The sequence below is a fragment of the Rhodococcus sp. Z6_132 genome, assembly GCF_058133635.1.
In genome coordinates, this window is the sequence record NZ_JBYUNP010000002.1 from 450404 (window position 1) to 507923 (window position 57520).

The 57520-nt window shown below is 72.5% G+C and carries 46 protein-coding genes, 1 other RNA gene and 1 pseudogene (1 of these 48 only partly in view); 29 read left to right on the top strand and 19 right to left on the bottom strand.

Going from position 1 to position 57520, the window contains the following annotated elements; translation table 11 throughout:
* Positions 1–329: the final stretch of a cobalamin biosynthesis protein gene (locus tag AC3YO9_RS08800; RefSeq protein WP_489982883.1), read on the top strand. It extends 655 nt beyond the left edge of the window; only the last 329 of its 984 coding nucleotides appear in the window; its start codon lies off the left edge, out of view; it ends in the stop codon at positions 327–329.
* Here AC3YO9_RS08800 and AC3YO9_RS08805 read toward each other — a convergent pair.
* Positions 261–1118 carry an SURF1 family cytochrome oxidase biogenesis protein gene (locus AC3YO9_RS08805; protein WP_127783416.1) on the bottom strand — a complete coding sequence of 286 codons (858 nt, stop codon included), beginning with the start codon at positions 1116–1118 and terminating at the stop codon, positions 261–263. The two genes, AC3YO9_RS08800 and AC3YO9_RS08805, sit on opposite strands and share 69 nt — an antisense overlap.
* Before the next feature lie 96 nt (positions 1119–1214).
* Here AC3YO9_RS08805 and cobC point away from each other — a divergent pair, with 96 nt between their 5' ends.
* From cobC to AC3YO9_RS08825, 4 genes are read left to right on the top strand one after another with little or no spacing between them, the layout of a single operon-like run.
* A complete protein-coding gene (gene cobC, locus AC3YO9_RS08810; RefSeq protein WP_489982884.1) occupies positions 1215–2261 on the top strand; it encodes an Rv2231c family histidinol phosphate aminotransferase CobC in 1047 nt (348 codons plus the stop codon).
* Entirely contained in the window at positions 2258–3433 is a 1176-nt protein-coding gene (locus AC3YO9_RS08815; protein WP_489982885.1) for a Nif3-like dinuclear metal center hexameric protein, read from the top strand. Before cobC ends, AC3YO9_RS08815 begins: the two co-directional genes overlap by 4 nt.
* Positions 3430–4167: a zinc ribbon domain-containing protein gene (locus tag AC3YO9_RS08820; RefSeq protein WP_127783413.1), complete on the top strand. Its 738-nt coding sequence runs from the start codon at positions 3430–3432 to the stop codon at positions 4165–4167. Before AC3YO9_RS08815 ends, AC3YO9_RS08820 begins: the two co-directional genes overlap by 4 nt.
* A complete protein-coding gene (locus AC3YO9_RS08825; protein WP_489982886.1) occupies positions 4164–5273 on the top strand; it encodes a bifunctional RNase H/acid phosphatase in 1110 nt (369 codons plus the stop codon). Before AC3YO9_RS08820 ends, AC3YO9_RS08825 begins: the two co-directional genes overlap by 4 nt.
* Before the next feature lie 9 nt (positions 5274–5282).
* Here the strand turns inward: AC3YO9_RS08825 and AC3YO9_RS08830 are convergent, their stop codons facing one another.
* Genes AC3YO9_RS08830 through AC3YO9_RS08840 form a run of 3 tightly spaced genes read right to left on the bottom strand, consistent with a single transcriptional unit; the run spans position 5283 to position 7880 of the window.
* A complete protein-coding gene (locus tag AC3YO9_RS08830) occupies positions 5283–6521 on the bottom strand; it encodes an SLC13 family permease (RefSeq protein ID WP_489983449.1) in 1239 nt (412 codons plus the stop codon).
* On the bottom strand, positions 6518–7270 hold the full coding sequence (locus AC3YO9_RS08835; RefSeq protein ID WP_489982887.1) for a sulfite exporter TauE/SafE family protein: 753 nt from the start codon (positions 7268–7270) through the stop codon (positions 6518–6520). The genes AC3YO9_RS08830 and AC3YO9_RS08835 overlap by 4 nt, the downstream gene beginning before the upstream one ends.
* Before the next feature lie 31 nt (positions 7271–7301).
* Positions 7302–7880: a TetR/AcrR family transcriptional regulator gene (locus AC3YO9_RS08840; RefSeq protein WP_489982888.1), complete on the bottom strand. Its 579-nt coding sequence runs from the start codon at positions 7878–7880 to the stop codon at positions 7302–7304.
* 83 nt (positions 7881–7963) lie between these two features.
* Here AC3YO9_RS08840 and AC3YO9_RS08845 point away from each other — a divergent pair, with 83 nt between their 5' ends.
* On the top strand, positions 7964–8794 hold the full coding sequence (locus AC3YO9_RS08845) for an alpha/beta fold hydrolase (protein ID WP_489982889.1): 831 nt from the start codon (positions 7964–7966) through the stop codon (positions 8792–8794).
* A gap of 35 nt (positions 8795–8829) precedes the next feature.
* The gene (locus AC3YO9_RS08850) at positions 8830–9327 is read left to right on the top strand and encodes an anthrone oxygenase family protein (RefSeq protein ID WP_489982890.1); all 498 of its coding nucleotides are present in this window, start codon (positions 8830–8832) and stop codon (positions 9325–9327) included.
* A gap of 3 nt (positions 9328–9330) precedes the next feature.
* Here the strand turns inward: AC3YO9_RS08850 and AC3YO9_RS08855 are convergent, their stop codons facing one another.
* The 4 genes from AC3YO9_RS08855 to AC3YO9_RS08870 all read right to left on the bottom strand — a co-directional run bounded on the left by AC3YO9_RS08855 (position 9331) and on the right by AC3YO9_RS08870 (position 18313).
* On the bottom strand, positions 9331–9876 hold the full coding sequence (locus tag AC3YO9_RS08855) for an ATP-binding cassette domain-containing protein (RefSeq protein WP_489982891.1): 546 nt from the start codon (positions 9874–9876) through the stop codon (positions 9331–9333).
* 12 nt (positions 9877–9888) lie between these two features.
* Positions 9889–15021: an NACHT domain-containing protein gene (locus AC3YO9_RS08860; protein WP_489982892.1), complete on the bottom strand. Its 5133-nt coding sequence runs from the start codon at positions 15019–15021 to the stop codon at positions 9889–9891.
* Positions 15022–15307: 286 nt separating this feature from the next.
* On the bottom strand, positions 15308–16570 hold the full coding sequence (locus AC3YO9_RS08865) for an ATP-binding cassette domain-containing protein (protein ID WP_489982893.1): 1263 nt from the start codon (positions 16568–16570) through the stop codon (positions 15308–15310).
* Positions 16571–17107: 537 nt separating this feature from the next.
* Complete coding sequence (locus AC3YO9_RS08870) at positions 17108–18313, bottom strand: MFS transporter (RefSeq protein WP_489982894.1); 1206 nt, start codon at positions 18311–18313, stop codon at positions 17108–17110.
* 114 nt (positions 18314–18427) lie between these two features.
* Here AC3YO9_RS08870 and rnpB point away from each other — a divergent pair.
* From rnpB to AC3YO9_RS08885, 3 genes are all read left to right on the top strand, one after another.
* Positions 18428–18860, top strand: an RNA gene (rnpB, locus tag AC3YO9_RS08875) — RNase P RNA component class A.
* Between the two features lie 204 nt (positions 18861–19064).
* A complete protein-coding gene (locus tag AC3YO9_RS08880; RefSeq protein WP_489982895.1) occupies positions 19065–19511 on the top strand; it encodes an MmpS family transport accessory protein in 447 nt (148 codons plus the stop codon).
* Positions 19512–19620: 109 nt separating this feature from the next.
* Positions 19621–19971, top strand: coding sequence for a VOC family protein (locus AC3YO9_RS08885; protein WP_489982896.1), 351 nt, complete (start codon positions 19621–19623; stop codon positions 19969–19971).
* A 339-nt stretch (positions 19972–20310) separates the two neighbouring features.
* Here the strand turns inward: AC3YO9_RS08885 and AC3YO9_RS08890 are convergent, their stop codons facing one another.
* From AC3YO9_RS08890 to AC3YO9_RS08900, 3 genes are all read right to left on the bottom strand, one after another.
* Positions 20311–21849: an amino acid permease gene (locus tag AC3YO9_RS08890; RefSeq protein WP_489982897.1), complete on the bottom strand. Its 1539-nt coding sequence runs from the start codon at positions 21847–21849 to the stop codon at positions 20311–20313.
* A 36-nt stretch (positions 21850–21885) separates the two neighbouring features.
* A complete protein-coding gene (locus tag AC3YO9_RS08895) occupies positions 21886–22746 on the bottom strand; it encodes a hypothetical protein (protein ID WP_489982898.1) in 861 nt (286 codons plus the stop codon).
* 191 nt (positions 22747–22937) lie between these two features.
* Positions 22938–23636 (bottom strand): TetR/AcrR family transcriptional regulator, encoded by a 699-nt coding sequence (locus tag AC3YO9_RS08900; RefSeq protein WP_489982899.1) that lies wholly within the window; start codon positions 23634–23636, stop codon positions 22938–22940.
* A gap of 199 nt (positions 23637–23835) precedes the next feature.
* Between AC3YO9_RS08900 and AC3YO9_RS08905 the strand changes: the two genes are divergently transcribed.
* The 3 genes from AC3YO9_RS08905 to uca are packed head-to-tail and all read left to right on the top strand — an operon-like array spanning position 23836 to position 29065.
* Positions 23836–24732, top strand: coding sequence for an urea amidolyase associated protein UAAP1 (locus AC3YO9_RS08905; RefSeq protein WP_489982900.1), 897 nt, complete (start codon positions 23836–23838; stop codon positions 24730–24732).
* On the top strand, positions 24732–25412 hold the full coding sequence (locus tag AC3YO9_RS08910; protein ID WP_489982901.1) for an urea amidolyase associated protein UAAP2: 681 nt from the start codon (positions 24732–24734) through the stop codon (positions 25410–25412). The genes AC3YO9_RS08905 and AC3YO9_RS08910 overlap by 1 nt, the downstream gene beginning before the upstream one ends.
* Positions 25412–29065, top strand: coding sequence for an urea carboxylase (gene uca / locus AC3YO9_RS08915; RefSeq protein ID WP_489982902.1), 3654 nt, complete (start codon positions 25412–25414; stop codon positions 29063–29065). Before AC3YO9_RS08910 ends, uca begins: the two co-directional genes overlap by 1 nt.
* Positions 29066–29138: 73 nt before the next feature.
* On the opposite strand, the gene AC3YO9_RS08920 is transcribed toward uca, so the two are convergent.
* Entirely contained in the window at positions 29139–29957 is an 819-nt protein-coding gene (locus AC3YO9_RS08920; protein ID WP_489982903.1) for a formate/nitrite transporter family protein, read from the bottom strand.
* 139 nt (positions 29958–30096) lie between these two features.
* Between AC3YO9_RS08920 and AC3YO9_RS08925 the strand changes: the two genes are divergently transcribed.
* From AC3YO9_RS08925 to AC3YO9_RS08960, 8 genes are all read left to right on the top strand, one after another.
* Entirely contained in the window at positions 30097–30282 is a 186-nt protein-coding gene (locus AC3YO9_RS08925) for a hypothetical protein (RefSeq protein WP_489982904.1), read from the top strand.
* Positions 30283–30304: 22 nt separating this feature from the next.
* Positions 30305–31777: an RNB domain-containing ribonuclease gene (locus AC3YO9_RS08930; protein WP_489982905.1), complete on the top strand. Its 1473-nt coding sequence runs from the start codon at positions 30305–30307 to the stop codon at positions 31775–31777.
* Positions 31774–32532, top strand: a complete 759-nt coding sequence (locus tag AC3YO9_RS08935) for a helical backbone metal receptor (RefSeq protein WP_489982906.1) — start codon at positions 31774–31776, stop codon at positions 32530–32532. Before AC3YO9_RS08930 ends, AC3YO9_RS08935 begins: the two co-directional genes overlap by 4 nt.
* A 20-nt stretch (positions 32533–32552) precedes the next feature.
* On the top strand, positions 32553–33005 hold the full coding sequence (locus tag AC3YO9_RS08940; RefSeq protein ID WP_489982907.1) for a hypothetical protein: 453 nt from the start codon (positions 32553–32555) through the stop codon (positions 33003–33005).
* On the top strand, positions 32945–33289 hold the full coding sequence (locus tag AC3YO9_RS08945; RefSeq protein ID WP_489982908.1) for a hypothetical protein: 345 nt from the start codon (positions 32945–32947) through the stop codon (positions 33287–33289). The genes AC3YO9_RS08940 and AC3YO9_RS08945 overlap by 61 nt, the downstream gene beginning before the upstream one ends.
* A gap of 91 nt (positions 33290–33380) precedes the next feature.
* On the top strand, positions 33381–34574 hold the full coding sequence (locus AC3YO9_RS08950; protein ID WP_489982909.1) for an NAD-dependent epimerase/dehydratase family protein: 1194 nt from the start codon (positions 33381–33383) through the stop codon (positions 34572–34574).
* On the top strand, positions 34571–36397 hold the full coding sequence (locus tag AC3YO9_RS08955; protein WP_489982910.1) for a hypothetical protein: 1827 nt from the start codon (positions 34571–34573) through the stop codon (positions 36395–36397). Before AC3YO9_RS08950 ends, AC3YO9_RS08955 begins: the two co-directional genes overlap by 4 nt.
* Positions 36398–36404: 7 nt before the next feature.
* Positions 36405–38300, top strand: a complete 1896-nt coding sequence (locus AC3YO9_RS08960; protein WP_489982911.1) for a glycosyltransferase family 2 protein — start codon at positions 36405–36407, stop codon at positions 38298–38300.
* Between the two features lie 67 nt (positions 38301–38367).
* Here AC3YO9_RS08960 and AC3YO9_RS08965 read toward each other — a convergent pair.
* From AC3YO9_RS08965 to AC3YO9_RS08980, 4 genes and pseudogenes are all read right to left on the bottom strand, one after another.
* Positions 38368–39501, bottom strand: a pseudogene (locus AC3YO9_RS08965) (fatty acid desaturase family protein); the annotation flags it as partial.
* A gap of 11 nt (positions 39502–39512) precedes the next feature.
* Positions 39513–40607, bottom strand: coding sequence for a ferredoxin reductase (locus tag AC3YO9_RS08970; RefSeq protein WP_241248897.1), 1095 nt, complete (start codon positions 40605–40607; stop codon positions 39513–39515).
* 335 nt (positions 40608–40942) lie between these two features.
* The gene (gene panB, locus AC3YO9_RS08975; RefSeq protein ID WP_489982912.1) at positions 40943–41830 is read right to left on the bottom strand and encodes a 3-methyl-2-oxobutanoate hydroxymethyltransferase; all 888 of its coding nucleotides are present in this window, start codon (positions 41828–41830) and stop codon (positions 40943–40945) included.
* Between the two features lie 108 nt (positions 41831–41938).
* Positions 41939–43666, bottom strand: coding sequence for an NAD+ synthase (locus AC3YO9_RS08980; RefSeq protein WP_489982913.1), 1728 nt, complete (start codon positions 43664–43666; stop codon positions 41939–41941).
* Between the two features lie 99 nt (positions 43667–43765).
* Here AC3YO9_RS08980 and AC3YO9_RS08985 point away from each other — a divergent pair, with 99 nt between their 5' ends.
* The 4 genes from AC3YO9_RS08985 to AC3YO9_RS09000 are packed head-to-tail and all read left to right on the top strand — an operon-like array spanning position 43766 to position 50599.
* Positions 43766–45418: an alpha/beta hydrolase gene (locus tag AC3YO9_RS08985; protein ID WP_127783384.1), complete on the top strand. Its 1653-nt coding sequence runs from the start codon at positions 43766–43768 to the stop codon at positions 45416–45418.
* A 54-nt stretch (positions 45419–45472) separates the two neighbouring features.
* Positions 45473–46816: a glutamine synthetase family protein gene (locus tag AC3YO9_RS08990; protein ID WP_127783383.1), complete on the top strand. Its 1344-nt coding sequence runs from the start codon at positions 45473–45475 to the stop codon at positions 46814–46816.
* A 31-nt stretch (positions 46817–46847) separates the two neighbouring features.
* Positions 46848–47603 carry a type 1 glutamine amidotransferase gene (locus AC3YO9_RS08995; protein ID WP_489982914.1) on the top strand — a complete coding sequence of 252 codons (756 nt, stop codon included), beginning with the start codon at positions 46848–46850 and terminating at the stop codon, positions 47601–47603.
* Entirely contained in the window at positions 47600–50599 is a 3000-nt protein-coding gene (locus tag AC3YO9_RS09000; protein WP_127783381.1) for a bifunctional [glutamine synthetase] adenylyltransferase/[glutamine synthetase]-adenylyl-L-tyrosine phosphorylase, read from the top strand. The genes AC3YO9_RS08995 and AC3YO9_RS09000 overlap by 4 nt, the downstream gene beginning before the upstream one ends.
* A gap of 48 nt (positions 50600–50647) precedes the next feature.
* Here the strand turns inward: AC3YO9_RS09000 and AC3YO9_RS09005 are convergent, their stop codons facing one another.
* Complete coding sequence (locus tag AC3YO9_RS09005; RefSeq protein ID WP_489982915.1) at positions 50648–52417, bottom strand: MFS transporter; 1770 nt, start codon at positions 52415–52417, stop codon at positions 50648–50650.
* Between the two features lie 53 nt (positions 52418–52470).
* Positions 52471–53133 (bottom strand): neocarzinostatin apoprotein domain-containing protein, encoded by a 663-nt coding sequence (locus AC3YO9_RS09010; RefSeq protein ID WP_489982916.1) that lies wholly within the window; start codon positions 53131–53133, stop codon positions 52471–52473.
* 176 nt (positions 53134–53309) lie between these two features.
* Here AC3YO9_RS09010 and AC3YO9_RS09015 point away from each other — a divergent pair, with 176 nt between their 5' ends.
* The 4 genes from AC3YO9_RS09015 to AC3YO9_RS09030 all read left to right on the top strand — a co-directional run bounded on the left by AC3YO9_RS09015 (position 53310) and on the right by AC3YO9_RS09030 (position 56954).
* A complete protein-coding gene (locus AC3YO9_RS09015; RefSeq protein WP_489982917.1) occupies positions 53310–53966 on the top strand; it encodes a biliverdin-producing heme oxygenase in 657 nt (218 codons plus the stop codon).
* Positions 53963–55009 (top strand): heme/hemin ABC transporter substrate-binding protein, encoded by a 1047-nt coding sequence (locus tag AC3YO9_RS09020; protein ID WP_489982918.1) that lies wholly within the window; start codon positions 53963–53965, stop codon positions 55007–55009. Before AC3YO9_RS09015 ends, AC3YO9_RS09020 begins: the two co-directional genes overlap by 4 nt.
* A 92-nt stretch (positions 55010–55101) precedes the next feature.
* Positions 55102–56127, top strand: a complete 1026-nt coding sequence (locus AC3YO9_RS09025; RefSeq protein WP_489983450.1) for a FecCD family ABC transporter permease — start codon at positions 55102–55104, stop codon at positions 56125–56127.
* The gene (locus AC3YO9_RS09030) at positions 56127–56954 is read left to right on the top strand and encodes a heme ABC transporter ATP-binding protein (protein WP_489982919.1); all 828 of its coding nucleotides are present in this window, start codon (positions 56127–56129) and stop codon (positions 56952–56954) included. Before AC3YO9_RS09025 ends, AC3YO9_RS09030 begins: the two co-directional genes overlap by 1 nt.
* Positions 56955–56958: 4 nt before the next feature.
* Here the strand turns inward: AC3YO9_RS09030 and AC3YO9_RS09035 are convergent, their stop codons facing one another.
* Positions 56959–57444, bottom strand: a complete 486-nt coding sequence (locus AC3YO9_RS09035) for a hypothetical protein (protein ID WP_489982920.1) — start codon at positions 57442–57444, stop codon at positions 56959–56961.
* Positions 57445–57520: the final 76 nt, after the last annotated feature.

Genomic DNA, 57520 nt, shown 5'->3' on the forward strand with positions numbered 1-57520 from the left:
CCGCGCCGCTGGTGGGCGGCTCACCGCGGCAGGCGGTGCGGGCGTGGCGTCGGGACGGCGCAGCGCACCCCAGCCCCAACGCGGGGGTGATGGAGGCCTCCGCCGCCGGCGCGCTGGGCGTGCAGCTGGGTGGGGCGACGCCCTACCCGTACGGGGTGCAGCACCGGCCGCTGCTGGGGCACGGCGCGGCACCGACGGTGGCGGACCTGCGGCGGGCGGTGCGGCTGTCCCGGCTGGTGCAGGGTGGGGCGGTGCTCTCCTCAGCGGCGCTTGCCGTAGCGGTCGGCCAGGGTGGAGACCGGCTCCGGGGCAGGCTGCGGCTGCGGTGAGAGCTCCGGCTCGGGGGTGGCAGCGGGGTCGATCCGCCGCTTGTTGTCCCGCCGCTCGCGGAGCTCGGCCCACACGAAGTAGCCCAGGCCCAGCGGCGCCATGATGCCGAACGCGATCCACTGCAGGCCGTAGGACAGGTAGGGTCCCGCGTCCAGCTGGGGCAGCGGCAGCGCCTCGAGGACCCCGGGCTGGTTGTCGCCCAGCTGCAGGTAGCCCGGGCGCACGGTCAGCCCGGTCACCTCGCCCACCTGGCCGGCGTTGACGCCGTAGATCTGCCGCACTCCGCCGTCGTCGAAGCTCGGTCGCGGCTGCGGGCGCTCGTCCAGGCGGATGCGCGCCTCCAGCCTCACGGTCTCGCTCGGCGGAGCGGTGATGGCCGGGGGCTGGGTGCCCTGGATCGGGCGGACGAAGCCGCGGTTGACCAGCACCACCTGGTTGGTCAACACGCCCTCGGTGACCCGGAACGGGGTGAGCACCTCGTAGGCGGGCTGGCCCAGCACCGAGCGCAGGCGGGCGAGCACCTGGTCGTCGGTCAGGTAGGCGCCGGTGACCGTGACGCGACGCCACTCGTCGGTGCTCTCCGGCGCCTCGGTGCCCGGCACCACCTCGGCCAGCTCCACCGGCTCGGCGGAGAAGGAGGCGTTGATCTGGTCGTTGCGCTGCTCGGTGCTGGAGTTCTTGTCCAGCTGCCACGGCGCCAGCACGGTGAAGCACATGTAGGCGAACCCGGCGACCACCACGGCCAGGGCCAGCCAGCCCGGTTTGAGCAGAGTTCGCAGTCGGCGCACGGTTCCACGGTAGGCCACGGTGGCCTGGGCGCCGCCTCCGCCAGGTGTGGTCCCTGGCACGTCAGGCAGGCGAGGGCGGGCCGTAGGGTCGTGGCCGTGGAGGACACCACTGGGCCGGACTGCACAGCACTGGACTACCGGGCCCTGCGCCACCACGGCGACGTCGACGCCGAGCCAGGTCTGCTGGACTTCGCGGTGAACGTCCGGGGCACGGCGCCACCGGCGTGGCTGCGCGAGCGCCTCGCCGCCCGCCTGGACGACCTGGGCGCGTACCCCCGTGCGGCCGAGGAGCTGGCCACCCGCGAGCAGGTCGCCGCCCGGCACGGCCGCCGCCCCGACGAGGTGCTGCTGCTGGCCGGTGCGGCCGAGGGCTTCGCGCTGCTGCCGCGGCTGCGCCCGCGCCTGGCCGCCGTGGTGCACCCCTCCTTCACCGAGCCCGAGCTGGCGCTGCGGGAGGCCGACGTGCCCGTGCAGCGCGTGGTGCTGGCCCCGCCGTGGCAGCTGGCCGGCGGGGCGGTGCCCGCGGAGGCCGATCTGGTGGTGCTGGGCAACCCCACCAACCCCACCTCGGTGCTGCACCCCGCCGAGCAGGTGCTGGGCCTGCGCCGCGCGAACCGGGTGGTGGTGGTGGACGAGGCCTTCGCCGACGCGGTGCCCGGTGAGCCGCAGAGCCTGGCCGGCCAGCGGCTGCCGGACGTGCTGGTGCTGCGCAGCCTCACCAAGACCTGGGCGCTGGCCGGGCTGCGCGCCGGCTACGTGCTGGGCCCGCCCGACCTGTTGGCCCGGCTGGCGCGCGGACGTCCACACTGGCCGCTGGGCACTCTGCAGCTGGAGGCCATCCGCGCCTGCTGCGAGCCCGACGCCGTGGCGTGGACGCAGCGGGAGGCGGAGGCGATCGCCGTCGAGCGCGCCGAGATGGCGGCCCTGCTGGCGCCGTGGCTGTGCGGGCCCGCGCAGGGACCGTTCCTGCTGCTGCGCGTGCCCGACGGCGAGCGGGTGCGCCGCGAGCTGCGCACCCGCGGCATCGCGGTGCGCCGCGGCGACACCTTCCCCGGGCTGGGACCTGACTACCTGCGGGTGGCGGTGCGCAGCAGCGCAGACGCCCACCGGCTGACCGAGACGATGACGGAGGTGCTCCGATGAGCGCAGCAGACAACGGCGTGCGGGTGGCTGACCTGGTGGCCACCCTGGACGCCGCCTACCCGCCGGAGCTGGCCCAGGACTGGGACGCCGTCGGGCTGGTGTGCGGCGACCCCGCCGACCCGGTGGGCCGGGTGCTCTTCGCCGTCGACGCCACCGAGGCCGTGGTGGACGAGGCGCTGGAGTGGGGTGCGCAGGCCCTGGTGGTGCACCACCCGCTGCTGCTGCGCGGAGTGACCGGCGTGGGGGCCGACACCGCCAAGGGGGCGCTGCTGACCCGGCTGATCCGCGGAGGCTGCGCGCTGTTCAGCGCCCACACCAACGCCGACGCCGCCGACCCCGGGGTGTCCGACGCCCTCGCCGAGCGGCTGGGGCTGCGCGTGCTGGGCCCGCTGGAGGCCGAGCCCGAGCCGGCCCTGGACAAGATCGTCACGATGGTCCCGCAGGGGGCGGACGTGGAGCGGGTCAAGGCGGCGCTGTTCTCCGCCGGGGCCGGCGAGCTGGGTGCCTACAGCCGGGCGGCGTTCTCCGTCACCGGCACCGGGCAGTTCCTGCCCGGCGGAGGTTCGCTGCCCTCGATCGGCGAGGTCGGGGAGCTCACCGAGGTGGCCGAGGTCCGCATCGAGGTGGTGGCCCCGCGGCGGCTGCGCGCGCAGGTGGTGGGGTCCCTGGTGTGGGCCCACCCCTACGAGGAGCCGGCCTACGACGTGCTGGAAGTGGCGCCGCGGCCGTCGTCGCAGGGGCTGGGCCGCCTGGGTGAGCTGGCCGAGGCCGAGACGCTGCGCGAGTTCACCGCCCGTGCCGCCGCCGCGCTGCCCGCCACGGTGTGGGGCGTGCGGGCCGCCGGCGACCCCGATCGGCAGGTGCAGCGGGTGGCGGTGTGCGGTGGCGCGGGCGACTCCCTGCTGGGCACCGTGGCCCGGCTGGGGGCGGACGTGTTCCTCACCGCCGACCTGCGCCACCACCCCGCCGACGAGCACCTGCGCACCGGCGGGCCGGCCCTGGTGGACGTGGCGCACTGGGCCAGCGAGCAGCCGTGGTGCGCACAGGCGCAGGGCGTGGTGCAGGCCGCGTTCGGGGATAGGGTGAGCACGCGCGTGTCGCAGCTGCGCACCGACCCCTGGACCGTGGGCTGCGGCACCGGACACACCAACACATTGGAGCCCATCGAGTGAACGTCGACCCCGCCGTGCAGCGCACGCTGCTGGACCTGGCCGCGACCGACGCCGAGCTGGCGCGCATCACCCACCGCCGCCGCACCCTGCCCGAGGCGCAGGAGGTGGAGCGCCTGGAGACCGAGCGACAGGCCCGCAAGGACGCCGCCGTGGCCGTGCAGATGCAGGTGGAAGACCTCGACCGCGACATCCGCAAGCTCGAGCGCGAGGTGGAGGCGGTGCGCAGCCGCGAGGACCGCGACCGCAAGCTTCTCGAGGGCGGCACCGTCACCCCCAAGCAGATGACCGAGCTGCAGCACGAGCTGGAGACCCTCACCCGCAGGCAGGGGATCCTGGAGGACGAGCTGCTCGAGGTGATGGAGCAGCGCGAGGCCAGCGCCGCCGACCACGAGCACGCCGGCGCGCAGCTGAGCAAGGTCGAGGACGAGCTGAACGAGGCCGCCCGCCAGCGCGACGAGGCGCTGGCCGACCTGGACACCGCCGAGAGGCGCTGCATCGAGCAGCGCGCCCAGCAGCTGCCCCGCTTCCCGGCCGAGCTGCTCACCGTCTACGAGCGCCAGCGCGCCTCCCGCGGTGCCGGTGCGGCCCTGCTGCAGGCCCGCCGTTGCGGTGCCTGCCGGATGGAGCTGGACCGCAGCGTGATGGCTCGCTTCGCCGCTGCCCCACCCGAGCTGGTGCTGCGCTGCGAGGAGTGCGGCGCCATCCTGGTGCGCACCAAGGAGTCCGGTCTGTGAGCTTGGCCCACGTGCTGGTGGAGGCCGACGGAGGCTCGCGCGGCAACCCCGGGCCCGCCGGCTACGGCGCGGTGGTGCTCAGCGCTGACGGTGCGCGCACGGTGCTGGCCGAGCGCAAGGAGGCGCTGGGGCGCACCACCAACAACGTCGCGGAGTACCGCGGGCTCATCGCGGGGCTGCAGGCCGCCATCGAGCTCGGTGCCCACGAGGTGGACGTGCGGATGGACTCCAAGCTGGTGGTGGAGCAGATGTCCGGGCGCTGGAAGATCAAGCACCCGGACATGATCCCGCTGGCCGCTGAGGCCAGGGAGCTGGTGGCGCAGCTGTCCCGGGTGGGCTTCACCTGGATCCCGCGGGCCCAGAACTCCCACGCCGACCGGTTGGCCAACCAGGCCATGGACGCCGCCGCCGCCGGAATCGCACCGGCCGCCACGTCCGCGGCCGTAACCCCGGTCGCCGCGGCCAAGCCCGCGTCTCCCGGCTGGACCGGGGCCGTGGGCACGCCCACCCGGCTGCTGCTGCTGCGCCACGGGCAGACGGCACTGTCGGTGGACCGGCGCTACTCCGGGCGCGGCAACCCCGAGCTGACCGCGGTGGGCCGCGAGCAGGCCGCCGCCGCAGCCAAGCACGTGGCCGGCCTCGGCGGGATCACCGCCGTGGTGTCCTCCCCGCTGGGGCGTGCCCGCCAGACCGCCGCCGCCGCGGCGCAGGAGCTGGGCCTGGACGTCACCGTGCACGAGGACCTGACCGAGACCGACTTCGGCGAGTGGGAGGGGCTGACCTTCCGCGAGGCCGCCGAGCGCGACCCCGAGCTGCACCGCCGCTGGCTGGGGGACACCTCGGTGGCTCCTCCCGGCGGGGAGAGCTTCGACGAGGTGCACCAGCGGGTGCAGGCGGCGCGCGACGAGCTGGTGGCCGCGCACCCCGGGGCCACCGTGCTGGTGGTCAGCCACGTCACCCCGATCAAGACGCTGCTGCGCCTGGCCCTGGACTGCGGCCCGTCGCTGCTGTTCCGGCTGCACCTGGACCTGGCGTCGCTGAGCACCGCGGAGTTCTACCCCGACGGCGGCAGCAGCGTGCGCCTGGTCAACGCTCCCACCAGCTGAGTCGAGCCCTCACCGCAGCTGCAGGCCCAGCCACAGCGCGAGGACGGCCGCGGGCAGCGTGAGCGGCACGGTGAGCAGGCCCAGCACGGTGAACGTGCGCAGCGACGGCGCCACCCCGCGGCTGCGCAGCACCCGCCGCCACAGCAGGGTGGCCAGCGAGCCCACGTAGGTGAGGTTGGGGCCGATGTTCACCCCCAGCAGCACCGCCAGCACCAGCCCCGGGTCGGCGGTGGTTCCGAGCACGGCCAGCAGCAGCAGCGTGGCGGGCAGGTTGTTCACCACGTTGGCCGCCACTGCGGCCAGCACCGCCGTGCCCAGCAGGGCCAGCAGCGTGGGGTGCTCTGGCACCAGCTCGCCCACCAGCTCCCCGAGCCCGCCAGCGGTCACCCCGCCCACCACCACCCCCAGGGCCAGCACGAACAGGCAGAACAACGGCGCAGCCTCGCGCACCAGCCGGGGCGCGGAGGTGCTGCGTTTCGCCAGCGCGGGCACCGCCAGGACCGCAGCACCCACGGCCGCCACCCACCCCGGCCCCACCCCGACCAGCCCGGACACCGCGAACCCGACGAGGGTGAGCGCGAGCACCACCAGGGCGAGCCGCGGGGTGGGGGCCGGCTCCACGGGGAGCTCGAGGGCAGGGCGCGGACGCAGATCAGCAGCGAAGAACAGCCGGAACAGCACCAGCTCCAGGGCCACCACCACCAGCCACGGCAACGCCATCAGCGCCGCGAAGCCCAGGAAGCTGAGCCCGCTGGCGGAGAAGGCCAGCAGGTTGGTGAGGTTGGAGACCGGCAGCAGCAGCGACGCGGAGTTGGCCAGGTGCGCGGTGGCGTAGACGTGCGGACGGGCCGGCACCCGCAGCCGGAGCGTGGTGGCCAGCACCGCCGGGGTCAGCAGCACCACGGTGGCGTCCAGGCTGAGCACCGCGGTGGTGAGCGAGGCGGCCACGAACACCAGGCTCAGCAGCCGCCGCGGCTGCCCGCGGGCCCCGCCGGCCAGCAGCCCGCCGACCCAGCGGAACACTCCGTGCACGTCGGCCAGGTGCGCCAGCACCAGCACCGCCGCCAGGAAGCCGACGGTGGGGCCGAGCTCGCGCACCTGCTCCCAGGCCTGGGCCGGGGACAGCGCGCCCACCGCCACGGTGAGCACCGCGGCGGGCACGGCCACCACCGCCTCCGGCCACCGGTGTGGGGCGGCCACGGTGAACACCAGCACCACCACCAGCAGCGCGAGCGCCAGCACGCTCAGGTCACCACCAGGTAGGCGCCCACCGCCACCCCGAGCACCACCACCGACCAGCGCAGCACCGCGGCGTGCACCCGCTGGGCGATCTTGGCGCCGAGGTAGCCGCCCACCAGCGTGGCCGGGGCGATCACCGCCACCCAGCCCCAGTGCACCGGGGCGCCGAGGGCGAACACCGCCAGCGCGGCGGTTGCCGCCACCATGGACAGCGCCACCTTCACCGCGTTGAGCCGGCGCAGGGTGTCGTTGGCGGTCACCGCCAGCAGCGCCATCATGATGATGCCCAGCGCACCGCCGAAGTAGCCGCCGTAGAGCGTGGCGACCAAGACGGACAGGCCCAGGGCCACCGTGCGGTCGGGGTCCCCGGGCTGGGGGTCACCGGTCCAGTGCGTGATCCGTGGCTGCAGGGCCATCAGGGCGCTGGCGGCCAGCACCAGCACCGGGACCACGGTGTCGAACACCGCGCTGGACAGGACCAGCAGCAGCACCGCCCCGGTGAACGAGCCCGCGGCCGCCAGCGGCACCACCAGCCGCAGCCGGGCCTCCTGGCCCTGCAGGTCGGCGCGCTGGCCCACCGTGGCACCGAAGTAGCTGGGCCACTGGGCGATGGAGTTGGTGACGTTGGCATCCAGCGGCGGCAGGCCCACGGCGAGCAGCGCCGGGAACACGATCAACGAGCCACCGCCGGCGATGGCGTTGGCCGCACCGGAGATCACGCCGACCAGTGCCAGCAGCGTCATCTGGGCGGCGGACACGGCTGCTGACTCTAGCCAGCCGGAACGGGCGTCACCGGCGACGAGCCGGGCTCACCATCAGTCTCCGTGCGGCGGTGGCGGCTCGGTCGAACGCACCGGCAAAGGTGCTCATGCCGGCAGAGACGACGGCGCCCTCGTGCAGCAGCATGAGGGTCTCGGCCACCTCGTCCGGCTCCGCCGCGCCCGCTTGGACCGCCAGCTCGCGGAACAGCTCCAGCATCCACCGCTTCTGGCCGACGATCGCCGCGTGGGCGGGATGGGCAGGGTCGCTGATCTCGGCGTGGGCGTTGACCATCGCGCACCCCTTGCCGCCCCGCTCTGCCGCCCACTGGCCGGAGGCGCGGAAGATGGCCACCACCTGCTCCACGGGCGAGGGGTCGGCCTCCCGCAAGCAGTCGTGCAGGAACGCGTGCCACTGCGCGTCGCGCTCAGCCAGGTAGTCCGCCACCAGCCGGTCCTTGGAGCCGAAGCGCTCGTACAGCGTCTTCTTGGACACGCCGGCCCGCTCCGCGATGGTGTCCACCCCGACCGCGTGGATGCCGTGCGCGTAGAACAGCTCCGAGGCGGCCTGCAGGACCTGCGCCGCCTTCTTCGTCCGCACCACGGTCATGCACCCAGCCTAGGACACAAGTAAACAGATCTGTTTATGCTGGGGGTGACAGATCGGTTTACCTGCACGGAGAGGCGGCAGACATGGCACTGCTCACCGACACGCTCATCGCCCGTGGCGCGCGGATCGCCTATCGGGACCACGGCACGGGCGAGCCCGTGGTGTTCCTGCACGGAACGCCGTCGCACTCCTACGAGTGGCGGGCGGTGGTGCCTCGGGTGGAGCAGGCCGGCTACCGCACCATCGCCTACGACCTGCTCGGCTACGGGAGCTCCGAGCGTCCGGTTGCTGCCGACACCTCGGTGGCCGGGCAGACCGAGCTGCTCGGGGCCATGCTCGACGGGCTCGGTGTGACGCAGGCGACGATCATCGCGCACGACATCGGGGGAGCGATCGGGCTCCGCTTCGCCCTCGCCCACCCGGAGCGGGTACGTCGACTCATGGTGCTCGACACCGTGAGCTACGACTCCTGGCCGTCGTCCACCTGGCGGAAGATCATCGACGAGCACCTGGACGACTACGCCGGTCTGCCGCAGGACGAGCTCGACCAGCTGCTCACCGATCAGCTGCGCATGACCGTCCACGACACCGGGCTGATGACCGGCGAGACCCTGCAGGCCTACCTCGCGCCGCACCAGTCGGCCGTCGGGCGGGCGTCGTTCTTCGAGCACCAGGTGCGGCACTACGACTCCACCTACACCGAGGAGATCACCGACCAGCTCGGCGCGCTGGCGATGCCGGTCCGCATCGTCTGGGGCGAGCAGGACCAGTGGCAGCCGGTCTCCTACGCGCACCGGCTGCACGCCGACATCCCCGGCTCCGAGCTGGTCGTGATCCCCGAGGCCGGGCACTTCGTCATGGAGGACGCACCCGAGCGGGTCACCGACGAGGTTCTTCGGTTCCTCAGCGACTGACTAGCCTTGCGGCACAGACACTCGGAGGTCCGGTGATGACGACGCTCGGCTCGTGGACCTACGCCGCTGTGCTCCTCGTCGCCGTGGTCGGCAACGGGCTGCTGGCGGGGCTGTTCTTCGCGTTCAGCTGCGCCATCTGCCCCGCGCTGCGCCGGGTCGACGACCGCTCCTACGTCACCACCTTTCGTGCGATCAACTCTGCGATCCTCAACGCCTGGTTCCTGTCCGTGTTCGGCGCGGCACCACTGGCCGCGGTCGCGGCGACCGCCCTCGCGCTCGGCTCCGACCGGGATGTCTCGTTGCCGTGGCTGGTGGCCGGCGCCGCCTGCTCGGTGGCCACGTTCGTCATCACCGCCGTGGCGAACGTGCCGCTGAACCAGACGCTCGATGCCGCACCCATGGCGTCCGAGGCGCAGTACCAGTCGGCTCGCCGGCACTTCGAGAGTCGCTGGAACCGCTGGAACCTCATGCGCACCACCACCAGCACCGCCGCGCTCGCGTTCCTCGCCCTCGCGGTCATCGGGACACCCTGAGCATCACGCGAGGCGCAGCCCGCCCTCGGGGTCCAGGACCAGCGTGGTGGTGAGGTCCAGACGGGTTAGCAGGTCGTCGTCGTGGCTGACCACCAGCACCGCTCCGCGGTAGCCGCGCAGGGCGTCCACCAGCTGGTCCACGGTGTGTTGATCGAGGTTGTTGGTGGGCTCGTCGAGCACCAGCAGCTGGGGCGGGGGCTCGGCCAGCAGCAGCCGGGCCAGCGCCACCCGGAACCGTTCGCCGCCGGAGAGGGTTCGCACCGGCCGCTCGACGGCGTCGGCGAGCAGCCGGAAGCGGGCCAGGCGGCCGCGGATGGTGCCCGGGTGGACGTCGGGTGCTGCCCCGCGCACGTTCTCCAGGGCGGTGGCGTGGTCGTCGAGGCCGTCCAGGCGCTGCGGCAGGTAGCCGAGGCGGTAGGTGAGCAGGGTGCCGCCGGCGCGGTCCGGCGGTGTTGCGGCGCCGTGCACCAGGGCCTCGAGCAGGGTGGTCTTGCTGCACGCCAGCCCTAGCATCAGCGCGTTGAGGGTGTGGAGCGCGCGGAGGACCACATTGGATAAGTGTCAGTTCCGGGTCGGGGGGAATCTAGTCGGGGTGACCGCTGCCGCACGCGCGGGACGTTCGGCTCCGGTGAAAGGATCGTGGACCACCACATCTGGGTTGGTGGTGGTGAGTATGTCCCGCATCGTCGTCGCGGTGCTCTCGTCAAGCAGTCCGGCGTGGCCGAGCACCGTTGCCAACAGGTAGGACCGTTGCGTGTTAATCGCCGGGTCGCGGGTCTGCCCGGCCTCAAGTGTCTGCACCCAGATCGGGGTGCTGGTATCCGCGGAGGCGGGATCCTGGATCGCGGATCGAAGCGCAGTGACTGCGTCCGGGTCGTGGCGGAGTCGGCGCAGCAGCGGGCCTGTAAGCAGGGGGAACAGGTAGGCGGCGTCCCGGAGCATGATCTGGTGGTGTGCTCGTTCGACGATCGCGGGCAGGACGCTGGGCGGTGAGGACCGGACGGCGACGGCGAGCGAGTCGATCCATTCGCGACGATCCCGCGGATCGTCGGTGCGGAACCACGCCTCCAGGTCGGCAAACATCGTGCGACTGCACTCGTCGGTCGGGAACAGTTCGCAGAACAACGCCCGCAGTTGCGGGTCGGCGTCGAAACCGGACTGCCGCGTCAGCGCGTCGCGGAGCGTCTCGGCAGGGACCTGCCACGAGTCCGGATCGACCAGCAGGTCGTAGATCTCGTTCGTCTCTCTCCGGCTCGAGGTGGAAAAGCCTTCGCTTGTCAGGCAGGCGACGAAGAGGTCGAGATCGCGGCGTCCACCGCGATGCGACCAGAGAAGATACTCGGCGCTGTTGCGGAACTGAGGGTTCGTGTCAGCCTCCGCGCGAATGAGTTCGCTGACGGAGGGGTGCGGTGACGAGCTGGTGCTGAGCTGGCCGAGCACGGTTGCTCGAGCGTTCTCGCGCACGTACCTGGCGTTGGAGGCGGACAGCAGAGTGAACAGGTCGTCGCCGAAGTGGGTGGACACCTCGTCCCAGTTGGCGTTGAGCAGGTCGACCAGTTCCCGGTCGACGCCTCCGAACAGGTGTCGGAGGTGCACGCCTGGTCGGGTGGGTTCCCCAATGGTCTCCAGGAGTCCGTCGTGCAGCCCGAGGTCGCCCAGCAGCAGCATCCCAACCCACCCGGTCTGGCGGCGGTCTTGCAGAGCCGGACCGTAGCCGCAGAGTTCGGCTTGCACCTGTGTGCGCAGCCAGTCGGTCGCCTCCTGGGCCTGTGCGTGCTCGGCGTTCGGGGAGATCCGGTACCGATCGACGCGACGGACCAGTCCGGTCAGTGCAGTGCGCTGCACCCAGACGTCCGGGTCCTCACCCCAGCCCCCGAGGAGGTCGCGCAGGGTGGCGGGGGTCAGATCGGAGCGGGTCAGGGCATCGACGAGCACCTCCCGCAGCTGCGGTGGCAGGTAGGCGAGCTGATCGAGAACCGCATCCATCATCATGTTGGCGGTGGCGTCGGCGCGGGCGCCGTATGCGCGCACGATCGCAGGGGGTGCCGGGTCGCGGATGCCGCTGCTGACGCGCCGGGGGTGCTGCAGGGCCTGCAACGCGAATGCGACGACCGCCTCGTGCGCCGGCCACGCGGCGATGATTGCGTCGACATGCCAGGTGAGGTGTCCCGTCCCGACGGCGGTGCAGCGTGTCGCGAGTTCGTCCGGATCGTATTCGCGCAGGATCGCAGCGGACTCAGGGTCCTCCGGGGTGCTGGCGAACTGCGCCCAGGCGTCGGCGAGGGCCATCGCCACCACGACTCGGGCTTCCCCGTCACCCTCGTTGGCCGAAGACCGCAGTAACGCGACGAGCACCCGGAACCCTTCCTCGGCACCGAGCGCATCCAGCGCGAGCGGTGCGAGTGGTGCCGCCGACTCGACAGGCCCATGCAGGCGCTCGTCGAACACCGCGCGCACCTCGGGACGCTGCCCGAACCGTTGCACCAGCGCTGCCCCGGCACGGACGGGGCGCCACGAGTCCAGGGCGGGCATGAGCGCATCGAGCACGTCGGCGTCGGGCAACGATTCGGCGAGGGCGATGACCCCGTCGCTGAACGCAAGTTTCGGGGCTTCTTCCCGGATCGTCACCGCGGCGCTTCGCGCGAAAGCGGGGTCTGCGCGCCACGCCTCGGGGATGAGCGCAAGGTTGTGCAGCACGAGTCCGTTGCGGTCTGGGTGTTGCAGCTCGTCGGCCACCCAGTTCTTGATCACCTCGTCGTCGCTGAACGTGGTGCACGCCAGCAGCCAGGCCATCGACCGGTCGCCGCCATTCTTGCCGTTGCCGGATAGAGTCTCCAGCACGAACCGCGCCGCTTTCGGCTGCTCGGACAGCGCATGCTGCACGAACGGGACGGCGAGGTCTGTCCAGTGCGCCCGCGGCCGCAACCCCTCATGCCGCAGGAACCCTCCGAACCACTGCCGCTCCGCGGCGGAGAGGTAATCGAACTGTCCTCCCGCGGCTTCGCGAAGCAGGTGCAGAGCGCAAACTCGCAACTCCGGGGTGATCTGGGCTCGCGCCCACTCGAGGAGGGCGGGCAGCTGCGGCCAGTCCGGCCACCCTGTTCCCAGGCACAGCAGCGCGAACGCCTGGTCGATGGCCTTCGCACCGTCGCGGACGCTCGTTTCGATGCGGGCGCCGATCGTCGCATCGCCGGCGTAGCGGATGGCGATGGCATGGGCAGCGTTCAGCTGCACCGCCTCGTCCTCGTGCCGCAGCCCCCACAGCAGCGCAGGAAGGACCCCCGTCTCTGCGACCGCGGCGTCTCGGAGCATCCACAGCGGTGACGTCGGCTCGGGGTGTGCGGCGTTGAGCCATCGTGTGAAGGTTGTGAGCAGCAGCGGTCGCAGCGAAGCGTGTTTCGTCATCGATACCAGCGACGCAATCAGCGTGGCTCGGTGGGCGGTGTCAGCGTGCTCGTTGACTTGGTCGATGATCTCCGTCACCCACTGCGACTGCTTCGGCGTAGTGATCGCGACATCGGCGGCGATGGCCTCGGCGATCAGTTCGTACTTGTCGACCGGGTCCACCTCGGCGTGCTCGCTGAGCAAGGTGAGCCGAGACGCGTTCACGTGCGCGTTGACCTGCGTGGCAAGCCCGGCGATGAGCACATCCCGCCACGTAGGGTCGCCGGCCCGGCCGGTCAGGGCGTTCTCTTGCTCCTCGGGCGGGAGGGTGGCTAGGTGCTCGCCGGCAAGCTGATCGAGCAACACCCGATGCAAGAACCCGACCATGCCGACGCCTTGCGGGACGAGCAGACCGTATTCGTCCTCCGCCTGCGAAAGCACTGCCCTCGCGACCCGGGCCGCGTCAGCCGCAGGGTACGCGAGGCCGTCGTCGCGTCGAAGCTCCTCCCGGATCCGTCGCTCCATTTCCTGCCGGGGCCGGATCGGCGAGCCGCCCTCGATCCTTGTCTGATAGGCGACGCCACGGAGTACCGTGAGCATGTCGCCGGTGGAGAACTCGGATCCCGCCGCGGAGGAGGCGCGGCGGCGCATCTGCGGATGCTTGTCCACCAGAAGCTCGACGAGCGCGGAAAACAGGTGGAACCGTTGTGGCGGCAACGACTCACCACGCCACGACTTCGCCAGCAGCCTGAGGAAGAGCGGTGTGCCCAGAAGGGCGCTCAACGCTGGTATCTGCGTCAGTTCGGCCAGGAACGACTCCGCGTGCGGGCTGGACGCACCGTCTCCACCGGGCGTGTCGGACTCGGATAGCACCCGGGTGACCAGGTCGACCTGCTGAATATGGGTGAGCGGTGCGAGGACCGCTTTCGCCCACGGCTCCACCCAGTTCAGTCGGTCCACCGCATAGGGGCGTGCGGTGAGGATCGCGCCGATGCGGCGTTGGGACACGAACGACTCGATGAGCCCGAGCGCGTACTCCGCGGATGCGGAGTCACTCCACTCGTCGACTCCATCGACGAGCAGGATCGCCCGTTCATCGTCGAGAGCCGGCTGAGTGAAATCCCAAGCTGACGGTCCACCCTGCTGGGTGACCCAGGCCTGAATGGCCGAGACAACCGAGTTCGTGGTTGATCCGTCGAGGTGACGGCACAGGAACCCGAACGGCAACCACAGCGGCAAGTCGCCACCGTGCGCCCGCTGCAACGCCGCGGACTGCGGTTCAGCGGCGAGGATGTCCGCAGCGGCGAACATCAGGAAGCTGGACTTTCCCGCCCCGGGCGCGCCGATGAGCAGCCGGAGGCGCGCGGACTCAGTCCATTCGTCGACAGGAGTGCGTGCCCGATCTGCATCTGCCGATCTGACTGGGTCTCGCCGCGCAGGCTGGCGGATGCGGCGGCGCATCATTCGGGGAGTTCCCGCGTATTCCTCAAGCGGCTGAATCGTCACCGGCGGCTCCGTCTGCTCCGGCTCCATGGGGGTCGCCCGTGCCGATGTGTCCTCGGACGCCGGTTGTGTATCGAGGATCAGATACGACAGGCCCCGCGTGTGTGTGCCGGTGACCGTCGACGAGGCACCCTGCGCCCGGAACGCGGCTTGGTAGAGGCCTCCGAGGGCGGCGCGTGCGGCGCGTGCCTGCGCGGGGGTGATCCGCCGGACGAGCTCCGCGGCGCGGTCCTCTCCGCAGAACGCGGCCACCCACACCCGTCCGAAGAAGTCATCCACCAGCCGAGGTTGATCGCGGAGCCGGGCGGCGACCTCCTCCGCTCCCCACGGTTCGAACTCGATGTCCTTCTCCGCGAGGGCGTCATGCACGGACCGGAGGGCGGCATCCAGCTTGGTATCGCGAAGCGACGAACTCGTGGCGTAGTAGAACCGGGAGCACCGGTCCGCCCACTCGCCGGCGAGGAAGTCGGTGACCGCCGAGGTGATGGATGCTGCGGTGAGGCTCTTCACCCGACGTGACTGCAGGGCCACGAAGCTTCTCCCCGCCGTGGTGGCGGCATCCAGCGAGGGCGCCGTTCGCGCGTACACATCGATTCCTGCCTGGGCTTGCCCGGGCAGTCCGTACAGGGTCGCGTGCTCGATGTGCGCTTCGGTTTCCAGCAGCCGGGTGAACAGGCGTTCCGCGTTCTCCGGGGTCAACTCGCCCACGGGAAGCAGCGCCGGCCTAGTCTGTACCGGCGGGTCCGGCCACGGACCGTCCGGGACGGACCACAGCGTCGCCGGCAGCTCGAGTTGCTTCGTCGTCACGGTGCCATTTTGTCGCTCGGAACCGATAGCGTGCCTGCTTGCTCGCGGCTCGCCGCCAGGCGGTGCGCCGTCGAGTCCGAGGCAGCTCGCGTCAGATTGGTATGCAGACCAACCCGGGTACGCGATCCCGCAGTTCGAGCCACGGTTGAACAGTACCGGCTACGTCCTTGCCGATTCCGCCGGCGCCTCGTTATGTCGCTCGACTCTCACGACTGCGCGCGCCCCGCGCGGTAGCGTCCCTCAGCACGTCAACGTCGCCCGCACAGGAGCAGTCAACACAGCTCGATCAGGCACGCGATCGCCGCGTGCGCAGGAGTGATGGCTGCGGTGGCTCAGGCCTCCCCCGAGCACTGGCTCGAAGCGGGCGCCCAGCTCTCGTAGCCTGGAAGCGAAACTCGGGATTGCTAGGGTCAGAGATCCGATGTGTAACGCCGACGCCGTTGGGGCCGGTGAGGGCGAGGCGCTCAGGGCCCTGGATGAGCACGGTTGCGCCACGGGCGTCCTGCAGCTCGGCGATGCGGCGCGAGCGGGGTACGTCGGGGTCGGGCAGGTCGACGTGCACGTGCTCCTCGTCGCGCACCCGCGCGCTGGCCTCGGCCAGGATGTCCTGGGCGCTGCGCACCTTGCCGTCGAGCTCAGTGCGCAGCCGACCGGCGGAGACCTGGGCGTTGCTCTTGCGCTGGTTCATCAGGATCTTGGGCACTCGCTTGTTCTCGAACGCGGTGCGGCCGTTGCGGACGCGGTGCGCCAGCGTGGTCTCCGCCTCGACGCGCTGGCGCTTCTCGGTGCGCACCACCTGCTGCGCGGCCCGCTCGGCCTGCTCCGCGGCGGCCTGCGCCTGCTCGAGGTGGGCCAGCCAGGCGCTGTAGGGGCCGCCGAAGACGCTGAGCCGGCCCTCGAACAGCTCGGCGGTGTCGTCCATCAGCTCCAGCAGGGCGCGGTCGTGGCTGACGACGACCAGCGCGCCCGGCCACGTGCGCACCAGGTCGGCGAGCCGGGCCCGGGCGGCACGGTCGAGGTTGTTGGTGGGCTCGTCCAGCAGGGTGATGGGGGTGTGGCGCAGGCGCAGTCCGGCGGTGGCCACCAGCACGGCCTCGCCGCCGGAGACCTGGTTCACGCGGCGGTCGAGGTCGGCGCCGTCCAGCCCGGCGGTGCGCAGGGCGTCGGCGGCGCGGGTGGGCAGGTCCCAGTCGTCGCCGATCACCTCGAAGTGGCGGTTGTCCACGTCGCCGGACTCGATCGCGCGCAGGGCCGCCAGCTGCTCGCTGATGCCGAGCAGGTCGGCCAGGCTGGCGCGGGCGTCGAGGGTGAGCGTCTGCGGCAGGTAGCCGAGGTCGCCGGAGCACACGATGCGGCCGGCGGTGGGGGAGAGCAGCCCGGCGATCAGGCGGAGCAGCGTGGACTTGCCGGAGCCGTTGCGGCCGGTGCGGCCCGTGCTGAAAGCGCCGGTGATCCCGTGCAGCGCGACGGTGCCGTCGGGCCAGGTGAGGCCGACGCCGGTGAGAGTGACAGCGGCAGCGCTGGCGGTGGTGGTGCGAGAGGCAGACATGAGGCTCCTGGACGGTCAGCGGACGCGCTGACACCGGAGCCGGAGAACGGCGAGTCGACGGAGGTCAGCGCGGGGAGGACGTGGACGCGTCGAGCAGCTTCACCGGAGGGATCCTCACGCTGGGGAACAGGAGCGGACGCCAGTGTGCGCGCGGGCACGGCGGCGTGCAACGGGTTTTCGGATGCGGCGACGGAGCCCACGCCGTTCGCGCCCTCACCGGCCGCCAGCCCCCCCGGCGCAGCCAGTCGCAGGGGGCGACCAGGTGAGAAAGCTGGGCGAGCTGGCTTCTCGGCCTTGCGGCTAGCGACGACCGGCCGAGGATCAGCTCGGGAGGCTCTCGATCAACGCGCTGAGGGTCCGCCCGACGACGCGTAGCCCGGGTCTCTGCCAGAGGGCCTTCCGCTTCCTCGGACTCGGGTCCGGTGGGGCGGCCGACGCGTCCTGCGGATCAGCGGGCGTTCGCGTACGACGCTTGCCCATCAGAGGTCCTCCCGTCCTGGCACGAGGAGCAGGTGCCGCAGGTTGCTGATCATGCGCTCACGTTGCGACGCGGGCCAACCGGCGCGGGTGCAGCAGCGCGGCCGATCCCAGCGCCGACACCCCGGCGAGCACGAACACCGCGGCCCAACCCAGCCCCGCCGCCACCGCCCCGGCCAGCGCCGGAGTGAGGGTGGCAGCGAAGTAGTTCGCCGAGTTCTGCAGGCTCATGGCGGCGGCAGCCTGCCCGGGCGGCGCGATCTCGCCGGCCAGGGTGAAGGCGAGGCCGTTCCAGCAGGTGGCCAGCACGGTGCCCACCACCAGCACGGGCGCGAGCACCACCAGCGTCGGCCCGGTGACCACCACGTCCAGCACGGCGATCAGCAGGAAGCAGGCGGCCGTGCACAGGCCGAGCGTCCGCACTGGACGCACCCGGCTGCCCACCCGGTCCGACCACGCACCCACCGCCAGGCGGCCCACCGCCGAGGCCAGCTGCGCCACCGAGAGCGTGGCCGCCGCCGCGGTGAGCGCCACCGTCTTGTCGTCGTGCAGGTACTCCACCAGCAGCGCGCCCAGGGTGAACTGGGGCACCACCAGCAGGCCGCTGGCCGCGGACAACCGCAGCAGGCTGCGCTGGCCCAGCACCCGGCTGATCGGCGTGCGCCCGGCCGGGCGGCGCACCGTGCCTGCCGGGTCGTGGATCGTCGCCGCGGCCAGCACGGCGCTGAGCAGGCACACCGCCGCCAGGGTGCGAAACACCGCGGGCAGCCCGTGCGTCTCGCCGATGCCCGGCAGCACCGCGGCGGCGATCGCCGCACCCAGCGGCACCGCCGACTGGCGCACCCCCATGGCCACGCCCCGTCCGCGCACGGGGAACCAGGTGAGCACGGCCCGGCCGCTCGCGGCGTTGACGCTGGCCCCGAAGGCGCCGGCGAGCAGCAGCAGGAGCGCGGCCGCGACCGCGGACGTGGTCAGCGACAGCACGCCCAGCGAGGCGGCGGCGCCGACCAGTCCGGCGACGATCACCGGACGCTCGCCCACGCGGTCGGTGAGCATGCCCCACGGCAGGAGGGTGAGCAGGATGCCGGCGGAGATGAGCCCGAGCAGCAGGCCGACGCCGGAGACGCTGAGGGCGTAGGTCTCGCGCAGCAGCGGTGTGACCGAGGCCAGGCCGAGGAACACCGCGGCGGTGGAGGCCTGTGCGAGGGTGCCGGCGCCGAGCACCACCCAGCGATAGCGACTGGGGGAGGCCACGGCGGAGCTCATGGACCCATTGTGCCGCGCTGTCTCGTGAAGTGAGAATCGATTCTCACAATGTGAGAAACGGACGGTGTTGGGTGGCGGACCCGGACCCTGCGGGCAAGTAGAGTGCTGGGCGGACGAGCTGGCCGGGCGGCCGCGTTGGCGGGAACCGGCAGCACCTGCTGCCAGGCCCGTCGCCGAGGAAAGTCCGGACTCCGCAGAGCAGGGTGGTTGTTAACGGCAACCCGGGGTGACCCGCGGGACAGTGCCACAGAAAACAGACCGCCAGTGCGTGCACTGGTAAGGGTGAAACGGTGCGGTAAGAGCGCACCAGCGCCCCGGGTGACCGGGGCGGCTAGGTAAACCCCACCCGGAGCAAGGTCAAAGGCGGTACCGGTCGACCTCGGTCGGCAGGTTCCGCTGCGCAGGTGCTTGAGGGCTGCTCGCCCGAGCCTGCGGGTGGACCGCGTGAGGGCATCGGTGACGATGTACCCAGATGGATGGTCGCCGCTCGACGCGCTCCTCGGAGCACGTCGAGGCACAGGATCCGGCTTACAGGCCAGCTCGTCCCCCATCGGTTCGTCAGCCGCCCAGAGTGGGTGTGCCGCATGATGTCCAGGTCATCGGTGCGAGCAACGGGGGACACGTGAACCAACCACCTCGACCCCAGTGGGGCCCGCCTGAAGGCCCTCCGCCGCAGGATGGTTGGGCTCCCCACGGACATCCCCCTCCGGCGAGCAAGCGGGCGACGTGGCCGTGGATCACCGGGGGAGCAGTGCTCGTGCTGGTCGTGTTGCTCGTCGTGGTGGTGAGCGTGGGCGGCGGCGGGTCGGACACCTCCGCCGCGCCGAGCACGACGGTCCAGGCGCCGGTCACCACGGGACCGCCCTCGGCTGGGCCCAGTGGAACCGAGCTCCCAACCGAGCCCGAGACGGGTGCGAAGACCATCACGGTGGTGTACGAGGTGACGGGCGACAGGGCCCTGGCTGGCAGCATCGTCTACTGGAACGGGAAGAGCATCGCTCTGGAAGAGCTGGAACCGTTGCCCTGGTCAAGAACGCTCCACAGCAAGGACGCTGTCATGACGTCGCTGTCCGGGCTGATGATCGGCACCGGCACTATCGCCTGCCGCATCCTGGTCAACGGCAGCGTGGTCGAGGAGCAGCGGGTGACCGGTGAGAATCCCTACGTGGACTGCGAGGGTCCCGTCGCCCACCCCTGAGCGGTGCGGAGCTGCAGCTGGCGACCCGGGCGGAGCTGCGCGCGCACGATCGGTCCCCTCCCAGCGGCGTGCCACCGAGCCAGGCACCGTCCGTGGTTATCGTCGAACCATGATCGGACACATCGACGCGGTGGTCGTCGACTGCGCTGATCCGGCCGCTCTGGTCCGCTTCTGGTCGGGAGTGCTGGGTGGGCAGCCACGGGTGCGCAGCGACGACTGGGCCTACGTCGATCCGCCAGGCTCCACGCGGCTGGCCTTCCAGCGGGTGCCCGAGGCCAAGACCGGCAAGAACCGGCTGCACCTGGACATCGACGTGCGCGACTTGGAGGTGGCCACCCTGGCGGCCGAGGCCCTGGGTGCCCGCCGCCTCGGGGAGGTCCAGCGCGACGTCGCCGGGGCGTTTCAGGTGATGCTCGACCCCGAGGGCAACGAGTGGTGCCTGGTGCTCGCGCAGCCGTAGCCAGCTCGCGCGTCGCCGGAAGCCGGCGGTGAGGGCCGAGGCGCCGATACGGCTGGGTTGGCAGCGAGACCACGTCACTACCGCAGCCGGGTTGTGGTCGGCGGCCTCGTCGGCGGGATCACTGCAGGAGCTCTGCTGACGGTCGTGCAGGCCACGGAGGACGAGGCGTGGTCGTCAGCCGCGCTCGAGGGGGTCGGTTTCGGGCTGATCCTGTGGGTCGTGCTCACCGTCGTGCTGCTGCGCTCCAGCCGTCGCTAGAAGGGCAACAAGGGCACTGAACGCCCCGGCGGAGCCGGAATGAGGGGCGTTCAGGCCCTTGTTGCCCACGTGGTGGTCCGGTCAGCCCGCGAGCACCGGCTCCGCGACCGGCTCCGGGCGGCGCTGGCTGGCCCAGTACAGCAGCACCCCCACCGCCGCGGTGCCCAGCGTGAACAGGATGGCGAAGTACTGCATGTACCAGCTGCCGCCCTCGGGGTCGTAGATCTCCTGGCGCGGCCACGCCAGGTTCACCAGCATGGCCAGCCCGTAGAGCACCGCGGCGACGTTCACCGGCAGGCCCCAGCGGCCGAGGCTGAACACCGCCGCGCCCTGCTCGTCCACCACGTGCGCGGCGAGCAGCGGGTTGCCCCGCAGCCGCTGCACCAGCATGGCCGTGGTGAGCATCAGGTAGGCCAGGTACACCAGGGCGATGCAGGTGGACTCCAGGTTGATGAACGCCGAGTGCGGGCCGAGGTTGAGCGCCAGCACCCCGATGGCGCCGAGCCCGATCGCGGTGGCGGCGTACACCGGGGTGCCGGTGCTGCTCGGCACGTGCGCCAGGGTCTTGGCCAGCGGCATCTTGCCGTCGCGGGCCATGGAGAACAACATCCGCGAGCCCGAGGTCTGCACGGCCAGGGTGGCCACGCAGATCGCGATGGCCACCATCAGCAGCAGCACGTGCCCGGTGAGGCCGGTGAACAGCGCGCTGATGACGTAGGCCGGGCCCTCGCTGGCGAAGCGGCCGTCGGTGAGGCTCGGCGCGGCCAGCAGCAGCGCCATCAGCAGCGCTCCACCGAGCAGGCCGGCGGCCAGCAGCGCGCGCAGCATCGTCCGGGGCGCCACCCGGCGGGCGTCGCGGGTCTCCTCGGACAGCTCACCGGCGCTGTCGAAGCCGATCATCACGTAGGCGGCGGTGAACGAGGCGCACAGGAACGCGCCGAAGTAGCCGGAGGAGGACACCGAGCCGAGGTCGAAGACCACCTCGGTGCCGCGGTTGGTGTGGGTGAGCAGCAGGCCGATGATCACCAGCGCGCCGACGATCTCGCAGGTGACGCCCACGTTGTTCACCACGGCCATCAGCCGCACGCCGATGATGTTGATGACGGTGGTGGCCACGATCAGCCCACCGGCCAGCAGCATGGCGTTCTGCGCCCCCGAGGTGGAGGTGATGTCGGGGTCGTCGCCGATCACCTGGAAGCCCGACCACACCGAGGGCAGCACCACCTGCAGGGCGATGGCGGCGGCGGTCATCACCACCGTCTGCCCGACGATCATGATCCAGCCGGCGAACCAGCCGTAGGTGCTGTTGGACATGCGGGTGGTCCACTGGTAGATGGCCCCGGAGATGGGGAAGCGAGCGGCCAGCTCGGCGAAGCACAGCGCCACCAGCAGCTGACCGCCGAGCACCAGCGGCCAGGCCCAGATGAAGGCCGGCCCACCGAAGGAGAAGCCGAGCCCGGCGAGCTGGAAGACGGTGGTGAGCACCGAGATGAAGGAGAAGCCGGCGGCGAAGGAGGCGAACGAGCCGAGCTTGCGGTGCAGCTGCTGCTCGTAGCCGAACTCGCCCAGGTCGTCGCGCTGGGTCGCGGGCGCGGCCAGGCTGGGAAGGGTGGCGGTCATGGTTCCCCCTGTGGTGGGTGGAGGCGGTGGTCGGGGCTAGGCGGGGGTGAGCAGGCTGGGGTCGCCCACGACGTCGGTGACCACCCAGCGGCGAAGGGAGGCCTGCCCGGCGGGGGAGAGGTCGTGCAGGTGGACGGTGTCGCGGGCGGCGCTGACGGTGAAGGCGGCGGTGGAGCCGACCTTGAACGGCAGCGTGGAGCGGTCGATCACCCAGCCGTCCGGCCGCACGGTCCCCAGGGAGACCTCGCAGTCGAGCTGGTCCTGGGCCAGGCGCAGCGCGCCCGGGTCGGTCAGCTCGTCGGGCCGCAGGAACCGCTCCACCGCCACGGGGCGCGGGCGGACCAGGGCGAAGCGGTTGCCGGTGCGCAGCAGCAGCGCGGTGGCTCCGGTCTCCGGATCGGCCAGCACCAGGGTGGCGCTGTCGCCGGGTTGGTGCTGCTCGGTGTGCTCCCACAGCTCCAGGTAGGGCAGGTCCAGGCCACGCTCCACCAGCAGCGCGCCCTCGCGGTGCAGGGTGCCGTGGTCGATCCCGGCCGGGGCGGGCGAGAAGTCCACGGCCCGCTCCCACGTGTAGTGCGCAGGATCCACCGTGGACTGCAGCAGCCGGCCGGCGAAGGCCTCCTGGCGCACCATCCAGCCGACGTGCTCGGCGGTGAGCTCGCGAAGACAGCTCACCCCCGCGAAGCTCGGCTGCTCCGCGGGCTGGCGCAGGTCCGCGTAGTAGCCGTCGGCCTGCAGCCAGGTGACCGTGGTGGTGGTGTCCGACCCGCCGCCGTGCCAGACGATGAGGTCGCGGTTGAGCACACCGTTGAGCTCGGTGGGCTGGGGGACGCTGGCGTCGGCGGGTGGACCTTGGGGCCAGGGTCCGACGGCGGTGGTCTGCACGAGCACGGGCACGCTCCCAGGGCTGCGACGGGTTTTCGTTCGACTGACAGGTATTGAAGCCAGCAGATGAACCCGGGGAGTTGAGGGCGTGTTTCGAGTGGGTAAGTGATTGCCCGCCACGTTGCGTTCGTGTGACGTGACCACGCGAGCAGGCCGGAACAGCCCCGCGCACCGGTCCGGCCCAGGCGAGCAGGACCCAGGGCTCAGGGCAGGGAGACGTCGAGCTCGGTGAGCAGCTCCTGCGCCTGACGGCACAGCTCCGCGTCCGGCCCGGCGTGGCCGACGGCGCGCAGGCAGGTCTCCGCCACCAGCTGGGCCGGGAGGATCACCGGCTGCCCCGGGTCGGGTGAGTCGGCGTCGGAGCGGACGTCGATCACCGACTCCACGATGCGGAAGGGCAGCTCGGCCAGCAGGGTCGCCGTGTCACCGGGCCCGGGCCGCAGCTCGGCCAGCGCCGCCGAGGCCAGCCGGTGGTAGCGCTCCCGCAGCACCTGGCGCTGGCCGCGGAAGTCGGCGAACTGCTCCCCCCGCAGCTCGGGCAGCAGGTACAGCGCACCCAGGTTCCACCGGCCGGCGTTGAGGTGCCCGGCGTCGAACAGGCACAGCGCGTACAGCCGCACGTCGGCCGGGTCGGAGCGCTCCAGCAGCTGCGTGGCCACCCGGTTGGGGGCGTCCACGGTGTCGGCCAGCAGCGCGGTGAGCAGGTGCTCCTTGGTGGCGAAGTGGTGGTACAGCGAGGCCTGCCGGATGCCCACGGCCTCGGCGATGCTGCGGGTGGAGGTGGCCGAGAAGCCGTGGCTGACGAACAGCTCGGCGGCGGCGTCGAGGATCTCCGCGCGGGTGGTGCGACCCGGGCGACGCGGCGCGGCCAGCCGCGGTCGGCCTGGCCCGGCGGTGGACATGAGAGTCATTGTGCCAGCGCGCCGCGCGCGCCCGGCGCCCCTGCCCGGGTGCCGCGGGCACGGCTCCGGTGCAGGAAACGACACCGTTACACAGCGACCCGTGGCCGTCACGCAGCAGACACGTCCGGCACACATCGCCCCGCAAAACTGTCATCTGACAGGAAATACGGGGCGGTCGACCTTGACGGACAGGAGCACGATGAGCGCCGAGACGGTATCCAGCACCTCCACCAGCAGCACGGTGACCAGCAGCACCTCCACCAGCAGCACGGCCACCACGGCGGCCGCCCGGGCCCACGCCCGCGCCCAGGCCGGGGCCGTCACCGACGCCATGCCGGTGCTGCCGGCCAGCAGCTGGCCCACCCCGCCCGCCGACGTCGATCCCTCCCGCCTCACCTGGGCCGAGACGGTGCCGGGCGGGCGCTACACCGCCAAGGTGTTGGCCCGGGGGACCCGGCTGCGGCTGCGCGACGTCGCCGGTTCGGCCTGCGCGCACGTGCTGCTCCACCGCGCCGACGCGCCGTGGGAGCGCTACGCCATGGCCGACACGGTGAAGGTGCCGTGGCAGGCCTACCTCGGCCACGGGCACCCGCTGCTGTCCGACCAGGGCCGGGTGCTGGCCACGGTGGTGGCTGACACCTCCGCCCACCACGACGCGCTCTGCGGCACCACCACGCTGGAGTCCAACACCGCCCGCTACGGCGCGGGTGCCCCGCACACCGCCAGCCCCGCCGGACGCGAGCTGCTCACCCTGGCCGCCGCCAAGCACGGGCTCACCCCGCGCGACCTGGGCCCCTCGGTGTCGTTCTTCCACGGCGTGCGGGTGAGTCCCACCGGTGAGCTGCTCAGCGCCGGCAGCGCCGGACCGGACACCGCGGTGGACCTGCTGCTGCACCTGCCGCTGGTGGTGCTCATCGCCAACACTGCGCACCCGCTGGACCCCGCCGAGACCTTCGGCACCACGTCGCTGGAGGTGCTGGCCTGGCGGGCACCCGCCGAGCTGGCCGAGCTGCCCAACCCCGACCCCGAGTACGCCCGCGCGGTGCTCAACACCGAGGACACCTGGACCGCCGCCCACTCCGGAGAGGACGCCTGATGACCACCGCCACCCACCCCGAGGCCGGCAACCCCGAGACCGCCCGCCCCGAGGACCTGGCCCTGGTGCCGGGCACCGTGCTCGCCGACTCCGTGGTGGCGGCCCGCGCCCCCTGGTCGGCCGTGGTGCGCGCCGGGCAGGTGCTCACCATCGTCGACCTGCGCGGCAACCAGGCCGTGGACACCCTGTTCTACGCCGCCGCCGACCACACCCGCCGCTACTGCGCGGCCACCACCATCGCCGCGCAGCGCAACATCTTCCTGTCCACCGGCAGCGTGCTGCGCGCCGGTGACTCCACCGCGCTGATGACGATCGTCGCCGACGAGGTGGGCCAGCACGACACCGTGGGCGGGGCGTGCTCGCAGGAGTCCAACACGCTGCGCTACGGCCACCAGACCAAGCACCAGCACGCCTGCGTGGAGAACTTCCTGGCCGAGGGCTCCCGCTGGGGCCTGGGCAAGCGTGACCTGGCGCCCAACGTCAACTTCTTCATGAACGTCCCGGTCGACCCCGACGGCAGCCTGGGCATCGTCGACGGCCGCTCCGGCCCCGGCAAGCGCCTGGCCCTGCGCGCCGACGTGGACACCCTGGTGCTGGTGTCCAACTGCCCGCAGGTGAACAACCCCTGCAACGGCTTCGACCCCACCCCGGTCCGCATGATCATCACCGAGGAGTCCTGATGGGCGCGCCCGCCTTCGACACGCTGCTGGTGGCCAACCGCGGCGAGATCGCCTGCCGCATCATCCGCTCCGCCCGCGAGCTGGGCCTGCGCACGGTGGCGGTGTACTCCGAGGCCGATCGCGGCGCCGAGCACGTGCGGCTGGCCGACGAGGCGGTGCACATCGGCGCCGCGCCCGCGGCGGAGTCCTACCTGCGCCCGCAGGCGATCCTGGCCGCCGCGGCCGCCACCGGGGCGGGCGCGGTGCACCCCGGCTACGGGTTCCTCTCCGAGGACGCCGACTTCGCCGAGGCCGTGCAGGCGGCGGGCCTGGTCTTCGTCGGCCCCACCCCTGAGCAGCTGCGCCTGTTCGGCACCAAGCACACCGCCCGGGCCGCCGCCCGTGCCGCCGGCGTGCCGATGATCGCCGGCAGCGAGCTGCTGGCCGACGTCGACGCCGCCCTGGCCGCGGCGGCCGAGATCGGCTACCCGCTGATGCTCAAGGCCACCGGCGGTGGCGGCGGGATCGGCATGACGGTGTGCCGCAGCGACGACGAGCTGCGCGAGGCGTACCGCACCGTGGTGCGCCAGGCGGCGCAGAGCTTCAGCTCCACCGGGGTGTTCGCCGAGCGCTACGTGGAGAACGCCCGGCACGTGGAGGTGCAGGTGTTCGGCGACGGCACCGGCCGCGTGCTCACCCTGGGCGACCGCGACTGCTCGCTGCAGCGGCGCAACCAGAAGGTGGTGGAGGAGGCGCCCGCGCCCGACCTGGACGAGGCGCTGCGCACCCGCCTGCACGACACCTCCCGCGCCCTGTGCGCCGCGGTGGGCTACCGCTCCGCCGGCACCGTGGAGTTCGTCTACGACCCCGTCCGCGGGGAGGCGTCGTTCCTGGAGGTCAACGCCCGGCTGCAGGTGGAGCACCCGGTCACCGAGTCGGTCACCGGGGTGGACCTGGTGGCCTGGATGCTGCGCGCGGCGCAGGGCGACACCACCTTCCTGGACGCCTACCCCGACGGGTCCGTGCCGGTGTCCGGTGCGGCCGTGGAGGCTCGCGTCTACGCCGAGGACCCGCACCACGACTTCCGGCCCAGCGCCGGCACGCTCACGCACGTGGCGCTGCCGGACCTGCCCGGGGTGCGGGTGGACGGCTGGGTGCGCAGCGGCAGCGACGTCTCCACCAGCTACGACCCGCTGCTGGCCAAGGTGATCACCGCCGGTGACACGCGCGACGCCGCGCTGGACGCCCTCGGTGCGGCACTGGCCCAGACCCGGATGGACGGCATCGAGACCAACCTGGGGGTGCTGCGCGCCATCGTGTGCCACCCCGTGGTCCGCGCCGCCGCGCACAGCACCGCCACCCTGGCCGACGTCACCGACCCCACCCCGCGCATCGAGGTGGAGCGGGCCGGGCTGATGACCACCGTGCAGGACTGGCCCGGCCGCGTCGGCCTGTGGCAGGTGGGGGTCCCACCCAGCGGGCCGATGGACGACCTGTCCTTCCGGCTGGGCAACACCGCGCTGGGCAACGCCGAGGGTGCGCCCGGCCTGGAGTGCACCGTCTCCGGGCCCGCCCTGCGCTTCACCCACGCCACCGACGTCTGCGTCACCGGTGCGGAGGTGGCGGTGACCGTGGACGGCGATCCGGTGCCGCAGTGGCAGCCGGTGCGCGTGCCCGCCGGCGGGGTGCTCGACGTCGGCACGGTGGACGGCACGCCCACCGGCAGCGGCGGGCTGCGCACCTACGTCCTCGTCGCCGGCGGACTGGACGTGCCGGCGTACCTGGGGAGCGCGGCCACCTTCACCCTCGGCCAGTTCGGCGGGCACGCCGGGCGCGCGCTGCGCCCCGCCGACGTGCTGCGCGCGCACGCCACCGAAGCACAGGCCACCACGGGGGTGGCTGCTGACGTCCGTCCCGCGATGACCCGCAGCTGGCAGCTGGCGGTGACCGAGGGCCCGCACGGTGCCCCGGAGTTCTTCACCCCCGACGACATCGCCACGCTGCTGGAGACCAGCTACGAGGTGCACTTCAACTCCGCACGCACCGGCGTGCGCCTGGTGGGGCCCACGCCGCAGTGGGCGCGCACCGACGGCGGGGAGGCGGGGCTGCACCCGTCCAACATCCACGACAACGCCTACGCCATCGGCGCGCTGGACTTCACCGGCGACACCCCGATCCTGCTCGGCCCGGACGGCCCCAGCCTGGGGGGCTTCGTCTGCCCGGTCACCGTGGTCACCGCCGACCGGTGGAAGCTGGGCCAGCTGGCGCCGGGGGACACCGTGCGCTTCGTCCCCGTGCAGGTGGCCGCCGCACCCTCCCCGCGGGACCTCAGCTCCACCCGCGGCGCCGCCACCGTCGCCGTGGCCAGCACCGGCGGCGACGGCGACTCCGGGGTGCTGCACCGCGACCCGCGCGGCGACGGGCTGCCCTCGATCACGGTGCGCCGCTCCGGGGACGACAACGTGCTGGTGGAGCTGGGCGACATCGTGCTCGACCTCGGCCTGCGCGCCCGGGTGCACGCCCTGCACCAGCGGCTGGTGGAGGTGAACCGCCCCGGCATCCTCGACCTCACCCCGGGCATCCGCTCGCTGCAGGTGCACGTCGACCCGGACGTGCTTCCGGTGCGCACCCTGGTGGGGCTGGTGCTGGAGCTGGAGGCGCAGATCCCCTCGGCGCAGGAGCTGGTGGTGCCCAGCCGCACCGTGCGACTGCCGCTGTCCTGGGACGACCCGGCCACCCGCGAGGCCATCCAGCGCTACATGAGCGGCGTGCGCGACGACGCCCCGTGGTGCCCCTGGAACATCGAGTTCATCCGGCGCATCAACGGCCTGGCGCACACCGACGACGTCTACCGCACCGTCTTCGACGCCGAGTACCTGGTGCTCGGCCTGGGCGACGTCTACCTGGGGGCGCCGGTGGCCACCCCGCTGGACCCCCGCCACCGCCTGGTCACCACCAAGTACAACCCGGCCCGCACCTGGACCCCGGAGAACGCCGTCGGCATCGGCGGGGCCTACCTGTGCATCTACGGCATGGAGGGCCCCGGCGGATACCAGTTCGTCGGGCGCACCACCCAGGTGTGGAGCCGCTACCACGCCGGGCTGGACGGCTCCCCGTTCCAGGCGGGCTCGCCGTGGCTGCTGCGGTTCTTCGACAAGATCTCCTGGTACCCGGTGGAGCCGGAGGAGCTGCTCGACCTGCGTGCCGACCTCGCGGCCGGACGCGGCACGGTGGACATCACCGAGGGCGAGTTCTCCCTGGCCGAGCACCAGCGGTTCCTGGACGCCAACGCCGGCTCGATCGCGGACTTCCGGGCCCAGCAGGCCACCGCGTTCGAGGCCGAGCGCACCGCCTGGCAGGCCAGCGGCGAGTTCGACCGGCAGACCGCCGAGCCCGCCGTGGCCGTCGACGCCACCCAGCTGGTGGTGCCCGAGGGCGCCACCGTGGTGGAGGCACCCTTCGTGTCCAACGTGTGGCGTGTCGACGTCGCCGTGGGGGAGCAGGTGGTGGCCGGACAGTCGCTGCTGTCGCTGGAGGCGATGAAGATGGAGACCGTGGTGCGCGCCCCGACCGACGGGGTGGTGGAGCAGGTGCTGGTGGGCACCGCCACCGAGGTGGTGGCCGGCGAGCCGCTGGTGGTGCTGGCTGAGGTGCCCGCGGCGGCAGCCGCCTGATGCACACCGCGGCGGCAGCCGCCTGATGCACACCGCGGCGGCAGCCGCCTGACCCGACCGGTGCGGCGGGGCGTCAGCCCTTGGTCTTCTGACGCTCCCGCTGCACCCGGTTCTTGGTGCGCAGCAGGCGGATGGAGGTGACCAGGCCCAGCCCGCCCACCAGGTTGCCCAGTGCCGACCAGCCCAGCGCCCCGAGCCAGTCCAGGTAGCCGTACCCGGAGCCGGAGTGCAGGCCGGCGAACATGAACAGCGAGTCCAGCACCGAGTGGAACAGCTGCCCACCGGCCAGCAGGGAGCCGAACAGGATGGCGGGCACGATCTGCACCCCCAGGCTGTCGGCGGCGTGCTGCATCCGGGTCATCAACGTGATCACCAGCCCCGCCAGCACCGCGAGGGCGAAGGAGCTCAGGCTGAAGCCGAGCGCGAAGTAGTGGTTGGAGACCTCCACCGCCGTCGACCGCAGGTCCGGCCGCGCGGTGATGATCAGCCAGGCCACCACCCACCCGCCGATCAGGTTGGTCACCAGGGTGATGCCCCACAGCCGCGCCAGCGACCACACCGGGCGGTGCCCGGCGACCACGGTGGTCACCGGCACCAGGAAGTTCTCGGTGAACAGCTCGCTGTGCGCCATGAGCAGGGCCACGAACCCCACCGAGAACGCGATCCCGGCCAGCAGCGTGCTGTGGGTGAGGTGGTGCACCACGAAGTAGGCCAGCATCCCGGTGCCCACGTCCACGCCGCCGAGCAGCCCGGTGCCCACCAGTGCCGACAGCGGCCGGGACAGCCGCTCGTCGCCCTCGTCGACGAGGCGCTCGAAGGCGTCGTCCACGGAGTCCTCGGTGTCGGTGCCCCTGGCGTCGGGCTCGTGGGCTGCGCTGCTGTCGTCGGTCACGGGAACTCCTGGCGCGGGCGGCGGTGAGGCTGGGGAACGGGCACCCGGAAACCGTAGGGACGCAGCAGCCATCCCGCGCGGTGAGTGGTCCGGGGGAGGAGCACTTCCCGGCGGTGGCGGCCGGTGTCATGCTGGGCCCATGAGTGATGACGACGACCAGTGGTACTACTCCCTCTCTGACCACTCGGTGCGGCGGGGCAAGGACGCGCCCGCGCTGGACCGCATGGGTCCCTATCCGACCAAGGCGGCCGCCGAGGCGGCGCTGGCGACGGTGCGGGCCCGCAACGAGGCAGCCGATGCCGCCGACCGTGAGTGGAACGGCTGAGCCCGCGGGCTAGCCTCACGCTGTGCCGACGACGCGGATCATTGCGCCTGCCTTCGACTTCTCGGCCATCGGTGACGAGCTCGGGCTGAGCGTCGACTTCCCGAGCTACGCGCTGGCCGAGGCCGAGGCGGCTCTGGCCGCGGTGACCGCCGCCCAGGACGTGCCGCAGACCGACCCCGTGTGGGCCACCGCCCCGTGGGCCGACCGGGACGACGCCACCGGCCTCGCGCTGGTGAGCCTGGACCAGGCCGGCGCCCGCGAGATCGACCAGGCCTTCCAGGTGGAGCGGACCTCGGCCGGGTTCCTGCTGCACGTGGCGGTCTCCGACGTGGCCGCCCTCGTCACCCCCGGTGGCTCGCTGGACACCGAGGCGCGCCGCCGCGGCCAGAGCGTGCCGCTGCCTGGCGGCTCCGTGCCGCTGCACCCCGCGGTGCTCACCGAGCGTGCCGCCAGCCTGCTGCCGGACCTGCTTCGCCCCGCCGTGCTGTGGCGGATCGAGCTGGACGACGACGCGCAGGTGGTGGACAGCTCGGTGCGCCGTGCCGTGGTGCGGTCGGTGGGGAGCTTCAGCTACGACGAGGTGCAGCGCAGCGTGGACAGCTCCGCCGAGCTGCACCCCTCCCTGGCGGCGCTGCCCGAGCTGGGCCGGCTGCGCCAGTCCGCGGCCCGCGACCGTGGTGTGATCGCCCTGCGCCAGCCCGAGCAGGAGGTGCGGGAGCTGCCCGGGGAGCACCGCTGGCAGCTGAGCGTGCGCCGCCGCAGCGACGTCGACGACTGGAAGGCGGAGCTGGCGCTGCTGGTGGGTGCCTGCGCGGCGGCGATGATGCTGGAGGTCGGGACCGGCATCCTGCGCGTCGTCCCTGAGCCGGCGGCCACCACCGTGGCGCGGCTGCGGGCCCGGGCCCGCGCGCTGGGCGTGACCTGGCCGCTGGAGGCCCCCGTGGGGGAGGTGCTGGCCAACCTCGACCAGGCCGCGCCCACCACCCTGGTGCTCGAGCGCGCCGCTGGTGCGCTGCTGGCCGGGGCCACCTATGCCGCCTTCGACGGCGAGCCGCCCGCCGCCACCACCCACTACGGACTCGGCGTGCCCTACGCCAACGTCACCGCCCCGCTGCGGCGGGTGGTCGACCGCTACGCCACCGAGGTGTGCCTGGCCGCCAGCCAGGGCCAGCCGGTCCCGGAGTGGGTGCGGGAGGTGCTGCTCTCCCTGCCGGCCGTGATGGACAGCTCCGACGCGGTGGTGCGCCAGGTGGACGACTCCTGCGTCGACCTCACCACCGCGACGGTGCTCGCCTCCCGGGTGGGCGAGTCCTTCCCCGCGGTCGCCGTGCGCAGCGCCGACGAGGAGGAGCACGGCGAGGTGTTCATCGAGCAGCCCCCGCGGCTGGCTGCCTGCACCGGCCTGCTCGACCCCGGCACGCACGTCACGGCGGTGCTCACCACCGCCGACCCGGCCACCCGCTCAGTGGTCTTCGCCCAGGCGGAGCCGGTGTGACCGCCGGCTCTGGGCTGCGCGACGACCTGGCCGCTCCCGTCCACCTGGCCCAGCCGCCCCGGCGGGTGGTGAGCCTGGTGCCGTCGATCACCGAGTGCCTCGCCGACTCCGGTCTGCTGGTCGGTGCCACCGACTACTGCGTGCACCCGGCCAGGCTGGACGTGGCCCGGGTGGGTGGCTCGAAGTACCCCTCGGTGGCGGCGGTGCTGGCGTGCGAGCCAGACCTGGTGCTGGCCAACGCCGAGGAGAACCGCGAGCAGGACGTGCTGGAGCTGCGGGCGGCCGGGGTCCCGGTGTGGACCACCGCCGCGGCCGCGTCGGTGCCGCAGGCGCTGCTCGCGCTGCGCCGGATGTTCACCGAGGCGCTGAGCCTCGCCGTGCCCATCTGGCTGCCGGAGGCCGAGCAGCTGTGGTCGACGGTGCCGCCCACCCGGGTGGTGGCGGTGGTGCCGGTGTGGCGCAAGCCCTGGGTGGTGCTGGGCCGCGACACCTTCGCCGGCGACGTGCTCCTGCGGCTGGGGGTGGGCAACGCCTTCGCCGACCACGAGGAGCGCTACCCACGCCCGCCGCTCGCCGAGCTGCAGGGTGCCGAGCTGGCCGTGCTGCCCGACGAGCCCTACGAGTTCACCGCCGACGACGGCCCGCAGCACTTTCCGACGATGCCGTCGGTGCTGGTCTCCGGCCGCCACCTCACCTGGTGGGGTCCGTCGCTGCTGGCGGCCCACACCCTGCTCGCCGAGCAGCTGACCACCTAGCGACGAGCCCGGGGGTAGCGGTGACGGTCCTGGCACAGGAGATCAACGTCGACCTCGGTGACGACTCGATGACCCGCCCGCTGATGACCATGTTCCTCGCGGTGCTGGTCACCTTCCTCGGCACCCGGTACGTCACCCGGCACATCCGCGCGCGCACCACCCCGGGCGGGGCGCTCAACGACCTCACCATCGGCGGGGTGCACGTCCACCACCAGGTGTTCGGCATCGCGCTGATGCTGCTCGCCGGGCTCGGCCTCATCGGCGCCACCCCGGAGGGGGCCGCGCTGCACGTGTTCGCCGCCCTGTTCGGCATCGGGGTGAGCCTGACCTTCGACGAGTTCGCCCTGTGGTGCACCTGGAGGACGTCTACTGGACCGAGGACGGCCGCAAGTCGGTGGACGCCATGTTCTGCGTGCTGGCCACCACCGGCCTGCTCGTGGGCGGCGCTGACTTCGTCTCCGGCGCCCCGCTGACTGCCGCCTGGTGGGGCTCGGTCGCCCTGCTCGTCGTCGACCTGGTGCTGGCCGTGGTCTGCCTGCTCAAGGCCAAGGTGCTCACCGGCGTGGTGGCGGTGTTCGTCCCACCGGTGGGGCTGGCGGGGGCGCTGCGGCTGGCCAAGCCCCGGTCCTGGTGGGCGCAGCGCCGCTACCGCGAGCGCCCTCGCCGCCGGGCCCGCGCCGAGCAGCGCTTCGACGCCGCCTACGAGGCTCGGTGGAACAGGGTCCGGGACTTCGTGGGCGGCGCCCCCAACGCCTAGCTGTCCGGGATGACCGGTCCGGCGACCGACGGCCGACTCGGTCTCCGCGGCCGACCTACGCTGGATGGCATCCCACAGCGAGGGGCAGGCGATGAAGGTTCTTGTGCTCGGGGGAGATGGTTTCTGCGGGTGGCCCAGTGCGGTGCACCTGTCTCGCGCGGGCCACGAGGTGACCATCGTCGACAACCTGGTGCGGCGGCGGACCGACGACGAGCTCGGGGTGCAGTCGCTGACCCCGATCGCCCCGATCGCCGAACGGCTGGTGGCCTGGGAAGAAGCCACCGGCCTCGTGATCGGGTACGAGGATCTCGACCTCGCCCAGGACTACGACCGGCTGCTGGCCGTGCTGGACGGGCTGCGTCCAGACGCAGTGGTCCACTTCGCCGAGCAGCGCTCCGCGCCGTACTCGATGGAGGACAGCGGCCACAAGCGGTACACGGTCGACAACAACGTCAACGCCACGCACAACGTGCTCACCGGTCTTGTCGAGGCGCGGCTGGACGCCCACCTGGTGCACCTCGGCACCACCGGCGTCTACGGGTACGAGACCTCCCCGGTCGACCTGCCCGAGGGCTACCTCGAGGTGACCTATCCCGACCGGTGCGGCGGGACGGTCACGCGGGAGATCCTGTACCCGACCAAGCCCGGCAGCGTCTACCACCTGACGAAGTCGATGGATCAGCTGCTGCTGCAGTACTACGCCGAGAACGACAACCTGCGGGTGACCGACCTCCACCAGGGCATCGTGTGGGGCACCCAGACCGACGACACCCGCCTCGACGACCGACTGGTCAACCGGTTCGACTACGACGGTGACTTCGGCACCGTGCTCAACCGGTTCCTGATGCAGGCGGCCATCGGCTACCCACTCACGGTGCACGGCACCGGCGGCCAGACCCGCGCGTTCATCAACATCGCGGACTCCGTGCGCTGCGTCCGGCTGGCCGTCGAGTCCGCAGACCAGGTCAAGGGCCGGGTTCGGATCATGAACCAGCTCGCCGAGACGCTGCGCGTGGAGGACCTCGCCCGACTCGTGGCCGGGATGCTCGACGGGTCGATCGACCACGTCTCCAACCCCCGGGTCGAGGCCGCCGCGAACGAGCTGGCCCTGCGCAACAGCAACCTGCGGGCGCTCGGGTTCCAGCCGATCCTGGTCAGCGAGGGGCTGATGCAGGAGTCCATCGAGATCGCCACCAGGTACGCCGATCGCTGCGACCGCTCGAAGATCCGGGCCGAGTCCTTCTGGACCCGGGACCGGCGGGCCGCGGCGGAGGAAGGGCAGTGAGTGGGCGGCGAACCTGGCTGCCGATCGGTGCCCTGGTCTTCCTCCTCGTCGCGGCGCTCGTCGTGGGCGGTGTCGCCCTGCTGCGCCCGGCCTGGTTCACCCAGGACGAGGAGGACGACGTGCCCGTCGACCGGGCCTTCTCCGCGAGCCTGCTCGACATCGGCGAGACGAACGGGATCCGTCTCAGTGACGACACCACGACGTCGCAGAGCTTCACCGTCCCGGTGCCGGTCGACTCCCGGGTCGACGACCTGGTGCTGAGCTTGCGCGGTCACACCCAGGCCGCCGAGGCGAGCACGGACTTCCTGCGCGTGCTGGTCGACGGCGAGGCCGTGTACGTCGACCAGCTCGAGGCCGGCGAGCACGCGCTCGACGCCGACATCGACCTGCCCGAGTCGCTGGCCGAGGACGGCTCGCTCACGGTGCAGGTCCGCACCACCGGCAGCCTCGACCAGCGGTTCTGCAACATCACCACCGAGCTCGGCGCACTGGTGGTGCTCGACCCGGCTCGCACCCGGGTCCGGGGCACGCTGGACGAGCCGCTGCGCACGGTGCGCGACGTGGTCGCGGGGATCAACCACGAGGTGACCCTGGTCCTCCCGCCCGGGGCCCGCTCCCGGGAGTGGTACGAGACCGCCGCGCGCCTGGGCGCGTTCCTCACCCAGCAGGGACGTGTCGTGTCCTACTCCGAGCAGGTCCCCGACGGCGGGGACGGGGAGGGTGGCAGGGGCACGCCGGTGCTTCTCGGGCCCCCCGACGTGCTCGCCACCCTCGACTGGGCCGCGGGGACCGACGACGGTTCGGTGCGGGTCGGCGAGCGCGCCGACGAGGCGACGCTCGGCGTGGTGGAGCCCGCGGCCGACGTGGTGCCGACCTTCCTCACCACGAGCACGGTCACCACCGCCGACGCCGGGTCCACCGCCCCCAGGGCCGTGCGGCTCGAGCGGAGCGGCGCTGGCCCGGTCACCCTGGACTCCCTCGGGGTGGACACCTCGGTGCAGCAGATCACCGACCGTCGGAGCTGGCGGATTCCGTACTCCCTGGCCGACCTCCCCGGAGGCGCCGTTCCCACCTCGTTCGGTCTCGTGATGCTGATCCCAGCCACCACTGCCGACGCCCGCTGGCTGGTGGAGGTGCGCCTCAACGACGAGCTGGTCGCCAGCTCGTCGTTGAGTGCCGGCCGGCAGTCGGCGGTGGCACCGCTGCCGGCCAGCGCCCAGCGGGTGCGCAACGAGGTCGTCGTGACCCTGATCCGCGACCGTGACCTCGGCGGGTGCAACGTGCGTCAGACCTCCTACGACGTCCAGCTGCTCAAGCAGTCGTCGCTGGCGCTCGGGGGGGACGGCGCCGGCTTCACGGCCGTGCCCGCGCAGTACGCCGGCGGGTTCGACGTGATCGTGCCGGCCGCCAGCCTCCAGGACCCGACCGTGTCGCTCGCCGGGCTGGTGCCCACGCTGGCCGAGTTCAGCGGCTGGCGACAAGACGCCGCCTTCGTGTGGGACGGCGCCCCCGGGGCGAGCCCCTTCCTGTTCCTCGGGCCACCCCCCGCCGGCGTCTCCACGCTGGTCACCGTGGCGGACGGCAGGATCCGCTCCGGCGGTTTCGATCTCTCCTCCTTCAAGGACGGGATCGTGCTGCAGTGCGTGCGCGGGCCGGGCTCGCGCGGCATGGTGCTCACCACGGTGGGCGACCCGGGCACGCGCGTCCCGGCGTACGGCCGTGAGGAGGCCCGCTTGGTCACCGAAGGCGGTGGCGGGTTCGTGGTGAGCAGGACCGGCCAGGTGGTGAGCTCCCCCGAGGTGCGCGCGGAGAGCCCGAGGTGATCACCCGGTGAGCGCCCCGGCGAGGGGCGGGTCAGGCCAGGCCGACTCCAGGCTCGAGGAGCTCACCGCCCCGGAGGCGGTCCTCGAGCACTACCGCTCGGTGGACAGCGCGCCGGAGGAGTACTCCCTGAACCGGTCGCCGCGGGCGGTGAACAGCTGCCTGGTCTCGTTCGTGGCCCTGAGCCTGCTGGCGCTGCTGGCGATCACCGTCCTGGTCGGGTTGGGCTACCTGGAGGACAGCCGCGACATCGTCGTGTTCTCCGCCTCGGGCGATCGAGCGACGATCCCGGTTCGGGTGTTCGTCCTGGTCTTCTTCATGGTGTTCAGCCTCAGCCTGGCCACCAACCTCTGGCGTCGCCTGCTGGTGCTGGTCGAGCTGTGCGGTGGTGTGCTGCTGGCCGCCCTCGTCGTGGACCTCGCCGCGCTGGCCGCTGGCCAGGTCCCCGCCCTCTCGCCGCCAGTGGCCGTCCAGCAGATCACGGCGGCGATCGTGGGACTGGCGCTGTTCCCGGTGGTCGTGCTGCGCAACGCCCACCTGCCGGACCCCGCGCCAGCCCCAGCGGCAACGGCCCGGATCCGCGCCGTGGCCTGGGTCCGGTTGCTGGTGCCGTTGAGCATCGCGGGGGCACTGGCAGCCCTGGTCGCGCAGCGATTCGGTCCCGTCCTGTCCGGGATGCGGGAGGTCGCCCTGCTCGGCGGCGTCGGCCCCGGAATCTTCCTGGTGCAACAGGTGATCGTGCTCATCGCAGCCGGCATCGGTGTCGTGCTGGTCGCCCGGTCCCGCCAGGTCCGGTTCGCACCGCCGATCGGGGTGCTGATCCCGGCGCACAACGAAGCCCACGGTATCGCCGAGACCATCGCTGCGGTCGACCGTGCGGCCGGGGTCTACGCAGCGTCGGTGCACCTGTACGTGGTGGACAACGTCTCCACCGACGACACCGCCAGGATCGCCGAGCGAGCCATGGGCCGCGCCCACCACCTGAGCTCGAGCATGCTGTCCTGTCCGACACCGGGCAAGGCCAGGGCCCTGAACTACGGCCTGGACCGGCTCACGGAACCCTTCGTGGTCCGCATCGACGCCGACACCGTGATCAGCGACCACTGCCTCGAGCAGGTCGTGCGGCACTTCCACGACGACCGGGTGGGTGCGGTGGGTGGGCTGCCGCTGCCGGCGAAGAACGAGACCTTCATCGATCGGGTCCGCCTGGTCGAGGCGCTCCTGCGACACGGCTTCTACCAGGTCGCACGGCTGGGCTACGACGGGATCGTGGGGATCCCGGGCATGCTCACGGCGTACCGGGGCTCGGCCCTCGCGGAGACCGGTCCGATCAGCCAGGGGATGAACGGCGAGGACACCGACATCTGCATGCGGATGAACTCGCTGGGCTACCGGTGCCTCGTCGAGCCGCGCGCCGTCTACCACGCCGAGGTGCCCCTCACCTGGGCCCACCTGACCGAGCAGCGGATCCGGTGGTTCCGCAGCACCTACCACGTCGCTGCCCACCACCGGCGGGCGCTGCTGCGGCAGGGCTCGATGGCCGGCGCCGTCGTGCTCCCCTTCGCCCTGTGGAACGCCGCGCGCCGCGCGATGCTGCTTCCGGTCCTGCTGTTCGCGCTCCTCACGTTCGGCGTCTTCTCGGGCACCTTCACCGGGCTGCGCTGGGAGCCGGTGCTGGCGATGGTGATCGGCCTGCCGGCGCTGTTCGCGGTCGCCGTGTGCCTGCTGCTGCGCCGACCACGTGCGGTGCTCTACGTGCCCGAGTACCTGCTCTTCCGCCTGGTCCGCAGCTACTTCACGCTGGCTGCGGTGCTCAGCCTGAAGTTCCCGCCCCTGGGCTCCCCGAAGGCGCGGCTCACCTCTCGTCAGGTGCGGCGAGAGCACGGGAGGAAGACCCCCGGGTGACCTCGGCCTTCTTCAGCCCGGCCGCGGTCACCCCAGCGCCTGGCTGGTCAGCTGCTCAGGCCACCGCACGCAGCTCGTACTTGCGCTCCGAGGCCGTCTCCGGTGCGTCGTCGGCAGTGGCCGTGAGGAAGCGGTCCGGCAGCGACAGCTTCCAGATGGTGCGCAGCGTCTGCCAGTACTGGTGGGCCAGCGAGCCGGTGGTGTACGGCAGCTGGTACTTCTCGCACAGCGCCTTGACCCGCTCAGCGATCTCGATGTAGCGGTTGCTGGGCAGGTCGGGGAACAGGTGGTGCTCGATCTGGTAGTTCAGGTTGCCGCTCATGAACGTCATGAGCTTGCCGCCGCGGAAGTTGGCCGAGCCCAGCAGCTGGCGCAGGTACCACTCCGGCGGGGTCTCCCGCTCCAGCTCGGCCTCGGTGAACTTCTCCGCACGGTCGGGGAAGTGGCCGCAGAAGATCACCGTGTAGGACCACAGGTTGCGGATGAGGTTGGCCGTGGCGTTGGCGGTGAGCGTGGAGACGAACGCCGGGCCGGTGAGCAGGGGGTAGACCACGTAGTCCTTGCCCATCTGCTTGCCGACCTTGCGGCCGATCACCTTCAGCTGGGCCCAGGCCTCGCTCAGCGGCTTCTCCCGCTTGCGGATCGCCTCGATGTTCAGGTCGTGCAGGGCCACCCCGTACTGGAACAGCGTGGCCAGCATGGCGTTGTAGAGCGGCTGCCCCAGGTTGATGGGGTGCCACTTCTGGTCCCGGGTGACGCGCAGGATGCCGTAGCCCACGTCGTTGTCCTTGCCGACGACGTTGGTGTACTTGTGGTGGATGTAGTTGTGCGAGTGCTTCCAGTGCGAGGACGGGCACGTGGTGTCCCACTCCCAGCTGGTGGAGTGGATCTCCGGGTCGTTCATCCAGTCCCACTGGCCGTGGATGATGTTGTGACCCAGCTCCATGTTCTCGATGATCTTGGCCGCGCCGAGCATGGCGGTGCCGGCCACCCAGGCGGGTGGGAAGGCGCTGGCGAAGAGGGTGATGCGGCCCCCGGCGGCCAGGCCGCGCTGCAGCTGGATCGCCTTGCGGATGTAGGCGGCGTCCTTGTCGCCGCGGGACTCCTCCACGTCGCGCCGGATCGCGTCCAGCTCTCGGCCGAGGTTCTCCACGTCGGCCTCGGTCAGGTGCGCGTAGGCCTTGATGTCGGTGATTGCCATGCTCTTCTCCCCTAAGCTTCGAGTACGCAGTCGCCCGCGGCAGCGGAGACGCAAGTCTGAATTCGGTCGCCCTCGTGGTGGTCCTGCCCCGAGCGGAGGTCGCGCACGCTGCCCTCCAGCAGCGGCACCACGCAGGACTGGCAGATGCCCATCCGGCAGCCGAAGGGCATCTGGATGCCGGCCTTCTCGCCGGCGTCCAGCAGCGTGGTGGCCCCGTCCACCTCGATGGTCTTGTCGGACACCTGGTAGGTGACCGTGCCGCCCTCGCCGCCGCCCCCCGACAGCGCCACCGTGAAGCGCTCCATGTGCAGCTGCTCGGACAGGTTGTGCTGCTTCCAGTGCTCCTCGGCGGAGTCCAGCATCGGCGCCGGACCGCACGCCCAGGTCTGGCGCTCCGTCCAGTCCGGGCAGACCTCGCCGAGGTCCTTGAGCTGCAGCTTGCCCTTCTCCCTGGTGAGCTGCTCGTGCAGCCGGAAGGTCGGGAAGTCCGCCTCCAGCTGCTTCAGCTCCTCGCGGAAGAGCATGTCCGCGGCGTCGGGGGCGGAGTGGATGAGCAGGATGTCCGTCATGCCGCCGCGCCGCTTGAGGGTGCGCAGCATGCCCATCACCGGGGTGATGCCGCTGCCCGCGGTGAGGAACAGCGCCTTCGCCGGGGGCGGGTCGGGCAGGGTGAAGTCCCCCTTGGGAGAGGCCAGCCGCACGATGGAGCCCGGCTCCACCCCGTTGACCAGGTGGTTGGAGACGAAGCCCTCCGGCGTGGCCTTCACGGTGATGGAGATGTGGCCCTGGTCGCGGCGCGGCGAGGACGTCAACGAGTACGAGCGCCAGTACCAGTGGCCCTCCAGCTGGGTGGCGATCCCGACGTACTGGCCGGGCTTGTAGTCGAAGGACCAGCCCCAGCCGGGCTTGATCACCAGCGTGGCGGCGGTGTCGGTCTCCTTCACCACCTTGACGACCTTGCCGCGCAGCTCCCGCGCCGACCACAGCGGGTTGAGCAGGTGCAGGTAGTCGTCGGGCAGCAGGGGAGTGGTGAGCCGGGAGGCGGCGCCGCGCAGCAGGTCCACGTCCGGGTGCAGCGCGGCGGCGGGATCCTTGGTCTCCTGCATCCGGCGACGGACCTCCATGGCCGTGGCGCCCAGCGCTGCAGCTGCGGCGCCCGCCGCCGTCCAGGTGCGCCGACGCAGTTGCGGCAGTGGTACGGATCTTGCTGGCACGGCGGGAGCCCCCTCGTGATCGGATGACCAACGGCACTCAGGTCTGCGTGATGCAGTTCACAGGACTGGGTGGGGCCATGATGCACGACTGTCCACTGAAACGTCTACCCGGGTGGCAGCGGGGTGACCAGCGCCTTTGCTCCCGGGTTGCCCGTACCGGTCGGCGGGAGTGTGGGCCGCGCGCCACCGGGCACGGGTGCGCCCCGGCGGCGTGCGGCTCGCCCTGGCTAGAAGCAGTGCTCCGGGGCGGGGAAGGACCCGGCCCGGACCTCCTCGGCGTAGGCCGACGCGGCGTCGCCCAGGGCTCTGCCCACCTCGCCGAAGCGCTTGACGAACTTGGGGCCCTTTCCCGAGCTCATCCCGGCCATGTCCTGCCACACCAGCACCTGGCCGTCGCAGGCCGGGCCGGCCCCGATGCCGACGGTGGCGATGCCCAGCTTGGCCGTGATCTCCTCGGCCAGGTGGGCCGGGACCATCTCCATCACCACTGAGAACGCCCCGGCGTCCTGCACGGCGAGGGCGTCGGCGACCAGCTGGTCGGCACCGCTGCCGCGGCCCTGCACCCGGAAGCCGCCCAGGCCGTTGACGCTCTGCGGGGTGAAGCCGATGTGGGCCATCACCGGGATCCCCGCAGCGGTGATCGCGGCGATCTGCGGGGCCACCCGCTCGCCGCCCTCCAGCTTCACCGCGTGGGCCAGGCCCTCCTTGAGGAAGCGCACCGCGGTGGCGACGGCCTGCTCCGGGCCGGCCTCGTAGGTGCCGAAGGGCAGGTCGGCCACCACCAGGGCGTGCGGAGCGCCGCGGACCACGCCGCGCACCAGCGGCAGCAGCTCGTCCACGGTCACCGGGACGGTGGTCTCGTAGCCGTAGACCACGTTGGCGGCGGAGTCGCCCACCAGGAGCACCGGGATGCCGGCCTCGTCGAAGATCTTGGCGCTGGAGTAGTCGTAGGCGGTGAGCATGGCCCAGCGCTCGCCGCGCTCCTTCATCGCCGCGATGTGGTGCGTGCGGGTCTTGCCGCGGCGCTGGGGCTCAGCCGGGGTGCCGCCGTAGGGCTGAGTCTCAGCGGGTTGGGTCTCGGCGGGTTGGGTCTGGTCGTGGCTGGTTGCGGACATCGTTGTCCATCCTCCCTCGAGGCCCTCGTCGGGTCCCCGGGTTGCACGGTGCTGACAGCGCAAATCGTGCCACTCGCAGCGTCAGGTTCCGCACGGGAGCGACCTTCGTCACGTTTGCTGCTCCGGGGCGCGCTCGCGCCAGCTGTTGGTCAGCGGCAGCCGGCGGTCCCGCCCGAAGGCCTTGACGCCGATCTTGGTGCCCGGCGGGTACTGGCGCCGCTTGTACTCCGCGCGGTCGACCTTGCGCACCACGTCCTCCACCAGCTCGGGGTCGAAGCCGTCGGCCACCATCTCCGCGAAGCTGGCGTCGCCCTCCACGTAGCGGGCCAGGATCTCGTCCAGCACCGCGTAGTCCGGCAGCGAGTCGCTGTCGAGCTGGCCCGGCCGCAGCTCGGCCGAGGGCTCCTTGGTGATCGACGCGTCGGGGATGGGCGGGGTCTCCCCGCGCTCGGCGGCCGCGGCGTTGCGCCACCGCGCCAGCTCCCACACCATCGTCTTGGGCACGTCCTTGATCGGGGCGAACCCGCCCACGGCGTCGCCGTAGATGGTGGAGTAGCCCACCGCGAGCTCGCTCTTGTTGCCGGTGGCCAGCACCAGGTGGCCCTCAGCGTTGGACAGCCCCATCAGCGTCACACCGCGGCAGCGGGCCTGCACGTTCTCCTCGGCCAGCCCGGTGAGGTGCAGCTGCTGGACGAAGGCATCCACCAGCGGCGCGATCGGCTCCACCCGGTAGTGCAGCCCGGTGCGCTTGGCCAGGTCGTCGGCGTCGGAGCGGGAGTGCTCGGAGGAGTACGACGACGGCAGCGACACCCCGTGCACCGCGTCCGGGCCCAGCGCGTCCACCGCCAGCGCGGCCACCACCGCCGAGTCGATGCCCCCGGACAGGCCCAGCACCACCGAGGCAAAGTGGTTCTTGTGCACGTAGTCGCGCAGCCCGGTGACCAGCGCGCCCCACACCTCCGCCGGCTCCGACAGTGCTGCCACCACCGGGGCCTGCCGCGGCTCCCACGCCGGCAGCGGCTCCGGCGACAGCGTCACCCGCTGCAGCTGCCAGCCCGGCACCGCCTGCGCGCGCTCGCCGCCGGCGGCCAGGTCCACGTCCACCAGCAGCAGGTGCTCGCTGAACTGCGGCGCCCGCGCCAGGACGTCACCGGCAGCGTTCACCACCATGGAGTCGCCGTCGAAGACCAGCTCGTCCTGTCCGCCCACCAGGTTGACGTAGGCGATCGCCGCGCCCGCCTCGGCCGCGCGCCGGGCCACCAGCGCGCCGCGGGTGTCGTCCTTGCTGCGCTCGTAGGGCGAGCCGTTCAGGCACAGCAGCAGGTCCACCCCCGCCTCGCCGTAGGCGGCCACCGGACCGTGGTCCTGCCAGATGTCCTCGCAGATCACGATGCCCAGGTCCAGGCCGTGCACCCGCAGCACCGGCAGGTCGTCGCCGGCGGCGAAGTAGCGGAACTCGTCGAAGACGCCGTAGTTGGGCAGGTGGTGCTTGGTGTAGCGGGCCTGCACCACGCCGTCCTGCAGCACCGCGGCACAGTTGCGGGCACCCTGGTCGTCGTGGTCGAGGTAGCCGACCACCACGCAGGCGTCGCCGCAGCCCGCCTCGGCCAGCCGGCCGGCCAGGGCGTCCAGCGCCTGGCGCGAGGCCGCTGCGAACGAGCGACGCAGCGCCAGGTCCTCCACCGGGTAGCCGGTGAGCACCATCTCCGGCAGCAGCACCACGTGGGCACCGCCCTGCACGGCGCGCCGGGTCCACTCGAGCACCAGGTCGGTGTTGCCGCTCAGGTCGCCGACGCACGGGTTGACCTGGGCGAGGGCCAGTCGCAGCTGAGGCATGGGCGTGAGCCTAATCGGCGGGTGCGCACGGGGGCACCGACGGTGAGCGGCCCTGTCGGGTCACCACTGTGCGGGTGCGGGCGTGGCACGATCGCTCCCATGACGCTGCGCCACCCGAGCCCGCCCGCCCCGAGCCCGCCCCGTCCGTGGCGGCAGCGCCCCCGCACCCGCCGGGTGGCCGCCGGGATCGCCGTGGGTGGGGCCGTGGTGCTGGCGCTGACCGGCTGCGCCGCCGACGGCGGGGAGCCGGTGGTCGCCGGCCCGCCGAGCGTCTCGGCCAGCCCGGGCATGCCGGTGGGCCCGGTGCCGGAGGGGCTGGGGGAGTTCTACGCCCAGACGCTCACCTGGGGCGACTGCGAGAAGTTCGCGGTCAGCCCGGACAGCCAGCAGGCCTACGCCGCCGACGGGCTGGAGTGCGCCCGGATGACCGTGCCGCTGGACTACGCCCAGCCGGCGGGCCGGCAGGTGACGGTGGGCGTGCTGCGCAAGGCGGCCAGCGGGGCCCGCACCGGGTCGCTGGTGGTCAACCCCGGCGGACCGGGGGCCTCGGGCATGGGCCTGGCCGCCGACCTGGCCTCGGCGGTCGCCGGCACCCCGGTCGGGGAGCACTTCGACCTCGTCGGCTTCGACCCGCGCGGGGTCGGCGCGTCAGAGCCGGCGGTGACCTGCCTGACCGGGCCGGAGAACGACGCCCGCCGCGCGCTGGTGGACGTGGACACCTCCCCGGCCGGCATCGCCCGCAGCGAGCAGGTGGCCAAGGACTACGCCAACACCTGCGCCGACCGGGTCGGGGTGGACGTGCTCGCCCACGTCGGCACCCGTGAGGTGGTCAAGGACATGGACGTGCTGCGCTCGGTGCTCGGCGAGCAGAAGCTGACCTACCTGGGCTACTCCTACGGCACCCGCATCGGCACGGCCTACGCCGAGGCGTTCCCGGCCAACGTGCGGGCCCTGGTGCTCGACGGCGCCGTCGACCCGATGGCCGACCCGGTGCAGGAGCTGGTGCTGCAGGGCCAGGGCTTCCAGGGCGCGTTCGACGCGTTCGTCGCCGACTGCGTCAAGCTCAGCGACTGCCCGCTGGGACCAGTCCCGGAGGCGGCGGTGGTCCGCTACCGCCAGCTGGTCAACCCGCTCGTCGCCGCCCCCGTGACCACCAGGGACCCGCGCGGGCTCAGCTACGCCGACTCCCAGACCGGCACGCTGCAGGCGCTGTACTCCCCGCAGCTGTGGAGCGCGCTGCGGGCCGGGCTGGCCCAGCTCGCCGCGGGCAAGGGCGACACCCTGCTGGCGCTGGCCGACCTCTACGAGGGCCGCAACGCCGACGGCTCGTACAACAACACCAACGACGCCTTCAACGCCATCCGGTGCGTGGACGACCCGCCGCTGACCGACCGCGCCACCAACGACGCCGCCGAGGCCCAGTACCGCAAGGTCGCGCCGTTCCTGGACGACGGCCGTGCCACCGGGGCCGCCGCGCTGGACACCTGCGCGTTCTGGCGGGTCCCCGCCACGTCCACCCCGCACCCGGTCAGCGCCCCGGACCTGCCGGAGGTTCTGGTCATCTCCACCACCGGCGACCCCGCCACCCCGTACGCGGCCGGGGTCGACCTGGCCCGCCAGCTGCAGGCCCGCCTGCTCAGCTTTGAGGGCAACCAGCACACCGTTGCGCTGCAGGGCCAGTCCTGCGTGGACGAGGTGGTCACCGCCTACCTGGAGGACCTGAAGCTGCCGGAGGAGGGCACCCGGTGCTGACGCTCAAGGACCCTCGACACACGCTTGTAACCCGGAATGCCTAGGGTCACCGCTATGGATCGTCAGCAGGAGTTCGTGCTCCGCACCCTGGAAGAGCGCGACATCAAGTTCGTGCGCCTGTGGTTTACCGACGTGCTCGGCTACCTCAAGTCGGTCGCGATCGCTCCTGCCGAGCTGGAGGGCGCCTTCGCGGAGGGCATCGGCTTCGACGGCTCGTCGGTGGAGGGCTTCTCGCGGGTGTCGGAGGCCGACACCGTGGCCAAGCCCGACCCGTCCACGTTCCAGATCCTGCCCTGGGTGGACTCCGATGGCGGCGAGCAGCACTCCGCCCGCATCTTCTGCGACATCGTCATGCCCGACGGCTCGCCGTCCTGGGCCGACCCGCGCCACGTGCTGCGCCGCCAGCTCAACCGGGCCAAGGCCATGGGCTTCACCTGCTACGTGCACCCGGAGATCGAGTTCTTCCTGCTGCGCCCGGGACCCGTCGACGGCTCGGTGCCGATCCCGGCGGACTCCGGCGGCTACTTCGACCAGGCCGTCAACGACGAGGCGCCGAACTTCCGCCGCCACGCCATCGAGGCGCTGGAGTCCATGGGCATCTCGGTGGAGTTCAGCCACCACGAGGCCGCCCCCGGCCAGCAGGAGATCGACCTGCGCTACGCCGACGCGCTGAGCATGGCCGACAACGTGATGACCTTCCGCTACGTCATCAAGGAGGTGGCCATCAACGAGGGAGTGCGCGCCTCGTTCATGCCCAAGCCCTTCCGTGACGAGGCCGGCTCGGCGATGCACACCCACATGAGCCTGTTCGAGGGCGACACCAACGCCTTCCACGACCCCGACGACCCCAACCAGCTCAGCGCCACCGGCAAGGCGTTCATCGGCGGAATCCTGCGCCACGCCCCCGAGCTGTGTGCCGTCACCAACCAGTGGGTGAACTCCTACAAGCGCCTGATCACCGGCGGCGAGGCACCCACCGCTTCCGCGTGGGGCGCGGCCAACCGCTCCGCCCTGGTTCGGGTGCCGATGTACACCCCGGGCAAGGCCTCCTCGCGACGCATCGAGATCCGTACCCCGGACTCCGCGTGCAACCCCTACCTGACCTTCGCCGTGATGCTGGCGGCCGGGCTCAAGGGCATCGAGGAGGGCTACGAGCTGCCGCCGGCGTCGGAGGACGACGTGTCCTCGTTGAGCGAGGCCGAGCGCCGAGCGATGGGCTACCAGGAGCTGCCGCAGAACCTCAGCGAGGCGCTGCGGCTGATGGAGAGCTCGGAGCTGGTGGCAGATGCCTTGGGCGAGCACGTCTTCGACTACTTCCTGCGAAACAAGCGCGCGGAGTGGGACAGCTACCGGCGCAACGTGACGCCGTACGAGCTCAAGACCTACCTCAACCTGTAGCGGCGGCACGGCTGGTGGCTAGGCTCTGCCCGTGAGCACTGTCCTCGTCCTGCAGCCGGCGGCGGACGATCCGCTCGGACCGATGCAGGACTGGTTGGTCGAGGCGGGTGCGGACCTCCGGCTGGTGCGGCCCTTCGCCGGTGAGCCGGTGCCGGCCGACCTCGCCGGGGTGGACGCGCTGGTCTGCCTGGGCGGGGCGATGAGCGCCGCCGACGACGCCGAGCACCCGTGGCTGGCCGACGTGCGCGCCCTGCTCGGCGCCGCGGTCCGCACCGGCACCCCGGTGCTGGGGATCTGCCTGGGTGCCCAGCTGCTGGCGCTGGCCACGGGGGGCGACGTGCGCCGCATGCCCGACGGTCCCGAGGCGGGCCTGCGGCTGGTGGCCAAGCGGGACGCCGCCGCGGCCGACCCACTGCTGGCCACCCTGCCCTTCACTCCCGACGTGCTGCAGTTCCACGCCGACGAGGTGCACCGCCTGCCCGCCGACGCCACCCTGCTGGTGGCCGGGCAGCGCTGCCCGAACCAGGCCTACCGCGTGGGTGCGACGGCGTGGGGCCTGCAGTTCCACATCGAGACCACGCCGGAGCTGGTGCGCCGGTGGATGACGGAGAACCCGGAGACCGCGGCCACCATGCCGCCGGCACAGCACCAACCGGGCGTGCTCGAGGACGGCCACGCCGACCTCGCCGAGACGTGGCGGCCGATCGTCGCCACGTTCGTCGGGATCGCCGACGCGCACCGCCCGAAGTCCACGCGGATCGACCTACCCCTGCTCGGAGAGTCGTGACAACTTCTGATCGCTACCGCTCGGCTCTGCCCACCCCCGGCCGGCTGGGACTGATCGACCCGGGTGCAGCGGACGTGCTGGCCAAGCTGGGCTGGACCACCGACAAGCACCGTGAGGTGCTCTGGGCGCTGTCCCGCTCGCCCGACGCCGACCTGGCCCTGCGCGGCCTGGAGCGCCTGTCGGAGTCTTCCGAGTCGCGCTGGGAAGAGCTGTCGAAGCGACTGCTCACCGAGAAGCCGTTGCGCGGCAGGCTGTTCGGCGTCCTGGGCTCTTCAACGGCGCTGAGCGACCACCTGGTGGCCCACGGCGACACCTGGCAGCTGCTGGCCGGCGAGCACATCGAGCTGCCGGGCGTGGAGCAGCTGCAGGAAGAGCTGCTCGGCGTGGTGCACGCCAAGCCCGAGCCCGGCAGCGCGCTGTGGCGGTCGCTGCTCACCGGCTCCGACGCCGTGGCGGCGCTGCGCACGGCCTACCGCGACCGCACCCTGGTGCTCGCCGCTGCCGACCTGGCCGCCACCGTGGAGGACCTGCCCGTCCTGCCGTACAAGGAGGTGGGCCTGCACCTGGCGAACCTGGCCGACGCCGCGCTCACCGCCGCCCTGGCCGTGGCCGTGGCCGAGGTGTGCGGGGACGAGCCCTGCAGCACCCGGCTCGCGGTGATCGCCATGGGCAAGTGCGGGGCCCGCGAGCTCAACTACGTCAGCGACGTGGACGTGATCTTCGTGGGCGAGCCCGCCGACGCGGTGGCCAACCGGCTGGCCGGCGCGATGGTCCGCATCGGCAGCAGCGCCTTCTTCGAGGTGGACGCCGGGCTGCGTCCGGAGGGCCGCTCCGGGGCGCTGGTGCGCACGGTGGAGTCGCACCTGGCCTACTACCAGCGCTGGGCGAAGACCTGGGAGTTCCAGGCCCTGCTCAAGGCCCGAGCGATGACCGGTGACATGGCCCTGGGCCAGGAGTACATCGACGCGGTCTCGCCGATGGTGTGGACGGCCTCGCAGCGGGAGGACTTCGTGCCCGAGGTGCAGGCGATGCGCCGCCGGGTGGAGCAGAACGTGCCCGCCGAGCTGCGCGACCGCGAGATCAAGCTGGGCAGCGGCAGCCTGCGCGACGTGGAGTTCGCCGTCCAGCTGCTGCAGCTGGTGCACGGCCGCTTCGACGAGGCGCTGCACGTGCAGTCCACCGTGGACGCCCTGGGTGCGCTGTCCTCCAGCGGCTACGTCGGCCGTGAGGACGGCGCCAACCTCACCGCCTCCTACGAGTTCCTGCGCCTGCTCGAGCACCGCCTGCAGCTGCAGCAGATGCGGCGCACGCACACCCTGCCCGACCCCGACGACGCCGCCGCGATGCGCTGGCTGGCCCGGGCGGCGCACGTGCGCCCGGACGGTCGCACCGACGCCGCGGGGGTGCTGGCCGCGGAGATCCGGCGCAACGCGGTGCGGGTGCGCCGGCTGCACCAGAAGCTCTTCTACCGCCCGCTGCTGGAGGCGGTGGCCCGCTCGGAGCCGGAGGAGCTGCGGCTGTCGGAGGACTCCGCCGCCCGCCAGCTGGCCGCGCTGGGCTACACCTCCCCGGAGAGCGCGCTGAACCACCTGCGCGCGCTCACCGCGGGGTCCTCACGACGCAGCCAGCTGCAGACGGTGCTGCTGCCGATCCTGCTGGGCTGGCTGGCCGACACCCCCAACCCCGACGGCGGGCTGCTGGCCTACCGGCGGCTGTCCGACGCGCTGGGGGAGACCCCCTGGTACCTGCGGACGCTGCGCGACGAGGGCGCGGTGGCCAAGCGGCTGATGCGGGTGCTGGGCACCTCCAGCTACCTGCCCGACCTGCTCATCCGCGCACCGGAGGTCCTCCGCCTCTACGCCGACAGCCCCAGCGGGCCGCGGCTGCTGGAGGTGGAGCCCGCCGACGTCGCGCAGAGCCTGCAGGTGAGCGCCGGGCGCCACCGCGACCCACAGCGCGCGGTGGAGGCGGCCCGCGGGCTACGTCGCCACGAGCTGGCCCGGGTGGCCAGCGCCGACCTGCTGGGGCTGCTCGACGTGCCCCAGGTCTGCGCCGCGCTGTCCTCGGTGTGGGCGGCGGTGCTCGACGCCGCGCTGAGCTCGGTGGCAGCCGAGGCCCGCGGTGACGGCGAGGCCCCGGCGGCCATCGCGGTGATCGGCATGGGCCGCCTGGGCGGCGCCGAGCTGGGCTACGGCTCGGACGCCGACGTGCTCTTCGTCTGCGAGCCCCGGGGAGACGCCGACGAGCAGACCGCGGTGCGGTGGGCGTCCCGGGTGGCCGACAAGGTGCGCGCGCTGCTGGCCAAGGCCAGCTCCGACCCGCCGCTGGAGGTGGACACCGGGCTGCGTCCGGAGGGCCGCAGCGGCCCGATGGTGCGGACGCTGTCCTCCTACCGCTCCTACTACCAGCAGTGGTCGGCGCCGTGGGAGGCGCAGGCCCTGCTGCGGGCCCGCGCGGTGGCCGGCGACCGGGAGCTGGGCGAGCGCTTCTGCGCCATGGTGGACGACGTGCGCTACCCCGACGGCGGGGTGGACGCCGCCACCATCCGGGAGATCCGCCGGATCAAGGCCCGGGTGGACTCCGAGCGGCTGCCGCGCGGCGCCGACCCGGCCACCCACACCAAGCTCGGGCGCGGTGGGCTCGCCGACGTGGAGTGGACGGTGCAGCTGCTGCAGCTGCGCTTCGGCCACGAGATCGCGTCGCTGCGCACCACCTCCACCCTGCAGGCGCTGGAGGCCGCCGGTGCGGCCGAGCTGCTGTCGGCCGCCGACGCGGAGACCCTGCGCACGGCGTGGCTGACCGCCACCCTGGCCCGCAACGCGCTGGTGCTGGTGCGGGGCAAGCCCGCCGACCAGCTGCCCGGTCCGGGGCGGGTGCTGGCCGCGGTGGCCACCGCCGCCGGCTGGTCCGACGACGACCCAGGCGCCTTCATGGACCACTACCGCAAGGTCACCCGGCGGGCCCGCGGCGTGGTGGAGCACTCCTTCGGCACCTGAGCACCTGATGGTTGGTCCGGGGCGCGGCGGTTGCGCCCCGGACCGTGCTCAGGCGGCGGTGCCGCGGGAGGGCCCGCCGTGGCCGGAGGTGCGGCGGGGCAGCGCCAGCGCGAGCGCCATCACCACCACCAGCACCCCGGAGAACACCCACAGCGTGCGGCGCTGGCCCTGCAGGAACGCCTGGCCACCCACCTCCTTGCCCGCCGCGGCCAGCGCCGGGCCCACCTGCGCCTGCGGGCTGCCCGGGATGGCGGTGGCGGGCTCGCACCCGGGCGGCGCCGAGGTGGGGTCGGCCGACGACAGCCGCCGCTCGGCGCAGGTGCCGAACGAGCCGATGATCTCCGACTGCGCCGGCGCGGGCAGCCCGCTCGCGGCCACCTGCTGGGTGAGCTCCGGGGTGACGTTCTGCACCGCGGCCTGTCCCTGGTTGCCGATGAAGGTGAAGAACAGCACGCCGATCACCGCCAGCCCCACGGAGCCGCCGAGCTGCTGGAAGGTGGGCAGCAGCCCCGAGGCGGAGCCGGCGTGCTCCTGCTTGACCTCCGACAGGATGATGGTCTGCAGCGGAGCGATGAACAGCCCCAGGCCGGCGCCGGAGACCAGCAGCGGTGCGGCGTAGGCCAGCCAGTGCGGAGAGGTGCCCTGCTGGTTCATCACCACCGACAGCGACAGCAGCCCCACCGCCAGCACCCCGGCACCCACGATGAGCACCCGGCTGCCCAGCTTCTGGGCCACCTTGTTGGACGAGCCCGAGGCCACGGCCGAGCCGAGCGCGAACGGCAGCGTCATCAGCCCCGAGTGCAGGGCGGTGAACCCGAAGCCCGCCTGCAGGGTGAGGGAGATGGTGAAGAAGAACGAGATGAGGCAGCTGAAGAACAGCAGCGCCATCACACAGCCCACGCTGAACGCGCGGACCCGGAACACTCGCAGCTCCACCAGCGGGGAGTCGTTGCGCCGCCCACGGCGGTACTCGTGGAGCACGAAGCCCAGCAGCACCGGCACCGACGCCACCAGCATCAGCACCAACCAGGTGGGCCAGTCCCGCTCACGGCCCTCCGCCAGCGGGTAGACCACCAGGAACAGGCCCAGCACCGACAGCCCCACGCCGGGCAGGTCGAGGCGTTGAGCGGACTCCGCGCGGCTGTCCACCAGGTGTCGGTAGCCGAACAGCAGCGCGATGATCCCGAGCGGCACGTTGACCAGGAAGATCGCCCGCCACTCCAGGCCGAGGACGTCCCAGGAGATGAGGGCGCCGCCCAGGGTCGGGCCCAGGATGGTGGCCATCCCGATGGTGGCGCCGTAGATGCCGAACACCTTGCCGCGCTGCTCGGCGGGGAAGGTGGAGGTGATGATGGCCAGCGTCTGCGCCAGCATCATCCCGGCGGTGAGCCCCTGCAGGAAGCGGGCCCCGATCAGCTCCACCGGGCTCTGCGCGATGCCGCAGAGCACCGAGGCGATGGTGAACGAGGCGAGCGCGAGCAGGAAGACCTTGCGCCGGCCGTAGAGGTCACCCAGCCGGGCGGCGGTGATCAGGGTGCAGGCGAAGGCCAGCGTGTAGGCGGTGATCACCAGCTGCAGGGTGGAGAAGGACGCACCCAGCTCGGTGGAGATGCTCGGCAGCGCCACGTTCACGATCGACACGTCCAGCAGCTGCATGAACACCGCGATCAGGGTGGCCGTCAGCGACAGCCACGGGTTGACGTGCGGTCGCGTGCTCGCCGCCTGGTCGGTGCGCACCGCCCCGCTGCTGCGGGAGGTGGCACCCGTCTGGTCATCGCGCGGGCTGGGTGCGCCGGAGTCGGCGCCGGTACTGGTCACGACCCCCCACCGTACGGCGCACCGCAGACGCCGTCGCTGCCGATCTCGCCCGCTCAGCCGACGTTTCGCCGGGACCGGACATACAGGGCGGCAGCGGCAGCAGCGACCACCACGACCACCCCGCCGATGATCCAGCCGGTCGCGCTGCTGCTGTCCTCGGACTCCGCCGCGGTGTTGGTGGTGGCGGAGTCTGCGGGGGCGCCGGCGGACGGGGTGCTGGTGGCGGGGGTGGCGCTGCTCGAGCTGGCTGCGGCGAGCTTCAGCGGCACGGTCGCGACGGTGTCGAAGCCGTTGCGGTGGTCGTGGAAGAGCGTGACCTCGCAGGCGGTGGTGGTGCAGTCGATGGCCTTGCCGGTGGAGGTGGTGCCGTTGGCGAGGACGGTCAGCTCGGTGCTGAACGTGCCGTCAGCGCCCAGCTTGGCCGTGCCGCCGGGGGAGTTGCTGAGCCACACCTGGGTGCCGGGCTGGGTGCGGTCACCCAGGCAGTCGGGCCCCTTGGGGCTGGTGGTGCCGGCGGCGCACAGCGCGACGTAGTAGCCGGCCTGCGGGTCGGCGCCGGTGCCGCTGACGGTGAGCTTCTCGCCCGGCTGCACGTCCGCGGACTTGGTCACGGTGAGGTCAACGTTCTCGGCGGCGAGGGCGGTGCCGGGGGCGAGGCCGAGCAGGGCGCCCGTCGAGAGGGTGGCCAGGGCGGTGGCGGCGGTGCGACGGTTCATCAGGGCTCCAGTGGTGAGGGTTGGCAGGTGGGCAGCGGGGCCGAGGGTCCTGACCGGCCAGTGGAAAGATCGCCATTAGGTTAGGCTTCACTCAGTTAGGATGGGTTTACTTATATCACTCTGGCACCGGGGCCGGCGGTCGTCGCTCGCCTGGCGCTGACTCAAGGGAGACCGCCATGACCCAGTCCCTCGCCGCTCGGCTCAAGGACGAGACCCGGGCCGTCCACGAGCAGGCCGAGAGCCAGGACTTCGTCACCAACCTGGTGGAGGGACACCTCAGCCAGGCGGACTACCGCGAGCTGCTGGTGCAGTCCTGGTTCCTCTACCGGGCGCTGGAGCGGGCCGGTGAGCGACTGGCCGACGACCCGCTCGCCGGGGTCTTCGTGGACGAGGCACTGCTGCGGCTGACGGCTCTCGAGCGCGACCTCGACCACCTCTTCGGGGAGCCTGGCTGGTGCGCGGCGGTCACCCCCCTGGCGGCGACCTCGGCCTACGTCGACCGGCTGGAGACGGTGGCGGCGAAGGACCCACTGGCCTTTGTGGCGCACCACTACACCCGCTACCTCGGCGATCTCTCGGGTGGACAGATCATGCGCCGCAAGCTGCAGGAACACCTGGGTCTCACGCACGAGGGCCTGGAGTTCTACGACTTCCCGCTGATCCCGAAGACCAAGCCGTACAAGGACGCCTACCGGGCCAAGCTCGACGCGCTGGACGTGGACGAGGACGGTGCACAGCGCGTGGTGGCGGAGGCGATCGTGGCGTTCGGGCTCAACCAGGCGCTCTTCGTGGACCTCGACGCCCACGTCGGCGGCCACCCCGCCACCCGGTGAGCTCGGCCGTGCACCGCACCAGCCCCGCCCGGGTCCGTTCCCGGCGCCTCCGAGCGGTCGCCGTCGTGCTGCTGGTCGGCGGCGTGCTGGCCGGTTGCTCGGCGGCCGGGGACACCGCCTCCTCCTCCGCACCGGTCACGGCGACGCTGGCCCAGGAGTCACCACGCACCGTCGCCACCACAGCTGCGCCGACGCTGCCGGTGACGGTGGCCTCGGCGGACGGCAGCCCGGTCACCGTCACCTCGGCCGATCGCATCGTCGCCGTGGACCGCAACGGCACCCTGGGGCAGACGGTGTTCGCGCTGGGCCTGGGGGAGCGGCTGGTGGGCCGCGACCTGGCCACCGACTTCCCCGAGGTGCACGACCTGCCGGTGATCACCCCCGGCGGCCACCAGCTCAACGCCGAGGCCGTGCTGGGCCTGCGGCCCACCGTGGTGCTCACCGACGGCAGCATCGGCCCTCGCTCGGCCGTGCAGCAGCTGCGTGACGCGGGCATCCCGGTGGTGACCTTCCCCGGTGACCGGACGGTCGCGGGCGTGGGCGGGCTCGTGGCCGCGGTCGGGACGGCGCTGGGTGTTCCCGACCAGGGCCGCCAGCTCGCCGAGCACGCCGGCACCGCCATCACCGACGCGACCGCCCAGGCCCGCCAGCGCGCCACGGGGGAGCGGGTGGCGTTCCTGTACCTGCGCGGCACCTCGGTGGCGATGATGGGCGGCAAGGGCTCCGGGGCCGACGAGCTGATCGCCGCGATCGGCGAGGTCGACGCCGGGGTGGACTCCGGCCTCGGCACCGCCTACACCCCCATCACCCCCGAGGCGCTGATCGTGGCCAAGCCGGACGTGCTGCTGCTGATGACGCACGGGCTGGAGTCGGTGGGCGGCATCGACGGCCTGCTGCAGGTGCCGGGCATCGCCCAGACCCCGGCCGGGCAGAACCGGCGCGTGGTGGTCATGGACGACACCGACCTGCTCAGCTTCGGCGCCGACACCGGTGACGTCATCCGGGTGCTGGGCGAGGCAGTGCACCGCAGCGCCGGACAGTGACGACCCAGAGGGTGCGTCCGCAGCGCGTGGGGGAGGCCGCGCCGGCCACGCCCGCGCGCGGCGGGTCCCGCCGCGGGCGGCTGCAGCCCACGCTGCGCCGCACGCTGCTGCCTGTCCTGGTGCTGGCCACGGTGGCCGCGGCCATCCTCGCCGCCTGCATCGGGCAGGTCCCCACCTCGCCCAGCGAGGTGCTCGGCGTGCTGCTGCACGGGGTGGGCCTGGACTGGCTGGACAGCCCCGCCCACCCGGCGGCCACCGACACCCTCTGGCACGTCCGCTTCCCGCGGGTGGCGCTGGGGCTGCTGGTCGGGGCGGCGCTGGGCTGCGCGGGGGCCCTGCTGCAGGGCGCCTTCGCCAACCCCCTGGCCGAGCCCGGCGTCATCGGGGTGTCCTCCGGGGCGGCGGTGGGGGCCAGTGCCGCCATCGTCATCGGCGGCGCCGGCACCGCGGTGTGGGGCGTGGCCGGTGCCGCCTTCGTCGGTGGCCTGCTCACCACCATGCTGGTCTACGCGATGGCGCGCTCCCACCAGCGCACCGACGTGATCACGCTGGTGCTGGCGGGCGTGGCCATCAACGCCGTCGCCGGCGGGCTGATCGCGCTGTTCACCTACATCAGCTCACCCACCGCCCGCGACCAGATCGTGTTCTGGCAGCTGGGCACCCTGGGCAGCGCCACCTGGGAGGCGGTGGCCCTCGCCACCGGACCCATCGTGCTCGGAGCTCTCGCAGCCGTGCTGCTGTCGCACCAGCTGGACCTGCTGGCCCTGGGGGAGGCCCCCGCGCGCCACCTCGGCGTCAACGTGGAGCGGCTGCGATTGTCCGTGGTCGCCCTGGTCGCGCTGCTGGTGGCCGCCGCCGTGGCGTTCACCGGCATCATCGCCTTCGTCGGCCTGGTGGTGCCGCACGCGGTGCGCATGCTGGTCGGCCCCGGCCACCGGCTGCTGGTGCCCGCCAGCGCGGTCGCCGGTGCCCTGGTGCTGCTGGTGGCCGACATGGGCGCCCGCACCCTGGTGCACAACGCCGACCTCCCGCTGGGCATGCTCACCGCGCTGGTGGGCGGTCCGGTGTTCTTCGTGCTGATCCTGCGCACCCGCGCTCGCCAGGGCGGCTGGTCGTGATGCGCCTGCCCTTCGGGCGTGCCCCCGAGGGTGCACCGGCGACCGCGCCGGCCGGGACCCCGCTGCTCAGCTGCGCCGATGTGGTGGTGCGCCGCGGCGGGCGCACCGTGCTGGACGACTTCACGGTGCAGGTGCGGGCCGGGGAGGTGCTGGTGCTGGTGGGTCCCAACGGGGCGGGCAAGTCCACCGCCCTCGGCGTGCTCGCCGGCGACGTGGCACCCGCGGCCGGCACCGTGCAGCTGCACCAGCGCGAGCTCAGCCGGTTCTCCGACGGGGAGCGGGCCCGGCGCCGCGCGGTGCTGCCGCAGCAGCACGGGGTGGGCTTTCCCTTCAGCGCCCACGAGGTGGTGGCGATGGGGCGCCACCCCTGGGCGGCGACCAGCATGCCCGCTGACGACGAGCGCATCATCGCCGCGTCGATGGCCGCAGCCGACGTCGCCCACCTCGACCAGCGCCGGTTCACCGAGCTCTCCGGCGGCGAGCGCGCCCGGGTGGCGCTGGCGCGGGTGCTGGCCCAGGACACCCAGGTGCTGCTGCTGGACGAGCCCACCGCGGCGCTGGACATCGGCCACCAGGAGGCGGTGATGGACCTGATGCGCCGCCGCGCCGAGCAGGGCTGCGCCGTGGTGGTGGTGCTGCACGACCTGTCCGCGGCCGCGGTGCACGCCGACCGCGTGGTAGTGCTCGGTGACGGGCGGGTGGTGGGCTGTGGCAGCCCTGAGGAGGTGCTGCGCCCCGACCTGCTCTCCGAGCTCTACGGGGTGTCCATCGACGTCATCCGCCATCCCCGCACCCAGGTGCCCATCGTGGTGCCCACCCGCGGCTAGGAGCTCACGCCGAGGCGGCGGTCGGCTGCTCGAGCCGCCGCCAGGTGCGCCAGCTGGTGGGCCAGTGCCCGGCCGCCAGCACCACCACGGCTGTGCCCAGCCACACCGAGCGACCCCACGCCGCTGCGCAGCCCAGGGCAAGCACCGGCAGCACCGCCAGCGGCACCGGCACCCCGGCCAGCGGGCCGAACAGCAGCGACGGGTGCCGTCCGCGCAGCAGGTACCGCAGCCACAGGGCGTAGTAGCCGGCCAGCAGCGCCGCGGCCACGGCGAACCAGCCGTCCAGCGGCGCGGAGTACCGGTCGCCGGTCAGCGCCAGCGCCACCAGCGCCCCCGCCTGGCCCAGCCGCTCCAGCACGGTGAGCACCCGGTCGGTGGTGGTGGTGCCCGCACCCAGTGCCGCCAGGCCTTCCCGGGGCGGTGCGACCAGGAGCAGCAGGCTCGGGCCGAGCACGGCCACCCCGATCAGCAGCCCCGCCGTCGAGAACATCGCGCCACCCCTCCACACACACCAACGCCGAGAGCCCGCACCAGGACTGGTGCGGGCACTCGGTCGATCAGCTCAG

Excerpts from the sequence above, each read along its gene's own strand:
- AC3YO9_RS08815 (WP_489982885.1), top strand. The coding sequence starts at position 2,258 with ATGAGCGCAGCAGACAACGGCGTGCGGGTGGCTGACCTGGTGGCCACC.
- AC3YO9_RS08840 (WP_489982888.1), bottom strand. The coding sequence starts at position 7,880 with ATGACCGTGGTGCGGACGAAGAAGGCGGCGCAGGTCCTGCAGGCCGCC.
- AC3YO9_RS08845 (WP_489982889.1), top strand. The coding sequence starts at position 7,964 with ATGGCACTGCTCACCGACACGCTCATCGCCCGTGGCGCGCGGATCGCC.
- AC3YO9_RS08850 (WP_489982890.1), top strand. The coding sequence starts at position 8,830 with ATGACGACGCTCGGCTCGTGGACCTACGCCGCTGTGCTCCTCGTCGCC.
- AC3YO9_RS08865 (WP_489982893.1), bottom strand. The coding sequence starts at position 16,570 with ATGTCTGCCTCTCGCACCACCACCGCCAGCGCTGCCGCTGTCACTCTC.
- AC3YO9_RS08870 (WP_489982894.1), bottom strand. The coding sequence starts at position 18,313 with ATGAGCTCCGCCGTGGCCTCCCCCAGTCGCTATCGCTGGGTGGTGCTC.
- AC3YO9_RS08885 (WP_489982896.1), top strand. The coding sequence starts at position 19,621 with ATGATCGGACACATCGACGCGGTGGTCGTCGACTGCGCTGATCCGGCC.
- AC3YO9_RS08890 (WP_489982897.1), bottom strand. The coding sequence starts at position 21,849 with ATGACCGCCACCCTTCCCAGCCTGGCCGCGCCCGCGACCCAGCGCGAC.
- AC3YO9_RS08900 (WP_489982899.1), bottom strand. The coding sequence starts at position 23,636 with ATGTCCACCGCCGGGCCAGGCCGACCGCGGCTGGCCGCGCCGCGTCGC.
- AC3YO9_RS08905 (WP_489982900.1), top strand. The coding sequence starts at position 23,836 with ATGAGCGCCGAGACGGTATCCAGCACCTCCACCAGCAGCACGGTGACC.
- AC3YO9_RS08910 (WP_489982901.1), top strand. The coding sequence starts at position 24,732 with ATGACCACCGCCACCCACCCCGAGGCCGGCAACCCCGAGACCGCCCGC.
- uca (WP_489982902.1), top strand. The coding sequence starts at position 25,412 with ATGGGCGCGCCCGCCTTCGACACGCTGCTGGTGGCCAACCGCGGCGAG.
- AC3YO9_RS08925 (WP_489982904.1), top strand. The coding sequence starts at position 30,097 with ATGAGTGATGACGACGACCAGTGGTACTACTCCCTCTCTGACCACTCG.
- AC3YO9_RS08950 (WP_489982909.1), top strand. The coding sequence starts at position 33,381 with ATGAAGGTTCTTGTGCTCGGGGGAGATGGTTTCTGCGGGTGGCCCAGT.
- AC3YO9_RS08970 (WP_241248897.1), bottom strand. The coding sequence starts at position 40,607 with ATGCAGGAGACCAAGGATCCCGCCGCCGCGCTGCACCCGGACGTGGAC.
- panB (WP_489982912.1), bottom strand. The coding sequence starts at position 41,830 with ATGTCCGCAACCAGCCACGACCAGACCCAACCCGCCGAGACCCAACCC.
- AC3YO9_RS08980 (WP_489982913.1), bottom strand. The coding sequence starts at position 43,666 with ATGCCTCAGCTGCGACTGGCCCTCGCCCAGGTCAACCCGTGCGTCGGC.
- AC3YO9_RS08985 (WP_127783384.1), top strand. The coding sequence starts at position 43,766 with ATGACGCTGCGCCACCCGAGCCCGCCCGCCCCGAGCCCGCCCCGTCCG.
- AC3YO9_RS08990 (WP_127783383.1), top strand. The coding sequence starts at position 45,473 with ATGGATCGTCAGCAGGAGTTCGTGCTCCGCACCCTGGAAGAGCGCGAC.
- AC3YO9_RS09010 (WP_489982916.1), bottom strand. The coding sequence starts at position 53,133 with ATGAACCGTCGCACCGCCGCCACCGCCCTGGCCACCCTCTCGACGGGC.
- AC3YO9_RS09015 (WP_489982917.1), top strand. The coding sequence starts at position 53,310 with ATGACCCAGTCCCTCGCCGCTCGGCTCAAGGACGAGACCCGGGCCGTC.
- AC3YO9_RS09030 (WP_489982919.1), top strand. The coding sequence starts at position 56,127 with ATGCGCCTGCCCTTCGGGCGTGCCCCCGAGGGTGCACCGGCGACCGCG.
- AC3YO9_RS09035 (WP_489982920.1), bottom strand. The coding sequence starts at position 57,444 with ATGTTCTCGACGGCGGGGCTGCTGATCGGGGTGGCCGTGCTCGGCCCG.